We start from the raw sequence: 56,482 nt of genomic DNA on the forward strand, positions 1-56,482 counted from the left end.
CCGACTCCACGGGTCGATCGTATGCACCGCGACCGGCATGACCGGGCGACCCTCGGGGTATTGGCACGGCTGTTCGAGGAGAGGTGACGTGATGACCGACCGCAACAGTCAGCAGCCCGACCCACGTGGGGCGATCAAGGACCCGGAGGAGTGGGTGACCGGCGACGAGCCGCCCACCGCCGCCCAGGAGTCGTACCTGCACACCCTCGCCCGGGAGGCCGGCGAGGAGGTGCCGGACGACCTCACCAAGGCGGAGGCGTCCCGGCGGATCGACGAGTTGCAGGAGGAGACCGGCCGGGGCCGGTGACCTCAGCGGCGTGGCAGGCGGTGCAGCACGACCCGGTCGAGCTGCCCCGCCGCCACCTCCGCGGTCAGGTACGTGGCGTGCGGCTGTGCCCGCCGGTCGGTGGGTGAGCCCGGGTTGAGCAGCCGCAGTCCGCCCGGGGCGACGCTGTCCCACGGGATGTGCGAGTGACCGAAGACGAGCAGGTCCCGGTCGGGGAACCGGGCCGCGCAGCGCTGTTCCCGCCCGGTCTTCGGCCCGGTCTCGTGCACCACGGCCACCCGCAGCCCGGCCAGCTCCACCTCGGCCACCTCGGGCAGCCGGGCCCGCAGGTCGGGGCCGTCGTTGTTCCCGTACACGGCGACCAGTCGACGCGCCCGGTCGGCCAACCGGTCGAGCAGCGCCACCTCCACCCAGTCACCGGCGTGCAGCACCACGTCGGCGGCGTCCACCGCCGCCCAGACCTGGTCCGGCAGGTCCCGGGCGCGACGGGGCAGGTGGGTGTCCGCGATCATGAGCAGCCGCATCGGGCGGGCCTTCCGGTGCCGGGGGCAGGGGCCGGGCGCGGCCGTCCGGCTCAGGCGCCCTGGCCCCGATTCTGCATCAGGCCGCCGTCCATGACGTCGACGCCAACTGTCACGTCGACGCCGGTGGTCACGTCGACGTCGCCACGACGTCCGTGCCGGTCGCCAGGAAGTGCGGGCGGTCCGCCGTGACGTCGCGCCGCCGCTCGGCGATGTCGGTGAGCAGCCCGGCCGCGTTGATCAGGCCGATGTGCGAGAAGGCCTGCGGGAAGTTGCCCACCTGCTCGCCGGTGACCTGGTCGATCTGCTCGGCGTACAGGCCGAGGTCGTTGACCCGGCCGGCGAGCTGCTCGAACAGCCGCACGGCCCGCTCCTGCTCGCCGGCCAGGGCCAGGCAGCTGGTCAGCCAGAACGAGCAGATCAGGAAGCCGGCGGGGTCACCGTCGAAGCGGAGCAGCAGGCCGTCACGCGACAGCCGACGCTCCACCACGTCGATGGTGGAGCGCATCCGCGGGTCGGCCGCCGGCAGGAAACCGACCAGCGGCATGAGCAGCACCGAGGCGTCCAACCGGTCGGAGTCGAAGGCCCCGGTGTACGCGCCGAGCCGGTCGTTCCAGCCCCGCTCCAGCACCGCCGCGCGGATCTCGTCCCTGGCCCGCGCCCACCGCCGTACGTCGGCCGGGTCGCCCAGCCGGGAACCGAAGCGCACCGCCCGGTCCAACGCCGTCCAGCACTGGACCTTCGACGACAGGTAGTGCCGTTGGGCGTCGCGGGCCTCCCACATCCCGGAGTCCGGCAGGCGCCAGCTGCGGGCCGCCTGGTCGGCCAGGTCGCACAGCAGGTGCCGAACGTCGGGTGACATCGGGTCCAGGTAGTGCCGCATCAGCCAGGCGGCGTCGATGATCTCGCCGAGCACGTCGTTCTGCCGCTGCTTCCACGCGTCGTTGCCGACCAGCACCGGGCGGCTGCCGGCGTACCCGCGCAGGTGGTCGAGGGCGTGCTCGGTGAGGTCCCGTTCCCCCTCGACGCCGTACATGATCGGCACCCGGCCGCCGCCGATCCGACCCATCGCCCGCGCCACCCAGGAGAACTGCCGGTCGGCCTCGTCGGGGCAGGCCGACCGCCACAGCGCCCGGAGGGTGAGGCTGAAGTCGCGGACCCAGACGAACCGGTAGTCGTAGTTGCGGTCCCCGCCCGGCCGCTCCGGCAGCGAGGTGGTCGCCGCCGCGACGACGGCGCCGCTGGGCTGGTAGGTCATGCCCTGCACCACCATCGCGCTGTGCCGCACCTGATCGCGGTAGCGGCCCTGGTAGTCGTGCAGGTCGGCCCAGGAACGCCAACCGGACACCGTGTCGGCCACCGCACGGTCGGCGTCGGGCAGGGCCGGATCACCCCCGTCGTAGGTCGGGGCGTACCCGAGGGTGAACCGCAGGGTGTCCCCGGCCCGGACCGGCACCCGACCGGTCGCATTGCCGTCGCGGCAGGCCAGCGGCACGTCGGAGCGCAGGCTGAGTCGGCACGCGCCGGCCACCGCGTCGATCAGCCCGCCCGACTGTTTCAGGTACGCGGTGACCCGGCCGTACTCGAATCGGGGTACGAACTCGACGCGCACCGGCACCACGCCGGACAGCCCCTCGACCACCCGGACGAGCGCCCGGGGCGAACGCAGGCCGATGTCGTGCCCCCGCGCGCCCGGCTCCAACGCCAGGGCGTCGGTGACCGCCACCGAGCCGGTGCCGGTGTGGAAGACGGTCCGCAGCACCAGCGAGTCGTCCAGATAGGAGCGGGACACCGTGACGTCGTCGCCCTCGGGCGCGATCGACCAGTGACCGGCCCGGTCGTCGAGAATCCGCCCGAACACCGACGGGCTGTCGAACCGGGCGGGGCACCACCAGTTGACCGAGCCGTGCCGGTCCACCAGCGCCGCGCTGCGGCCATCGGCCAGGAAGCCGTGCTCGCTGATCCGTCCGCTGTCCACGTGCCGGGTTACCCGGGTACCTCGTGCCGCATGCCTCGGCCCCACAGGTTCTCCCGGGTCGGGCCGTCGGCGCACCGGCCCCGGATCGCCGCGCCACGGGTCGCCGCCGAGGCGGCGGCCCGGATCGCCGCGCCACAGGTCGCCGCCGGGGCGTCGGCCCGGATTGCCGCGCCGCCCGGTGTTAGGCCGCCGGGCGCCCGGGAACGCCGGTCGTTGACGAAGGAGGATGCCATGACCAGAGCAGCGAACCCGAGCGCCACCTGGCGACCCGGGATGCCGGGCGGCGACCACCTCCCGTCCGGTCCGGCCGGACGACCGGCGACGCCCCCGGGGGACGGACACGGCCCGCAGGCCAGCCCGCCCACGGTGACGATCGGCGCGTACCCGGACTATCCGTCCGCCCAACGGGTGGTGGACTACCTGGCGGACAACCGGTTCCCGGTGGAGCACACCGCGATCGTCGGGACCAACCTCACCCTGGTGGAGACGGTGCTCGGCCGGCTCACCACGGGACGGGCCGCCCTGTTGGGCGCGGGCACCGGCGCGTGGTTCGGTCTCTTCATCGGCCTGTTGTTCGGCATCTTCACCGTCGGCAACTGGCTCGCGGTGATCCTGGTCGGGCTGGTGATCGGCGCGATCTGGGGAGCCGTGTTCGGCGCGGTGGCGCACGCCATGTCCGGCGGCCAGCGTGACTTCACCTCGGCCAGCTCATTGCGCGCCGGCCAGTACGCGGTCACCGTGGACGCCGCACTGGCCGACCAGGCGCGGCAGTCGCTCGGCCGGATGCACCTGACCCCGACCGGAGCCACCGCCCGCTGACCGACCGGGCACTCTCCGCCGGGGCCGCGTCGGCGGCGGCCCGGGCGGCGACGGTCCACCGCCGCCCCGACGCGCCCAGCGCCGGGGCGGCGGTCGCGTCGTCAGTGACGGGCACCGGCCGGACCGTCCTGGTGTCCCATCCGCCCACCAGCCATGATCGTGCTCGAACCACGATGTAGTGGCCTCGTAACGCTTGGATGCCACTACATCGTGGATAGAGCACGATCTTGCGGCGAGCAACGCCCGCGGCAGGGCCTCGCCGACCATGCGAGCCCACCGACGTTCCAGGCTGGCGATCTCTGCCGCGTCGTCGGTGATGTGCGCCCTGGCCGGACCGTCCTGGTGCGCCAGCCGCGCACCGTCCGGTAGCTCGGCCAGGAGGCGACGTCGACCCGTGGACGACGCCACGCCACCGGTCGGCGGCAACACCCCGCCGGCCGCGCGGCGCGGAGGGCCACCTCCGGCGCGGAGGGCAGCCCCTTGTGCGGAGGACCACCCCTGGCGCGGGGAGGGCCGTCTTTCGCGGGGAGGCAGGCGGATCCGAGGATGCGGAAGGGTCAGCGGTCGTGGCGAGAGTAGGCCCGTTCACCGGCCCGGATCGGGGTGTCGACCCGGTTCTCCGGCGGGGCGAGCGGGCAGGCCCAGGTGTCGTCGTAGGCGCAGCTCGGGTTGTAGAGATAGTTGGCGTCGAGGCGGACCCGCCGGCCGGGCAGCAGGGTCAGGCCCCGCCCGAAGGTGCCCTTGACCGTGTCGGTGAGATACCGCCCGCCGCCGTACGTCTCCCGGCCGCTGGTGCCGTCGCGGACGGGCACGAACAGCCCCCCGCCGTACGCCTCGATCCACCACAGGGTCAGCGGTCCCCACGGCGTGTCGGCGACCGCCAGGCGGCGGTAGCGCACCACCCCGTCCGGGCCGCCGGTGTCGATGCTCTCGGTGCCGGACGCGGGGAGCAGGGAAGCCTCGACCACCGCCGCCGGATCCGGAGGGAACCAGTCCAGCCCGGGGAAGCCGGCCCGGTCGTCGCCGGGGATCGGGCTGGCCGGATGGGTCCGGAACAGCTCGTCGCGGGCCGCCCGGAACCCGGCCAGGTCGTCGTCGGACAGGTACAGCGCGGCGGTGCGTTCCCGCCAGTCGAGCACGTCCAGATCGTCCACCCGTCGACCCTAACCAGCCGCCCCGGCAACCCTCCCCGATCCCGCCGACCAACAGGTCCAGACCACCCGGTAACCCCTCACCCGTCCTCGGTGATCAAGAGATTCAGGCCACCCGACAGCCCCCGCCCCCCGGTGATCAAGAAGTTCAGGTCACCCCCGGCCCGCCGTCCCGGTCGATCAAGAGGTTTAGGCCATCCGACAGTCCTCACCCCCGGTCGATCAAGAGGTTTAGGCCATCCGACAGTCCTCATCCCCGGTGATCAAGAGGTTTGGGCCGGTGATCAAGAGGTTTAGGTCAACATATGGCGGAATGCTGGCCTAAACCTCTTGATCACCGAAGGAGCGGCAGGGCGCGGCACGGAGCGGAGCGGCGCGGCGCGGCGCGGCGCGGGGGGTAAGGGCGGGCAGGCCGGGGCAGGGCCGTGGGGTTACGGGTCGGTGGCGAGGCGGGCGTGCAGGTGTTCATCGTGGCGGTGGCCGTCGCCGTAGCGGTGGGACTCGCGCAGCGTCCCCTCCAGCGGGTAGCCGGCCCGTTCGGCGACCCGGCAGGAGGCGGTGTTGGCCACCGCGTGGCACAGCTCGATCCGGTGCAGGTCGAGGTGGGTGAAGGCCCAGTCGGTGAGCGCACGGAGTGCCCGGCCGGCGACGCCACGACCCCGGGCCGGGGCGGTGGTCCAGTAGCCGACGGCGGCGTTGTCGTGCCGGATCTGGTGCACCGACACCGACCCGAGCAGTGTCGAGTCGGTGTCGTCGGCCACCGCCAGCGACACGTGACTGCCGTCGCTCCAGTCGGCCCGCCGGGCGATCCACGCGTCGGCCTGGGCCGGGTCGGTCACCCCCTGCCCGTTCCAGCGGACGATCTCGGGGTCGCGCAGGGCGGTCAGCACGGCCGACGCGTCGGTCACCCGCCAGGGGCGCAGCAGCAGGCCGGGGGCGGTGATCTCCACGGGTTCCACCGGGGCAGTCTCGCAGGTCAACCGGCGATCATCGCCAACCACCTTCTTCAAATACTAAATTTCCGCACCTCAAGAAGAGCTGTCGCACTGCTCACAGCAGCACAGCGAGTCTTGTTTAAATTTTAAATAGTGCTACTGTTCGGGGCGTGACGGAGAGCCTGGACAGCGAGCGGATGGCCTGCTGGCGCGCGTACATCGAGGCGAGCCAGCGGCTGTTCACGCAGCTCGAAGAGGATCTGCGCGCCGAGGGGGAGCTGAGCTTCGCCGACTACCACGTGCTGGTCCTGCTCTCCGAGGCGCCGGGCCAGCGGCTGCGGATGGGCGAGCTGGCCAGCCGGCTGGTCTTCTCCCCCAGCCGGCTCACCTACCAGATCTCCACCATGCAACGGCGGGGTCTGGTCGCCAGGCAGTCCTGCCCCGGGGACCGCCGGGGCAGCGAGGCGGTGCTCACCGCCACCGGGTTGCTGACCCTGCGCGAGGCCGCGCCGGGGCACCTCGCCTCGGTCCGCCGGCACCTGATGGACGACCTCGACGACGCCGAGGTCACCACCCTGACCCGGGTCTTCGATCGGCTCGGCCGGCGGTTGCGCGCCGACCGGGACGCGTCGTCCACCCACCGCGACACCTGAGGAGCCCGAGATGCCCGCGATCACCGTCGACGACGTTCTCGTCCTGCCCCGCCTGCCCCGGCTCGACGAGACCACCAGCTACCGGCCGGTCCGCCGGCTGACCACCGCCCCCAGCGGCTACGAGGGGGAGGGCTTCCCGGTCCGCCGGGCCTTCGCCGGGGTGCCGATGTCCGATCTCGACCCGTTCATCCACCTCGACCAGATGGGCGAGGTGGACTACGCGCCGGGTGAGCCCAAGGGCACCCCGTGGCACCCGCACCGGGGCTTCGAGACGGTCACCTACATGATCGACGGGATCATGGACCACCAGGATTCCCAGGGCGGCGGCGGCACCATCACCGACGGCGACACCCAGTGGATGACCGCCGGCAGCGGCCTGCTGCACATCGAGGCCCCGCCGGAGCACCTGGTGGCCAGCGGGGGTCTGTTCCACGGCCTCCAGCTCTGGGTCAACCTGCCCCGGGTGGCCAAGATGATGCCACCGCGCTACCAGGACATCCGGGGCCGGGAGTCGGCGCTGCTGACCACGCCGGACGGCGGCGCGCTGATCCGGGTCATCGCCGGTGAGGTGGCCGGGCACCGGGGGCCGGGGTCGACGCACACCCCGATCACCATCGCCCACGTCACCCTCCAGCCCGGTGCCCAGCTGAGCCTGCCCTGGCGGGCCGACTTCAACGCCCTGGTCTACGCGCTCTCCGGCCGGGGCACCGTCGGCACCGACCGGCGACCGTTGCAGAGCGGCCAACTGGCCGTGCACGGGCCGGGTGACGCGCTGCGGGTGACCGCGGACGGCACGCAGGACGGCAACGCGCCGGCCCTGGACCTGTACATCATGGGCGGAAAGCCGCTCCGGGAGCCGGTGGCGCACTACGGGCCGTTCGTGATGAACACCCGTGCCGAGCTGATGCAGGCCTTCGAGGACTTCCAGGCCGGCAAGCTGGGCGTCGTGCCGGCGGAGCGGCTGCCGCACACCGGCGGCCAGGGCGACCGCCCCTGAGCGCCACCCGCACACCGGGGTCGGGCGACCGCCGCCGAACGGCACGCGCGCACACCGGCAGCCAGGGCCGACCGCCCTGAGCTGCACACCCGGCCGATCCGACGGGCGTCCCGGGACAACCCGGGACGCCCGTCGCGGCGCGGGCGGCGCGACGGCCCGTCCGTCTGGTCCGGCACCTGACCGGGGCCGCGCCGGCCGCCAACGTGGGCGCCTGCCGTCAGGAGACCGCGAAGATCCCGGCCACCCCGAGGATCACCATGAGCAGCACCGCGAGGATCGCGCCGCGTTCGCTCTCGACCGCCTGCGGGCGGTGCTCGGTCGCGGAGTTCGTCGTCTCGGCGGGCATTGCGGTGCCTCCTCGGCGTTCGCGGTCTGCGGGCGCGGTAGGCCATCCACCGGACGGTTCCGGGTGACCCGGAGTGGGTACCGACGGCAGAGGTCCTACCGGTGTGAGGACGTCGTCGACCTCGGGAGGCTGGAACGTGGCGATCGAGGAATGGTTCCTGACCGCTGAGGAACGCGCCAACCCGGCCTCGGGGTTACCCGTCTGGACGACCGGAAACCTCGCCGAGCCGCTGATCCACGGCGCGGCGTACTTCGACCGCCTGGTCAGCGAGGTGGAGGCGCTCGGAGCGGGCGACCATCTCTTCTTCACCGACTGGCGGGGCGACCCGGACGAGCGGATGCGCCCGGACGGCCCGACCGTCGCCCAGATCTTCGCCCGGGCCGCCCAGCGGGGCGTGGTGGTCAAGGGGCTGCTCTGGCGCTCGCACCTCGACGCGTTGTCCTACAGCGAGGCCGAGAACCGCAGCCTCAGTGAGGCGGTCGGGGCCGCCGGCGGCGAGGTGCTGCTCGACCAGCGCGTCCGGCGCGGCGGGTCGCACCACCAGAAGCTGGTGGTGCTGCGCCATCCCGACGCGCCGGAGCGGGACATCGCCTTCGCCGGCGGGATCGACCTGTGCCACAGCCGACGCGACGACGCCGAGCATCTCGGCGACCCGCAGCCCCTGGCCATGTCGCCGAAGTACGGCCCGCGCCCACCCTGGCACGACGTGCAGCTCGCCATCCGGGGGCCGGCGGTCGGCGCGCTGGACACCACGTTCCGCGAGCGGTGGACCGACCCGATGCCGCTGGACTCGGAGAACCCGCTGGCCTACCTGCGGGACCGGTTCCGGGGTTCCGATCTCAGCCCCGATCCGCTGCCCGACCAGCCGGCCGACCCGCCGCCCTGCGGCCCGCACCGCATCCAGGTGTTGCGCACCTACCCCGCGGTCCGCCCCCGGTACTCCTTCGCCCCCGACGGCGAGCGGACGGTGGCCCGGGGCTACACCAAGGCGGTCCGCCGGGCCCGCCGCCTGATCTACCTGGAGGACCAGTACCTCTGGTCGACCGAGGTGGCCGAGTTGTTCGCCGAGGCGCTGCGGGACAACCCGGATCTGCACCTGGTCGCCGTGGTCCCCCGCCACCCGGACGTGGACGGCGCGTTGGCGCTGCCGCCGAACATGGTGGGCCGGGAGCAGGCGCTCTCGCTGTGCGAGCGGGCCGCCCCGGAGCGGGTGCACGTCTTCGACGTGGAGAACCGGACGGGTGGGCCGGTCTACGTGCACGCCAAGATCTGCGTGGTCGACGACGTCTGGGCGAGCGTGGGCAGCGACAACTTCAACCGGCGGTCCTGGACGCACGACAGCGAGCTGTCCTGCGCGGTGCTCGACGAGACCCGCGACGAGCGGTCCCCCGTCGATCCGGCCGGTCAGGGCGACGGTGCCCGGGTGTTCGCCCGGGACCTGCGGCTGCGGCTGTGGCGCGAGCATCTGGACCGGGATCCGGACGGCGCGGACGACGCCGACCTGCTCGACCCGGCCAGCGCGGTCGAGGCGATCATCTCGGCCGCCGACGCCCTCCAGCGGTGGTACGACGACGGCCAGGTCGGCCCCCGGCCGCCGGGCCGGCTGCGCCCGCACCGGCCCGAGCGGCTGCCCTGGTACACCCGGCTCTGGGCGCTGCCGGCGTACCGGCTGGTCTACGACCCCGACGGCCGCCCGCTGCACGCCCGGCGCAAGGGCACCTGGTGAGGGTGCGGCGCGTCCCGGCCCGGGGACGGACGACCCGGGACCGTCCGTACGGCGGTGCGGATGATCACAAATCAAACACGACCTGTCTGATTTATACTTTTAATGAGCGAAAATCACTTAAGTACATCAGCCGTTCGGCTAGATTTCGGTTCACCGATCAGGCTATGGTGGCTTCCGAACGGCCCATCTGAAGCTAAACCACAGCGTCGCGTCTTTTTGTCCGCGGACGAGGTGCAGGGAGGACCACCAATGACCGCGCCCACCATGAGCGAGCAGGCGAGCACAGCGCCGTCCAGCACTGAAAAGCTGGACCCCCGCGCCCTCACCGACAGCGCCGCCGACCTGCTGAACGCGATGGCCGCGCTGCCCGCCAACCACCCGTCCCGGGCCGCGCTGCGGGACCGGGCGATCGAGGCCTGGCTGCCGCTGGCCAACCACCTGGCCCACCGCTACAGCGGCCGGGGCGAGCCCACCGACGACCTCGCCCAGACCGCCGCGGTCGGCCTGATCAAGGCGATCGACAAGTTCGACCCGTCGCGCGGCGTCGACTTCGCCGGTTACGCCATCCCGACCATCATCGGTGAGCTGAAGCGGCACTTCCGGGACCGCACCTGGGACATCCGGGTGCCGCGTCGGCTCCAGGAGCTGCGGCTGGCCATCTCCGACGCCAACAGCTCGCTGTTGCAGACCCTGGGCCGCTCGCCCACGGTCGCCGACATCGCCGCCCACCTCAAGCTCACCGAGGAAGAGGTCCTGGAGGGCCTGGAAGGCGCCCGCGCGTACAACGCGGTGTCGCTGTCCACCCCGACCGGTGACGGCGACCGCGCCACCGAGCTGGGCGACATGCTCGGCGGCGAGGACAACGAGTTCGAGCTGGCCGAGCTGCGGGTCGCCCTCGGCCCGGCGCTGGCCACCCTCGACGAGCGCGAGCAGAAGATCCTCACGCTGCGCTTCTACGGCAACCTGACCCAGTCGCAGATCGCCGACCAGATCGGCGTCTCGCAGATGCACGTGTCCCGGCTGCTCGCCCGCGCGCTGACCAAGCTGCGCGGTCAGCTCGACGGCACCTACTAGGGGTGGTGCGGTCACCGGGCCTACGGGTTCGGTGACGGCGACGACCACAGGGCCCGGTCGGCGGTTCGCCGGCCGGGCCTTCCCTGTCCCCGGAAGCCGGCGGAACCGGCCCGCCCCGACGCAGGGCCGGAGGCGGAACCGGCCACCGGACCGCGAGGAGGCTCCGACCCGAGCGGGTCGGAGCCTCCTCGTCGTCGGTGCGGTCAGCCGCTCACCGGATCACGCCACATGGGGAAGAACGGCGTGCCGTCCGGCAGCCGGAAGACCTCCCGGGGGCGGTAGCCGTGCCGGGCGTAGAGATCACGGCTGGCCTCGCTGCTCGCCTCCAGGTAGCCGGGCACCCCCTGGGCGTCCAGCCAGGCGTGGTGGTGCTCCAGCAGCGCGGTGCCCAACCCCTGCCCCTGCCGCGCCGGCCGGACGGCGAGCAGGGCCAGGTGGTGGTGGTCGGGGTGCGGATGGTTGGCGGCGAACAACTCGTCGAGGTGCCGGAACCGGGGGGTCCACTCCCCGCAGGCGGCGGCCAGCCGGTCGTCGTAGTCCACCGGTGCCGGCGACTCGTCACCGACCTGGGGGAACCAGACCGCCACCGCGTCCCGGTCGACAGTGCCGAAGACCAGCCCGTGCCGCATCGCGTGGTCGACCAGGATCTCGAAGTTGTCGGCGAACACGGCCTCCCGCTTCGCCTTGTCCGGCACCAGCCAGTGGGTCGCCGGCAGCACCAGGAACGCCTCGGCGATCCGCTCGGCGACGAGCCTGGTGTCGGCGGCACCGAGCCGCTCGACGGGCACCGGGCTCACCGCCGGGCCTCCACCGGCACCGGAGCGTCCACCGGCGGTGCGAACAGGGTGGTGGAGACGCTCTCCGCGCCCCGCCCGATGCGGGCGTAGACGTCGGGCCGGCGGGAGCGCAGCACCAGGCCCCAGAGCAGGCCGATCAGCGCGGCGACCGGGTAGACCCCGGGGATGATCCAGCGCAGCGGCGAGTCCGGTGCGACGCCGAGCAGGGTGGCGAAGTTCGCCACCGCGACCGCCACCATGGCGGCCAGCGCGACGGTGGCCAGGGCCGGGGCGATCGCCCGCCGCCACAGCGACTCCGCGGTGTCGGACCGGGCGAAGTAGACGATCACCGCGACGCTCGTGCTGGCGATCAGCAGCAGCACCCCGAAGCCACCGCCGGTGCCGGCGTAGTAGAAGAGCTGCACCACCGGATCCCAGCCGTTGACCGCGTACAGCGTGATCACCAGCAGGCCGAGCAGGCTCTGCGCCAGCGACGCGACCCGGGGCGCCCCGGTGCGGGGCGAGGTCTGCCCGAAGGCGGCCGGCAGCACCCGCTCCCGGCCCAGCGCGAAGGCGTACCGAGCGGTGGTGTTGTGGAACGAGATCATCGCGGCCAGCACCGAGGTCATGAAGAGCGCCTGGCCGATGGTGACGGCGGTGTCACCGAAGTGGGCGGCGGCCAGGTTGAAGATCAACTCGATGCTCTGCTCACCGGCGGTGGCGGAGATGTTCTCCGGGCCGACGGCCACGGTCATCGACCACGAGGAGAGCGCGTAGAGCCCGGCGATGATCGCCACCGAGAGGTAGGTGGCCAGCGGGACCGTCCGCTTCGGGTCCTTGCTCTCCTCGCTGAAGACCACCGAGGACTCGAAGCCGACGAACCCGGTCATGGCGAGGACCAGCAGCGCGCCCGCACCGGGCACCAGCAGGTTCGACGGGGCCAGCGCGGCGAAGCTGGTCGAGCCGCCCACCGGGTGGCTGAGCTGACCCAGGTCGAACACGAGGATCACCACGATCTCGGCGATCAGCAGCACGGCGAGGACCAGGCCGTTGACGTCCACCCGCAGCAGGCCGAGGACGGCGACCAGCGCCCAGGCGGCGAGGGCCACCACGGCCCAGTGCGGTTCGACGCCGAAGACGGTGCCGAGCACCGGGGCGGCGGCGGCGCCGATCGCGCCGTAGAGGCCGACCTGGAGCGCGTTGTACGCGATGAGCGCGACCCAGGCCGCGCCGACGCCGGCCGGCCGGCCGATGCCGCGCGAGACGTAGGCGTAGAACGCGCCGGCGTTTTCCACCCGGCGGGCCATCGCCACGTAGCCGACGGAGAAGAGCGCCAGGACGGCGCCCACCGCGAGGAAGGCCAGCGGCATGCCGGTGATGCCGGTGACCGCGTAGCCGGTGGTGACCACGCCGGCCACCACGGTCAGCGGCGCGGCGGCGGAGAGGACGAAGAAGATGACCGACGGCACGCCGAGGCGGCCACGGGCCAGGGCGTCACTGACGTTACTGGGTCGTGCGACTGTCGGTTGGGGCATGGGGGCTGCTCCGGAAAGAGGGGAGAGGAGGGGGAAGGGGGGGTGGCGCGGCGAGATCAGGGGATTCCGCGCAGCACCGCGGCGCCGACCGCGGCCTCGGTGTGCACGACCAGTTCCTGCAGGGGGGCGGGCAGCGACTGGATGAGGGTGGACAGCCGGTGGTGGGCGCGCGGGCCGGCGCTCCACAGAACCTCGCGGGTCAGCCCGGCCGCGGCCACCAGCCCGAGCAGGGTGGTGTCCGACACCAGGGGCTGCTCCGGCCGCTCGATCAGGGCACGCAGCCGGGTCGCCGGCCAGGCGGCGGCGTTGAGGTCGATCGGCAGGTAGCTGACCGTGGTCCGCAGCAGCCGGCGGTTCTCCTGCCGGCGCAGCACCCCGGCGCGGGCCAACCGCTCCCCCACCGACGTGGTCGACGACTGGGACAGGAAGGCGAGCCAGGTCCGCACCGCCTGGTGCTGCGACTCGCCGATGAGCTGGTCGAGCACGGTGTGCGCCAGCGCGTCGGCCGGGGGACGCCGGTCGAGCACGGTGACGAGTCCACCCGAGACGGTAATCTGTCCGAACAGGATCAGCTCGGCCAGCAGACCGGCGGCGAGGCCGAGGCCGGTCGCGCTCGGGTGCAGCTTGGCCTTGCCCCGGCTGTCGTTGTGCGCGATCAGAAAGAACTCGTCGGCGACCAGCAAACGAGCCTCCCACGCATTGTCCACAGGTGATCCACGCCGGGTGACAGGATGCCTCCACAAAGGCCGCTTTGCAACTCCCGGATTCCATGGTTGCACTCCGTGCTCGGGTGACCTGCGGATCTTGCCGTGACAGACTCGGAGGGTGACCGTCAGCCCCACCGTTCGCCGCCGCCGCATCGCCCGTGAACTCCGCCAACTGCGGGAACGCGCCGGCATGACACTCGACGTGGCCGCCCGCCAGCTCGACATGTCCAAGAGCAACCTGTCCCGGATCGAGAACGCCCAGATCGGCATCAAACCCCGCGACGTGCGGGCCGCGTTGGCGCTCTACCAGGTGACCGGCGACGACGCCGAGGCGCTCATCGAGATAGCCCGGGGCGCCCAGCAGCGCGGCTGGTGGCAGAACTACAGCGACGTGCTGCCCGAGTGGTTCGAGTTCTACGTCGGCCTGGAGGCGGAGGCGGAGAGCCTGCGCACGTACGAGGCCGAGTCCGTTCCCGGCCTGTTGCAGACCGAGGCGTACGCCCGGGAGATGTTCCGCCGTACGGCCGGCGAGGAGGGGCTGGAGCGCAAGGTGGCCGCCCGGTTGCGCCGCCAGGAGGTGCTGCACCGGAAGTCTCCCCCGGTCGACCTGTCGGTGGTGCTCAACGAGGCGGTGCTGCTGCGACCGGTGGGAGGTCCGGCCGTCATGGCCGAGCAGTTGACCCGGATGGTCGAGGTAGCTCAGTTACCGAACGTGACGTGCCACGTACTTCCGTTCGCCTCCGGTGGCCACCCGGCGATGAGCACTCCCTATGTGATCCTCACGTTTGCCGACGCGGCCGACCATTCCGTGGTCTACCTGGACAATCTCACGCTGGGTCTGGCGCTGGAGGACGTGGGACACGTGCGCGGGTATAGGCTTGTACACGAGGAGCTGTGCCGGATGGCACTCGATCCGGCGGAGTCCCTGACCCGCATCGAGGAGGCTGCTCGTCACTTTGCGTGATCGCATCGCGGCACGCCCGGCTGAACGTGAGGTAAGGGATGCAGGCGCTGCCTCTGTCCACGATGGACTGGCGGACCAGCAGTCGCAGCAGCGGCAACGGCAACTGCGTGGAGGTCGCCACCACGGCCGACCGGATCGCGGTACGGGACAGCAAGGACCGGTGCGGTCCCGCGCTGGTCTTCCCCGCCGACGCCTGGACAGCCTTCGTCACCAGCATGGAGGCGGTGCGCCGGGGCTGACGTCCGCGCCGGGCGGCATCCGGCCCGGCGGGTCGGCGACGGTGGGCGCGGGCGGGGCGGGCGGCCCGGCGTGCCACAGTGGCAGTCGTGCTCTCCGACGTACCACTCGACCTGCCGGTCCGGCCGGCGCTGCCACCGCTGCTGCGGGCGCTGACCGGCACCGGCGGCGCGGTCCTGGTGGCCCCGCCCGGCACCGGCAAGACCACCCTCGCGCCGCTCGCGGTGGCCGAGGGGGTGGCCGGCACGGTGCTGGTGGCCCAGCCCCGCCGGGTGGCCGCCCGCGCGGCGGCCCGGCGGATGGCCGACCTGCTCGGCGAGCGGGTCGGCGACCGGGTCGGATACGCCGTCCGTGGCGACCGCCGGGTCGGCCCCGGCACCCGGATCGAGGTGGTCACCACCGGCCTGCTGGTCCGCCGGCTGCTGCGCGACCCGGAGCTGCCCGGGGTGGACGCGGTGCTGCTCGACGAGGTGCACGAGCGGCAGCTCGACGTCGATCTCGCGCTGGCCTTCACCGTGGAGGCCCGCGCGGCGCTGCGTCCCGAGCTGTGGCTGGTGGCGATGTCGGCGACCCCGGAGGCGGACCGGTTCGCCGCACTGCTCGGCGGCGACACCCCCGCCCCGGTGATCCGCGCCGAGGCGGCCCTGTACCCGGTCGAGCGGGTCTGGACGCCGCCACCGCGACCCGTCACCCCGCCGGGCGCGGGCCGGGTCGACCCGGCCCTGCTCGACCACGTGGCCGGCACGGTCCGGCGGGCCCTGCACGAGCAGGAGGGGGACCTGCTGGTCTTCCTGCCCGGAGCCGGGGAGATCGGGGCGGTGGCCCGCCGGCTGGCCGACCTGGCCGCATGGGTGGCCGTCCTGCCGCTGCACGGGCGGCTGCCCGCCGCCGCGCAGGACGCCGCGCTGCGCCCCGCCGGACGACGCCGGGTGGTGCTCGCCACCTCGGTCGCGGAGAGCAGCCTGACCGTGCCCGGGGTCCGGGTGGTCGTCGACGCCGGGCTGTCCCGGGTGGCCCGCACCGACCTGGCCCGCGGGCTCGGCGCGCTGGTGACCGTGCCGGTGTCCCGGGCCGCCGCCACCCAGCGGGCCGGCCGGGCCGGACGACAGGCCCCCGGCGTGGTCTACCGGTGCTGGTCCGAGGCCACCCACGGCCGGCTCGCCGCCCAGCCCGAACCGGAGATCGCCACCGCCGACCTGACCGGTTTCGCGCTGGACCTGGCCGCCTGGGGCAGCCCGGACGGCACCGGCCTGGCGCTGCCCGACCCGCCGCCGGACGCCGCGTTGACCGTGGCCCGGGAGACGCTGACCACCCTCGGCGCGATCGACGCCGACGGCCGGGTGACCACCCGGGGCCGGGCCATCGCCGCCACCGGCACCCCTCCCCGCCTGGGTCGGGCGCTGCTCGACGGCGCGGCCCGGGTCGGCCCGGACCGGGCCGCCGAACTGGTCGCCCTGCTCGCCGAGGACGGCCTGACCGGGCGGCACGACGACCTGACCGCCGGCTGGCGGCGGCTCCGTGACGGGGTGGACCCCGGTGCCAGTGCCCGCTGGCGTACCGAGGTGCGCCGGTTGCGTGCCGCCCTGCCCGCCGACACCGGGCGGGGCGGCGGCAGCGGCGGCGGGTGGCTGCCGGACGACCTGGCGGCTGGGCTGCTGGTGGGGCTGGCCTACCCGGAGCGGTTGGCCCGGCTGCGCCGGGCCGGTGGGACGTCGTACCTGATGGCCGGCGGGACCGGGGCGGAGCTGGCGGCGGGGTCGGCGCTGACCGGCACGGCCTGGCTGGCCGTGGCGGTCGCCGACCGGTCGCCCGGCGCACCGACCGCCCGGGTCCGGCTGGCCGCCCCGGTGGACGAGGCGACCGCCCGCGAGGCCGGTGGCCCCCTGCTGACCGAGGCCCAGGAGGTCGGCTGGAGCGACGGCGACGTGCTGGCCCGCCAGGTGTCCCGGCTCGGCGCGATCGAGCTGGTCAGCCGCCCGCTGGCCCGGCCGGCGCCGGAGCTGGTGGCGGCCGCGCTCGCCGAGGGGCTGCGCCAGGCGGGACTGGACCTGCTGACCTGGACCCCGGCAGCCCGGTCGCTGCGGCAGCGGCTGGCGTTCTGCCGGCAGGCGGGGGGCGACGGCTGGCCGGACGTCTCCGACGCCGCGCTGCTCGCCTCCGCCGACCGGTGGCTCGGACCGGAGCTGGCCGCCGCCCGCCGCCGCGCCGACCTGGCCCGGATCGACGTCGCCGGGGCGCTACGGCGGCTGCTGCCCTGGTCGCAGGCGGGCCGGCTGGACGAGCTGGCCCCGGAGCGGATCGCGGTGCCCAGCGGCTCGCGGGTCCGCGTCGACTACACCGACCCGGCCGCGCCGGTGCTGGCGGTGAAGCTCCAGGAGACGTTCGGCTGGGCCGACGCGCCCCGGCTGGCCGGCGGCCGGGTGCCGGTGCGGCTGCACCTGCTCTCCCCGGCCGGTCGGCCGGTCGCGGTCACCGCCGACCTGGCGTCCTTCTGGCGCACCGGGTATCCGCAGGTGCGCGGGGAGCTACGCGGGCGCTATCCGCGTCACCCCTGGCCCGAGGACCCGACCACGGCCGCCCCGACCCGGCACACCACGCACCGCCGACGCTGACGCCCCACCCGTCGAGCGGGCGCTCACCGGCCCCACCCGTCGAGCCGGCGCTGACCGGCCTCACTCGTCGACGACGTCGGCGATGAGCACGGTGATGTTGTCCGGACCACCGGCCCGCAGGGCCAGGTCGATCAGGCGGCGGGCGCAGTCCTCCCGCTCCGGGGTCTCCCGCAGCACCTCGGTGAGGGTGTCCGGGCGGACCACGTTGGAGAGGCCGTCGCTGCACAGCAGCCAGCGGTCACCGGCCCGGGGGACCATCGTCGCGTACGACGGGGAGACCTCCTCCCCCTGCAGCGCCTGGGTGACCACGGCCCGCCGGGGGTGGCTGGACGCCTCCTCGGGGCTGATCAGGCCCTGGTCGACCAGCATCTGGACGAAGGTGTCGTCGCGGGTCACCTGCTTGAGGGTGCCCTCGCGGAACAGGTAGGCCCGGGAATCGCCGACGTGCGCGAGCGCCAGGCAGCTCCCCGTCCGGGAGAAGAGCAGGGCGGTCAGTGTGGTGCCCATGCCCTGCCGCTCCCGGTCCTCCTGCACCGCCTGGTGGATCCGCGCGGTGGCCAGCTCGATGCCGGTCTGCAACGCCGCCACCAGAGCGTCCTCGGGGGTTTCGACGTCCAGCGGGGCGACCGCGTCGATGGCGATCCGGCTGGCCAGGTCGCCGGCCGCCATCCCACCCATGCCGTCGGCGACGGCGACGAGCCAGGCGCCGGAGTGCAGGGCGTCCTGGTTTCCGCTGCGGATCAGCCCGCGGTCGCTCGTCCCGACGGAACGAAGCTTCAGGGTCATGGGTGGCAGCCTGCCAGGCGGAGGGTGTTGTTGTCTCTAGGAGATCAGGACGACTGCGCGTGGCGCGGCGAATCTCACTGCCCCGGGCGTCGGTCCGGACCGTCCCGACCAGGCCGAAGGTCATCCAGTCGAATCGATTGACAGGGAGGAGACGCGCTGGAAACATCTGGCTGATACTGGGAGCGCTCCCATCGATGGATAGCGTTACCACACCTCCACCGCCCGGAAAGGAATCCCGTGATCCTGACCCGACGACGTCGGCGGCATCTCGCGGTACTGGCAACGACCACCCTGATCCTCACCGGCCTCGGCGCCGGCGTGGCCCACGCCGAGGTGCCCCCGGACGCCCCCGAGCAGATCACCAACGGCGACTTCAGCGAGGGCGTCTCGCCCTGGTTCTCCTACGGCACCGGCCCGCTCGACATCGTCGACGGCCGGCTCTGCGTCACCGTCCCCGCCGGGTTGGCCAACCCGTGGGATGCCGGCATCGGCCACGACGGGGTCCGGCTCAACGCCGGCGCGGAATACAAGCTGGGCTTCGACATCTCGGCCACCCCCGGGCTCTCGGTCAACGCCGTGCTCCAGCTCGGCAGCGCCCCCTACACGTCGTACGCGAGCGTCCCGGCCGTCGCCAACCCGACGACCAAGCGGGTCGAGCAGACCTTCACCGTCCCGGAGGACAACCCCAACGCCCAGCTCATCTTCCAGGTCGGCGGGGCCGCCGCCGAGCAGCGCCTCTGCCTGGACAACGTCTCGCTGCGCGGTGGCGAGGCGGCACCGCCGTACGTGCCGGACACCGGCCCCCGGGTCCGGGTCAACCAGGTCGGCTACCTGCCCGGCGGCCCCAAGAACGCCACCGTGGTGACCGAGTCGACCGGGGCGCTGCCCTGGCAGCTCAAGTCGGCGGCCGGCACGGTCGTCGCCAGCGGCGCGGCCACCCCGCGCGGGGTGGACACCGCCTCCGGGCAGAACGTGCAGACCATCGACTTCTCGTCGTACCGCACGCCCGGCACCGGCTACACCCTCGTCGCCGACGGGGAGACCAGCCACCCGTTCGACATCTCCGGCGACCTCTACGACCGGCTGCGCGCCGACGCGATGCAGTTCTTCTACGCCCAGCGCAGCGGCATCGAGATCGACGGTGACCTGATCGGCGAGGAGTACGCCCGCCCGGCCGGCCACCTCGGGGTCGCCCCCAACCAGGGCGACACCCAGGTCCCGTGCCAGCCCGGCGTCTGCGACTACTCGCTGGACGTGCGCGGCGGCTGGTACGACGCGGGCGACCACGGCAAGTACGTGGTCAACGGCGGTATCGCCGCCTACCAGCTGCTGAGCACCTTCGAGCGGACCAAGACGGCGGAGACCGCCGCCGGTGGCGCCGCGCTGGGCGACTCGACGCTGCGGGTGCCCGAGCGCGGCAACGCCGTGCCGGACGTCCTCGACGAGGCCCGCTGGGAGATCGAGTTCCTGCTCCGGATGCAGGTGCCGACCGGCAAGCCGCTGGCCGGGATGGTCCACCACAAGATCCACGACAAGGCGTGGACCGGCCTGCCGCTCGCCCCGCAGGACGACGCGCAGCCGCGTGAGCTGCACCCGCCGTCGACCGCCGCCACCCTGAACCTGGCCGCCGTCGCCGCCCAGTGCCAGCGCCTCTTCGCCCCGTACGACGCGACGTTCGCCGCCCGCTGCGGCACCGCCGCGTCGAGCGCCTACGCCGCCGCCAAGGCCCACCCGGCCGTCTACGCCGACCCGGCCGACGGCATCGGCGGCGGGGCCTACGAGGACAACAACGTCACCGACGAGTTCTACTGGGCCGCCGCCGAGCTGTACCTGACCACCGGCAAGAAGGCGTACCTGGACGACCTGACCGCCTCGCCGCACCACACCGGCGACGTGTTCGCCACGGGCGGCGCGTTCAGCTGGCAGAGCGTGGCCGCGGTCGGCCGGCTCGACCTGGCCACCGTGCCGAACGGCCTGCCGGCCGCCGACAAGGCCCGGGTCCGCGCCTCGGTCACCGCCGCCGCCGACAAGTACCTGACCACCCTGCACGCCCAGGCGTACGGCCTACCGGTGCCGGGTGAGGCCGCCAGCTACGTCTGGGGCAGCAACAGCAACATCATCAACAACATGGTCGTGCTGGCCACCGCCTTCGACCTCAGCCGGGACGCGAAGTACCGGGACGGCGCGGTGCAGGCGAGCGACTACCTGCTCGGCCGCAACGCGCTGAACATCTCGTACGTGACCGGTTGGGGCGAGCAGAACGCACGCAACCAGCACAGCCGGATCTTCGGCAACCAGCTCAACCCGGCCATGCCGAACCCGCCGGCCGGCTCGCTCGCCGGTGGCCCGAACGCCGCCCTCCAGGACCCGTTCGTCGCCCAGCTGCTCAAGGGCTGTGCGCCGATGTTCTGCTACGTCGACGACATCAACTCGTACTCGACCAACGAGGTGGCGATCAACTGGAACTCGGCGCTGGCCTGGCTGGCGTCGTTCCTCGCCGACCAGGGTGACGCCAAGGCGGTGGCCCCGAGCACCTGCGCGGTCACCTACCAGGTGCACGGCACCTGGCCGGACGGCTCCAACACCCAGGTAGTCGTCCGCAACACCGGCGACACCGCGATCGACGGCTGGACCCTGCGGTACGCCTACAACGGCGACCAGAAGGTCACCCAGGCGTGGACGGCCAAGGTGACCCAGTCCGGGGCCACCGTGACCGTGAAGAACGAGTCGTACAACGCGAAGATCGCGCCGGGCGGCAGCGTCACCTTCGGCCTGCTCGCCAAGACCGGCACGCTGGCCAACCCGTCGCCGGACCTGATCACCGTCAACGGCACGGCCTGCGCCGTGTCCTGACCGGCACACACCTCGGGCCCCGGGTCACCACCCGGGGCCCGAGCGCGCCGGGCGGTCGTCCCCCGACCGCCCGGCGCACCCGCGCCCCCACACCCCGCGCACCCGCCTCCCGGCCCCGCACACCGCTGACCGCCGGCACGCCCGCCCCGCCCCGGCCGCCCGCCCGGCCCAGTAGTGGAGACGAGTCCCATGCCCGAGCTGACCACGATCTCCGACGCCGAACGTCGGCGCATCGTCCACGAGTTCGTCGACGAGACCGTCGGCGACGCCCACCCCGAGGTCGTGGCGATGGTCCGCGACCTCACCCACCGGGTGCACGACACCGTCGAGCTGGCCCGCGCCGCCGGCATTGCGCCGGAGTCGGCCCGCGCCGCCCACGTGGTGGCCGCCGTGGTGGCCGCGTACGGCGAGGTCTTCGACCGGGTCGACGACGCCGGTTACCGCAGCGCGCTGCTGGCCCGCCTGGAGATCGCGAACGACCCCCGCACCGAGCGGTACTTCGAGCTCCTGGCCACGGTCAACGGGTGGACCCCACCGCCCACCCTGACCCCCGTCCTGAACTGGCTCATCACCGCCCTGACCCACCACCCCACCCCCTGACCCCGCTCCCCCACCCCCCACCCCCACATCCGCCCCGGTGATCAAGAGGTTTACGCCAAAGTTGATCACTAACTTGACGTAAACCTCTTGATCACCGGGGCGCAGCGGTGGGGCGACAGCGGAGGCGGGGAGGCAGGGCGGAGACGGGGAGGCGGGGCGGAGACGGGTTCGGGTGGGGACGGGGACGGGGACGGGGGCGGGGTACGGGGTGCGGGGTGGGTCAGGGGGTGGGGGTGAGGGTGGGGGTCCAGGTGTGGGTGGTGGGGGTGGGGGCGGCGAGGGAGCCGGCGAACAGGGCGTTGACCCGGGCGGCCTCGGCGGCGCTGGGGTTGGCGTTGCGGCAGGAGACCGGGGCGCTGCTGCCGGACATCAGGTCGGTGCACAGGCCGGTCCGGTTGTCCGGCAGGCCGAGGATGTGGCCGATCTCGTGGGTGGCGATCCGGGTCCGGTCGTACCCCTGGTCGACGGCCTGGGTGCCCATCCAGACCCGCCCGTTGCCCAGGCTGGTGGTCTGCGCCCGGGGCCAGCCGGTGTCGACGTAGATGGTGATGTTGCCGGGGGTGCGGGCGGCCAGCCGGACGTTGGTCACCGAGCTGTTCCAGATCGTCGCGGCCTGGTCGAAGTTGGTGCGGAACTCCCCGGCCCGGCTGGCGTCGTAGTAGACGGTCCGCACGGCGACGGACGCGTCGGCGCCGGTCGCCGTGGTCGCGGCGGACGCGCCGGTGCCGGTCGCGGTGACCGCGCCGGTCGCCGCGAGCACCAGTGCCAGCAGGGTTCCGGCGGTACGCGAGAACTCTCGTCGTCGGAGCATCCGACCTCCCATCGATAGAAGTTCACCGATGTTAGATCGTCTGTCGACCCGGGGTCGAATAGCGGATGCGTCATACCGCGCCGCTGGCGGCGTCAGCCGATCTCCTCGTCGACGAAGCACCAGCGCCAGGACTCCCCCGGCTCGATCGAACGCATCACCGGGTGCCCGCTCGACTCGAAGTGCTTCGTCGCGTGCTGGTACGGCGACGAGTCGCAGCACCCCGTCCGGCCACACTCCACACAGGAGCGCAGATGCACCCAGTCGGCGTTGCCGACGGCGATGCACTCCGGGCAGCCGTCGGTGACGGTCGGCTCGGCGGTCCCCGCCCCGGTCAGGTGTACACAGCTCATCAGTCGTCCTCCCGTCGCAACAACGACTCCTCCAGGTCCAGGTCACGGTAGGCCCGCACCAGCACCTCCTCGGGAATCCGTCCCTCGTCGCGGGCGGTCCGGAAGACCTCCCGCTCGGCGTCGATCATCTCCTGCCGCAACCGACCGTACGCCTGGGACGGGGTTTCCCGGTCGGTGCCGCCGAGCCGTTCCCAGGCCAGGTTGGTACGACTCTGCACCAGCCCGCGCAGCCGCTCCACCACGGCCTCGGGAGCGCCCCCGGCCAACTCGTCCAGCCGCTCCCGGGCCGCCCGGCCCGCCTGCTGCTGCACCGTCGCGGCGGAGAGCGCGTCGGCCACCGGGTCGTCCGGGGGCAGTCTCAACCGGCGGGCCAGCCACGGCAGGGTCGCCCCCTGCCCGAGCAGGGTCGCCATGATCACTGCGAAGGCCAGCCAGATGAACAGCGCCCGCTGGTACGGCTGCTCCCCGGCCAGGGTCAGCGGCAGGCCCAGCGCGGCGGCCAGGGTCACCACCCCGCGCATCCCGGCCCAGCCGATGACGATGGGGAACTGCACCGGCGGGGCCGGATCCCGCTGCCGCAGCCGGGGTACCAGCCGGGCCAGGTAGGTGGCCGGGAAGACCCAGACGAACCGGGTCAGGAAGACCGCCGCCAGCACCGCCGCGGTGATCCCCACCAGCCGGCCGGTCGGCTCGTCGAGATCCTGCAACACCTCGGGCAGCTGCAGGCCGACCAGCAGGAAGACCAGCCCCTCCAGCAGGAACTGCACCAGTCGCCAGAACGCGCCGGTCTGCAGCCGGGAGGCGGCCGACAGCAGCAGCGGCATCTTGTGGCCGATCCCCAGTCCGGTGACCACCACCGCCACCACCCCGGAGGCGTGGATCTCCTCGGCCGCGAAGACCACCGCGAACGGCACGATCAGCGACAACGCGTTGTCCAGCAGCGGGTCGGTGGTCCGCTTGTGCAGGTATCCGAAGACCACCACGCCCAGCAGCCCGACCAGCACCCCGCCGCCGGTGGCGACCACCACCTCCTGGGCGACGTACCCGAAGCTGACCGAGCCGGCGCTGGCGGTGGCCGCCACGATCGCCACCCGCAGCAGCACCAGCGCGGTGGCGTCGTTGACCAGGCTCTCCCCCTCCAGGATGGTCACCAGCCGCCGGGGCAGGCCCACCCGCCGGGCCACCGCGGTGGCGGCGACCGCGTCCGGCGGCGCCACCACCGCGCCCAGCGCCACACAGATGGCGTACGGCAGGTCGGGCAGGAACAGGTGCACCACCGTGCCCACCACGAACGCGGTGAAGATCACCAGCCCCACCGCGAGCAGCAGGATCGGCCGCAGGTTGAGCCGGAAGGCCGGTACCGAGGTGCCCAGCGCCGCCACGTAGAGCAGCGGCGGCAGGATGCCCACCAGCACCAGGTCGGGATCGAGCCGGACGTGTGGGAATCCCGGCAGGAAGGACAGCCCGAGGCCGAGCACCACCAGCAGGATCGGCGCGAGCAGCCCCAGCTTGCGGGCCAGCGCGGCGCCGAAGGTCGCGATCGCCAGGAAGACCACGACCTCGAACAGAGCTTCCATGAGGTAGCAGCCTAGGGGTACCGGCGCGCGGTGATCAGCCGGCGGCGCGCAGTTTCGGCAGCACCTCCGCGCCGAACGTGTCGATGAAGGCGCGCTGCTCCTGCCCGACGTGGTGCAGGGCGATCTGGTCGAAGCCCAGCGACAGGTACTCCTCCAGCCAGCCGACGTGCCGGCCCAGGTCCGCCGACACGTTCACCACCTCGGCGACCTGCGCCATCGGCACCCGCTCGCTGACCACGTCGAAGTGCTCGGCGGTGTCCAGGTCCCAGCAGACCGGCGGCGGGAAGATGTTGCTGCGCCACTGCTCGTACGCGATCGACTCCGCCTCGGCCTGCTCCGGCGCCCAGCTCACGTGCACCTGCAGGTGCAGCGGGCCGCGCCCGCCCGCGTCCCGGTAGGCGTCGATCATCTCGCGCAGGTGCGCGGTCGGCGCGTTCACCGTGATCAGGCCGTCCGCCCATTCGGCGCACCAGCGGGCGGTGGCCACGCTGACCGCCGCCCCGATCAGCGCCGGCGGTTCCGCCGGCCGGGTCCACAGCTTCGCCCGGTCCACCCGGACCAGACCGTCGTGGCTGACCTCCTCGCCGGCCAGCAGCGCCCGGATCACCTCCACGCACTCCCGCAGCCGGGCGGTCCGCACGTCCTTGCGCGGCCAACCGTCGCCGGTGATGTGCTCGTTGCTCGCCTCGCCGGTGCCCAGCGCCGCCCAGAACCGCCCCGGGTACATCGCGCCGAGGGTGCCGATGGCCTGCGCGATGATCGCCGGGTGGTAGCGCTGGCCGGGCGCGTTGACCACGCCGAACGGCAGCCCGGTGGCCTGGAGCGCGGCCCCCAGCCAGGACCAGGCGAACCCGGACTGGCCCTGCCGGGTGCTCCACGGGGAGAAGTGGTCCGACGACATCGCGGCGTCGAAGCCGGCGCGTTCGGCGTGCACCACCGCCTCCAGCAGGCGGCTCGGATGGATCTGCTCGTGGGAGGCGTGGAAGCCGAACACCGTCATGGCGTCCTTCCGTACCCATGACGGTGTCCGGTTAAAGCTCGGCCGCGCCCGCCACCCGGCGGGGTGGCGGGCGGCGGCGGGCGGTCACTCGGCGTGCGCGCCGGCCCCGACGGTGGCCGCGCCCTCCCCGACCCAGACGGTCTTGGTGTTGCAGAACTCCCGCATCCCCAGCGCCGACAGCTCCCGGCCGTAGCCGGAGTTCTTCACCCCGCCGAAGGGCAGTTCGGGGTACGAGGTGGTCATGCCGTTGACGAAGACGTTGCCGGCCTCCAGGTCGGTGACGAACCGCTCCTGCTCGGCCGGGTCGGTGGTCCAGGCGTTCGCGCCCAGCCCGAAGGGGGTGCCGTTGGCCACCTCGATAGCCTCGTCGTACGACGACACCCGGTAGAGCCCGGCGACCGGCCCGAAGACCTCCTCGGCCCACATCCGCATCTGCGGGTTCAGGTCGGTCACCACGGTCGGCGGGTAGAACCAGCCGTCACCGGTCGGCTTCTCACCGCCGCAGAGCACCGTCGCGCCGTGCGCCACCGCGTCCTGCACCTGGGCGTGGATCTCGTCCCGGCCGCTCTCGCTGGCCAGCGGGCCGACGTCGGTGTCGGCGTCCATCGGGTCACCGACCCGCAGCGCGGCCATGTTCGCGGCGAACTTCCCGGCGAAGGCGTCGAAGACGTCGGTGTGCACGATGAACCGCTTGGCCGCGATGCACGACTGGCCGTTGTTCTGGCAGCGGGCGGTGGTGGCCACCTCGGCGGCCCGGTCCAGGTCGGCCGAGGGCATCACCACGAACGGGTCGCTGCCGCCCAGCTCGAGCACGGTCTTCTTCAGCTCCCGACCGGCGATCTGGGCGATCGAACGGCCCGCGCCCTCGCTGCCGGTCAGCGTGGCGGCCCGGACCCGGGGGTCGCTGAGGACCCGGTCGACCGCGTCCGAGCCGACCAGCAGGGTGGTGAACGCGCCCTCCGGGAAGCCGGCGCGGCGGAACACGTCCTCCAGGTAGAGCGCGGTCTGCGGCACGTTGGAGGCGTGCTTGAGCAGGCCGGTGTTCCCGGCCATCAGGGCCGGCGCGGCGAACCGCATCACCTGCCAGAGCGGAAAGTTCCACGGCATCACCGCGAGCACCGGCCCGATCGGCTGGTAGCGGACGTACGCCCGCTTCGCCTTGACCGCGGCGGCGTCGGCGGGCTCGTCGGCGAGCATCCGCTCCGCGTGGGCGGCGTAGAACCGGCAGGCCGTCGCGCACTTGGTGACCTCGGCCTTCGCCGCGGCGTACGTCTTGCCCATCTCGGTGGTCATCAGCCGGGCCGTCTCGTCGCGTTCGTCGTCGAGCAGTTCGGCCACGGTGGTCATCCACTGCGCCCGCTGGGCGACGGTGGTCCGGTGCAGGTCCCGGAACGCCAGGTCGGCCCGCTCGATGGCGGCGTCGATCTGCTCGGCCGACATCGGGTCGTACGACTTGAGCAGCTGACCGGTAGCGGGGTTGGTGGTGGCTATGGGCATCTCGTACTCCTGTCACTCGAAGAGTGAGTGCCGCGCGCCCGGCTGCTCGCGGCGGCGGGCGGCGCGACGGCGCTGGATGACGATCAGGTCGACCACCGCCACGACGACGAACAGTACGCAGAGCACGCCCAGCCAGGCCAGGCCGGCCCGGAACGCCCCGACGGCGAACACGCTCATGGTGACCAGGCCGAACAGGGCCAGTACCAGCCGGAGGTTCAACGCGCTGTAGGCATGGCCGACCGTGCCACGGGCGCGCCGGGGCTGCGATCTCGTCATTGTCCCGGGCTACCCCCGGACGGACCCCGCTAACCGGCAACGACGCCCGGATTGCCGCGCCCGACCCCATACTGCTATCAGATCCATGTTTCTACATGTTTAATCTGCCCGGAACCCGACACGAGCGGACCGTCCCACCCCACCCGGCCCGTAGAGTGACCGCGCTGTCGCTCTGCGCTGCCGGACCGGGGGAAGACGCATGCCTCGACGCTGGGTCGCCGCCGTGGCCTGCCTGTTGGCACTCGTCGCCCTCGGCTGCGAGGAGGGCGGTGACGCCTCGCCCCGGCCGACCAGAAGCGGGTCGCCCCCGACCGGCCTGCCCACCACGATGGCGGCCCTCGGCGACTCGATCACCACCGGCTTCGGCTCCTGCCTGGTGCTCACCTCGTGCCAACGCAACTCCTGGTCCACCGGGGACGGCATCCGGGTGGAGAGCCACTACCGACGGCTGCTCGACGCCGACGCGCCGATCCGCAACCGGGCCCGCAACCACGCCGTGCCGGGGGCCCGCGCCGAGGCGCTGGCCGGGCAGGCCGCCGCGGCCGTCCGGGACAGGGCCGACTACGTCACGGTGCTGATCGGCGCGAACGACGCCTGCCGGGACGACATCGACCGGATGACCACCCCGGCCACCTTCCGCGACCAGGTCGACCAGGCGCTCCAGGTGCTCCGGGAGGGCCGCCCCAAGGCCCGGGTCCTGGTGGCCAGCGTCCCCGACCTCAACCGGCTCTGGGAGATCGGGCACACCGACTCCCGGGCGGTGCGGATCTGGAAGACCGGCATCTGCCCGGCCCTGCTGGCGAACCCCACCTCGGACGCCGCGGCCGACCGGAGCCGACGGTCCCGCTTCGCCGAGCGGATCGACGACTACAACAGCCAGCTCAAGGCGGCCTGCCGGGCGTACGGGTCGAGGTGCCGCTACGACGGTGGGGCGGTGCACCGGGTGCGGTTCAGCCTGGACGAGGTCAACGGGCTGGACTGGTTCCACCCCAACGTGGCCGGACAGAACCGGCTCGCCGACGCGACCTTCCCGGCCGCCGGCTGGCGACTCTGACGTCACCGGCCGGGCGGCACGGGCGGCGGATCAGGGGCGGCGGGGTTGGGGCAGCCCGCTGCGGTGTTCCCGGTAGAGCGCCTGGGAGCGCTCGGCGAGATCCTTGGTGGCCGACGAGTTGGCCCAGGTGCCCAGGATGATCGCGGCCCCCGGCACGACCTTGGCGAAGACCCGCTTCGCCGCCCGCACCCCGGCCATCCGGGCCAGCCGGACCCCCAGCTGCAACATCACCCGCCCGAGCGGGTTCTGCGCCGCGTGGCCGAACAGCGCGCCGGCCCGCTCCCGACCGGCGGCGACGCCCAGGGCCAGCCGGGCCGTCTCGGCCACCTTGTGCACCTTCTGCAGGACGAGCAGGTCGGTGGCCCGGTCCGGGTGCTGCGGGTCCGCGCCGTACGCGGCAGCGACGTGCAGCACCAGCCGGGCCTGGGTCCAGGCGAGCACACCGACGTCGATGACCGCGCCCGGCAGCCCGGCGGCGCCGGAGACCGCGCCGGAGAGCCGTGCCCGGTTGACGAAGCGCCGGATCGCCTGGTCGGCCAGCTGGTCGGCGGTGGCGTCCGGGCGCTCCGCCCGGGCCCTGGCGACCCACTGGGCCGCCTCCGGGCCGAGCCGGCGGACCGCCTCCAGGGCCAGGTGCTCCGGGGCGTACTGCGGGTCGTCCCGCATCCGGTCCCAGAGCCGGGCCGGCGGCGCTTCGGGGGCGTCGCCCGGATCGCCGGCCGGCGCACCCGGTACCGCCGGGACCGGCGCCGACCCTGACGGGACCGGCACCGCCGGGACCGCGGCCGTGGGAACCGGAGCGGGCGGGACCGCGGCTGTGGCGACCGGCGCCGGCGGGACCGTGGCTGTCGACGCCGGGGCGGCCGGCGTCACTGGGACGGCCGGGCGGTCCGCCGTGGCCGGCGGCAGGGGGGCGGTCGGTTCGTCGTCGACGGGCACGGCATCGGTCACAGAGGCTCCCGGGAGTGTGTGCGGTCAGGGACGGTCAGCGGCGACGGCCCGACAGCTTGCTGGCCGCCTGCTTGAGCCGAGCCTGGTTCTCCGGCTTGGCCAGCTCGCGCCGGCCCCGGTCGACCAGTTGCTGCCCCTTGGGCGAGCGCAGGAAGGCGCTGATCCGCTGCATCAGTGCTGACATGTCGTCCTCCGATCGGGTGTCCTGGGTCATGTGTACCCGATCCGAGCAATCGCCAACCGTCCACTGTGTCCGGTGAGGGTAACCTCCGGGCCGGTCCGGCGCGAACCGGACCGGCCCGCCCGTTCGAGCACGGACGGACCGGTTCCGGCTGGTTCCGGGCGGGCGCATCGGACCAGGGACGTCAGACCAGGACGGCGGCGACCACCTCGGTCGCCCGCCACTCGTGCTGCGCGTAGAGGTCCGGGTAGGCGGAGATCTGCACGGCCTGGGCGGCGACGGTGAGCGGCAGGTCCTCCCAGCCGGGGATCGCCAGCAGCGCGGTGAGGAACGCCCGGGTGGCGAACGCCGGGTCCATCAGCTGGCCCACCTCGCCCCAACCGCTGCTGGGCCGCTGCTGGAACAGCCCGACCGAGTCGTGGTCCCAGCCGATCGCCTCGTGCGGGTAGTTCTGCGACTCGGGCAGCACGCCGCTGGCGTAGTTGTAGAGGTTGCTCTCCTGCATGGCGGTGGCCACCGCGATGACCAGCGCCCGGCGGGGCACGCCCATCGCCCGACCGGCCTTGACGATCTTCTGGGCGTTGTTCATCTGCGCCCGGTCGAGACCGGCCACCGGGACGATCCGCTTCGGGGTCGGCTTCGGCGTCGGCCTGGGCTTCGGTCGGGGCCGGATGGTCCTGGTCGCGGTGGGCGTCGGGGCGGCGGTGGTCGGGACGGCGGTGCTCGGGCTGGCGGCGGGGGTGGCGGGCACGGTGGGGGCGGGGGTCCGCGCCTCGCCACGGGAGGCGGCCTGCCGACCGCGCTCGGCGAGCGCGGCCTCGGTGCCGGCCCGGTCCTCGGCCCGCTCGTCCGGCAGGGTGGCCACGCCGGTCACGGCGACCGCGCCCAGGCAGCACAGCACGCCGGCGGCGATGGCCACCCGGGTGCCGGCCGGTCGCCGGCGCAGGGGGTTAAGGAGCCCGCCGAGGCGGGTACGGGGAGAACGGGGTTCACGGAGAACGCCGACCTGAACGGACGAGGGGGTGTCGTCCGAACGGCCAGTCATGCCCACGGGGGCGCTCTGGTCGTCGATGGTGTCGTCGTCACGCATCCGCCGAGGCTAGGCGGGCACCTCCCCGGTGACCCACCGTCACGGAGTGGGCCTCGCCACAATCACCCGTCACCGGCCGGGACGCGGACCCTGGACGGGTGGCCGGGCCGACAGACCTCCCGCAACGGGCATTGCGGTCAGGCTCTCCGGGCGGCGTCGCCACCGGTCGTCGGTGGGACAGACCACCGCGGTCCCTACCATGATCCACCATGTCCGCCTTTTGGCCGACAGGACGGAACCGTCCGGCCCAGCCACCCCGATCCACTCGACGAATTGGCAGCTTCCTCCGGGTTTGATAGCCGGATCGGTCACGTTGCGCCCAGTGATGGAATGGACAGCAGCGCCGGGTACGTTCCCCGAACCGGGTGCGGTCCGTGCGAGCCACCCGTACGCGCGTTTCCTCAGGAGGTCCGACCGGTGCTCGACCCACACGAGCTGTACCAGCTCACCGACGATCTGCCCGACCTCGGTCAGCCGGTGCTGATCCAGGCGCTCACCGGCTTCGTCGACGCCGGCAACGCCAGTCGACTGGCCCGCGAGCAGCTCCTCACCTCGCTGGACGCCCGCACCATCGCCACCTTCGACGTCGACCAGCTCTTCGACTACCGGTCCCGGCGACCGGTGATGACCTTCGTCGAGGACCACTGGGAGGAGTACGACGCCCCCGAGTTGGCGATGCACCTGCTCCAGGACGATGACGAGACGCCGTTCCTCCTGCTCACCGGCCCGGAACCCGACCTGCAATGGGAGCGTTTCGTGGCGGCGGTCGGCGCGGTGGCCGCCCGGCTCGACGTCCGGCTCACCGTGGGCCTCAACTCGATCCCGATGGCCGTCCCGCACACCCGGCCCACCGGGGTCACCGCCCACGCCACCCGGCGGGAGCTGATCGCCGGTTACGAACCGTGGTTGCAGCGGGTGCAGGTCCCCGGCAGCGTCGGGCACCTGCTCGAGTACCGGCTCGGCCAGCTCGGCCGGGACGCCCTCGGCTTCGCCGCCCACGTGCCGCACTACGTCGCCCAGACCGAGTACCCGGCCGCCGCCGAGGTGCTGCTCTCCTCGGTGTCGCGCAGCACCGGGCTGCTGCTGCCCAACGACAGCCTCCGCTCCGCCGCCGAGGTGGTCCGGATGGAGATCGACCGGCAGGTCGCCCAGACCGACGAGGCCGCCGCGCTGGTCAAGGCCCTGGAGGAGCAGTACGACGCGTTCGCCCGGGGGCGCGGCGAGAAGAATCTGCTCGCCGCCGAGACCGGTCCCCTGCCTACCGCCGACGAACTGGGGGCCGAGTTGGAGCGTTACCTCGCCGAGCAGACCCGGCCCGGGGACAACCCCACCCCCTGACCGGCCCGTGCCCCGACGGCGGCGACCCCGAGCGGGGACGCCGCCGCCCGTCCCGATGGCCGCCCGCCGTGATGGCCACCCGTCCCGGTGGCCGCCCGGCGGGCCGACCCGGCGCGGCCGGCGGTGATGCGGCAGGCTGGGCACATGCGCCTGGCGACCTGGAACGTGAACTCGGTGAAGGCCCGGCTGCCCCGGCTGCTGGACTGGCTCGCCGGCACCGCCCCCGACGTGGTCTGCCTCCAGGAGACCAAGTGCCCCGACGGGGCCTTCCCGGTCACCGAGGTCGGTGCGCTGGGCTACCAGGTGGCCAGCCACGGCGACGGCCGGTGGAACGGGGTGGCGATCCTGTCCCGCGTCGGCCTGACCGACGTCACCGTCGGCTTCCCCGGCGAACCCGGCTTTCCGCAGCCTGAGGCCCGCGCCGTCTCCGCCACCTGCGCCGGGGTCCGGGTCTGGTCGGTGTACGTCCCGAACGGCCGGGCGGTCGACGACCCGCACTACGCGTACAAGCTGGCCTGGTTCGCCGCGCTACGGGACGCCCTGGAACCCGAGGTGGCCGCCGGTGGGCCGGTCGCCGTCTGCGGGGACTTCAACGTCGCCCCGACCGACGCCGACGTCTGGGATCCGGCGCTCTTCGCCACCTCCACCCACGTCACCCCCGCCGAGCGGGCCGCCCTGGCCGCCCTGCGCGACCTCGGTCTCAGCGACGTGGTGCCCACCCCGATGAAGGGGCCGCACCCGTACACCTACTGGGACTACCGGGCCGGCATGTTCCACCAGAACAAGGGCATGCGGATCGACCTGGTGTACGCCTCCGCGCCGCTGGCCGTGAGGGTCCGCTCCGCGTACGTCGACCGGGAGGCCCGCAAGGGCAAGGGGCCCTCCGACCACGCCCCGATCGTGGTCGACACCGACCCACCGGAGGTCGCACCGGCCTGACCCGCCAAGCACCAGCGCCTGCGCCTGCACCGACGATCCCGGGTGCTCCTGCCTAGCGGCGGCGGGCGGCCCTGGCGAGGTCGACGAAGCCGCGCCACGCGCCCGGCGTGAAGGCCAGCGTCCCGCCTTCACGGTCTTTCGTGTCGCGCACCAGGACGACACCGGGCAGATTGTCCGCCACCTCGACGCAGTTGCCGCCGTTGTTGCCGCTCCGGGTGCTCTTGCGCCACCGCGCACCGGTCACGTTCATGACGTCGCCACCTTCCGAATGAGATCCAGGGACTGCGCCCGGGGCAGGGCCTCCCCCACTATGCGCGCCCACCGCTGTTCCAAGGTAGCGATATCCTGACGCTGGTCGATGATCTGCGCGCGCACCTGACCGTCCACATGCGTCACCCGCGTCCCGTCGTCGAGGTCGGCCACGATGAACGGCCCACCGAGACCGGCGTACATCCCGGTGTCCGCCGGGACCACGTGCACCTGCACGGTCGGCAGCTCGGCGCACTCGGCCAGGTGGGCGCACTGCTCGCGCATCAGCTCGGGCCGCCCCCGCACCGGCCGACGGAGCACCGCCTCGTCGATGACGGCGACCAGCAACGGCGGGCGGGCCCGGTGCAGCACCGACTGCCGGCCGAGCCGTGCCTTGGTGAGCTGGTCGACCTCCTCCTCGGTGAGCGCCTCACCCGCCAGGGTCGCCCGTGCGTAGGCTTCGGTCTGGAGCAGGCCGGGAATCCAGGCCAGCTCGAACCATCGCAACGCGATCGCCTCCCGCTCGATGTCGGCCCACCGGCGGAACCACACCGGCTCGCGCCGCCGCAGCGCCTCCGGCCAGAGCTCCAGGGCGAGTTTCGCCTCGCCGCACGGCCACGGGTTCGCGTCGACCCGGCAGAGCCAGATCGGGCGTACCGGGGTGTGCCGGCCCGGCAGCGGGGCGGTCACCCGGTCACCGGCGAGTCGCCCACCGGGTCCGGCCGGCTGGCGCGGGGCGGAGTCGCCACCGTCCTGCGGCGCGGCACCGCCGGCTCCGGCCGGGCGGCGTTCCGCCCCGCCCGCCGCGCCGCCGCCCGGGGCTGCGGAGCCGTCGTCCCGGGCTGAGCAGCTGTCCTCCCGGGCTGCGCGGCTGTCCTCCCGGGCTTGCTCTCCCGGTACGACGGGGACCGGCCCGGCCTGCTAGCCCTGCTCGCCGGGCTGTCGGCAGAGGCGACCGAGCACCTGACCCAACTCGACAACGGCCGCCGGACCGACGTGACCGACCGCTTCCTGGCCTGGGCTCGCCGGCCCACCGACTGACCCGCCGACGCCGGCCGCCGCCGTCCCCGCCGGCCACCGCTGCCCACGCGACCCGCCCGTCGTCACGCGTCCCCCGGTCGACGCGGCGCGGACGGCGGCGGTCGGGGTCGCGGTGGCGTCGGGAGCCCGGAGTCCGGGGGCGGGGGCGCGGCTAGGCTGGTGGGATGGCAGTCGTGAAGATCAACGCGATCGATGTCCCGCCCGGTGCGAGTGCGGAGCTGGAGAAGCGGTTCGCCGCCCGGGCCGGCGCGGTGGAGAACTCCCCGGGCTTCCTCGGCTTCGAGCTGCTGCGCCCGGTCGCCGGGGAGAGCCGCTACTTCGTCTACACCCGGTGGGAGAGCGAGGAGGCCTACCAGGCCTGGGCGGCCGGGCCGTCCCGGGCCGCGCACGCCGGTGGCTCCGGTGGCGAGCAGCAGCGACCGGTCGCCTCCGGCGCGTCGCTGCTGGAGTTCGAGGTCGTCCAGCAGGTGACCGGCAAGGGCTGAGCGACGCCGCCCCGGGCGGGCCGACCGCGCGGTCGGCCCGGGGCCGGCATCGTCGCCCGGTACGGGACAGGGCGGGTGCCGCCGGCCCGGGCCGGCGTCGTCCCCCGGGACGGCGAGGGGCCGCCGTCGTCCCGCCGGGGCGGGGCGGGTCAGGGTGAGCGGATGTCGGCCAGCGAGGCGAAGGCGATCACATTGTCGGCGTAGCCGGTGCGCCCGCCGACCCACTGGCCGCCGCAGGTGATCAACCGGAGGGCGGGTGCCCCGCTGTTGCCGTAGACCCGGTCGGCGGGCAGCGCCGACTTGTCGAAGAACTCCACCGAGTCGACCCGGAAGACCACCACCCGCCGGTCGTCCCGGGTCACCTCGATCGTGTCGCCGGTCTTGAGCCGGCGCAGGTCGTAGAAGACCGACGGGCCGTCCTTCGAGTCGACGTGCCCGACGATGATCGCCCGACCCGGCTCACCCGGGGTCGGACCACGGTCGTACCAGCCGGTCTCGTGGTGCCGGTCCAGCGGGGGGACGTCGATCGATCCGTCCCGGGCCTGACCGACCGGGGCCACCGGGGCGGCCACCCTGATCGCCGGGACGGTGAGCCGGAGGGGTCGGCTGGCCGGCAGGCTGCCCGGCACGGGGCTCTGCCCGGCACCGGCCGCCGCGCGCGGTGACGGCGTGCCAGACCGGTCCAGTGGCCCGACCGTCCGGCCCAACCCGGCACCGGTGGCGAAGACCCCGAGCAGCACCAGCAGCACGGCCAGCGGCACCGACCAGGGGCTCCGGGTCGACGCCGGAGGGCCACCGGACGACGCCGCCGGGCCGGCGACGCGGTGCTGCGGAGTCGGCGTACCGGGCGGCGGGAGCGGGCCACGATCCGGCGGCACCGGACGATCGGGCTGTCGGACCGGGTCGTGGTGCTGCGGGTCCGGGCTGGCCGGCGGCGGGAGCGGGCCGCTGCGGGAACCCGGAGAGGCGGGCGGCGGAAGTGGCCCGCTGCGGGGAGCCGAAGGGACGGGCGACGGGGGCACGGTCAGCTCCCGGCGACGCCACGCGGCCGGCGGGCCGCCACGATCCCGACGACGGCCCCGGCGATGGTCAGCGCCAGCCCGCCGGGCACCAGCAGCCCGCCGGGCAGCCCGCCGCCGGCCGTGCCGCCGAAGCCGGTGTGCGGCCCGGGGCTGGGCTTCACCTTCTTGACCACCTGGAGCGCCGTCGAGGCGGTCGCCCCGTCGGGGCATTCCAGCTTGACCCGGTAGCTGCCCGGGCGGGTCCGGTCCCGGACCATCGGGGCGGCCCTGAGCAGCCCCTGCTGCGGTTGGACCTGGACCCGGCCGAAGGCGTCCGACACGACGGTCGCCGGGATCGAGTTGTCGTGACAGCTCGCCCGGATGCCGACCAGGTAACCCGGCTCGACGGTGCCCGGGGTCACCTCGACGAAGACCACGCCGGGCGGCGGCTGGGGCTCCCCGCCCCCGTCGTCCGGCGCGGGTTGCCCCGGCCCGGGAACCGCAGCGACGACCGGCACGACAGCCACCGGCACAGCGGCGGCCGGCACGACGACGGCCGGCACGGCGGCGGGGAGCGGGGCGGCGGCCGGCACGACAGCCACCGGCGCGGCGGGGAGCGGGCCAGCTCCCAGCGGGGCGGCGGCCGAGGTCGGGGCGGCGTGCCACAGCGCGGGGACGAGGGCACCGAGGGCCACCGCCAGCGCGGCCCGGTGCAGCGTGATCGACACCATTCCCCCTCCGGCGTCCCGGGCAGCGCCCGACCGACCCGGGCGTCGACCTGCCGTATACAGGATGAATCGTCTCACCCTCCGACCGACGGCACATCCGATACGGCGGAACCGTCGCGTACGCTCGGGTCGCTGTGACCTCCCTCGACGCTGACCCCGCCGTTCCGGTGGCCCCGCCGGCCACCCGGATCCGCACCTTCCACCCCCGGCGCGGCCGGATGAGCAGCCGGCAGACCGACGCGCTGGCCCGGCTCCAGCCGGCGTACGGGATCGGGATCGCCGACCTCGACGGGCCGGTCGATCCGACCCGGTTCTTCGACCGGCGGGCACCGGTGGTGCTGGAGATCGGCTCCGGGATGGGTGACGCCACCGCGGCGATGGCCGCCGCCGACCCGGGCCGCGACTACCTGGCGGTCGAGGTGCACACCCCGGGCATCGCCAACCTGCTCGACCTGGTGCAGCGCCACGGCCTGCGTAACGTCCGGGTCGCCGAGGGCGACGCGCTGGACCTGGTCCGGGCCATGCCGGAGGGCTGCCTGGACGCGGTGCACGTCTTCTTTCCCGACCCGTGGCCCAAGCTGCGGCACCACAAGCGGCGGATCATCCAGCCGGAGCACGTGGCGTTGCTGCGTTCCCGGCTGGCCGTCGGCGGCACCCTGCACTGCGCCACCGACTGGGCCGAGTACGCCGCGTCGATGCGGTCGACGCTGACCGCCGATCCCGGGCTGGACGACGTGCACGGCGGTTACGCCCCCCGCCCCGCCCACCGCCCGGTGACCAAGTTCGAGCGCCGCGCCCTGACCGCCGGTCGCCCCGTCTTCGACCTGATCCACCGCCGCCGCTGAACTCCGCCGAAGTCCGGCCGCCCGGCCCCGCTCCGGCCGCCCGGCGGGGTCCGGACGGCCGGTCCGGATGGTCGCCCGCCGGGGCCGGGTGGGCGCGGGCGACGGCACGGCGGCCCGGGACGGTGGCCCGGTTGGCGTGGGGGGCGGTGGTGCGGGCACGATGGGGGCGCTATGACGCTGACTGCCGCGCTGCCTCGAAGCGCCGACCCCGACACCCTCTTCGACGCGTTCGCCGGCTGGGCGTCCGGGCGTGGGCTGGACCTCTACCCGCACCAGGAGGAGGCGGTCATCGAGATCGTCTCCGGCGCCAACGTGATCATGAATACGCCGACCGGTTCGGGCAAGAGCCTGGTCGCCATCGCGGCGCACTTCACCGCCCTGGCCGACGACCGGACGAGCTTCTACACCGCCCCGATCAAGGCCCTGGTGTCGGAGAAGTTCTTCGCGCTGTGCGAGGTGTTCGGCGCGGATAACGTCGGGATGCTCACCGGCGATGCCAGCGTCAACGCCGACGCCCCGATCATCTGCTGCACCGCCGAGATCCTGGCCAACCTGGCGCTGCGCGAGGGCGCCCGGGCCGACGTCGGCCAGGTGGTGATGGACGAGTTCCACTTCTATGCCGAGCCGGACCGGGGCTGGGCCTGGCAGGTGCCGATCATCGAGCTGCCGCAGGCGCAGTTCGTGCTGATGTCGGCCACCCTGGGGGACACCACCCGGTTCGTCGACGACCTGACCCGGCGCACCGGCCGGTCGACCGCCGTCGTCCGGTCGGCCGAGCGGCCGGTCCCGCTGATCTTCTCGTACGCGATGACGCCGCTGCACGAGACGCTGGAGGAGCTGCTGGAGACCAAGCAGGCCCCGGTGTACGTGGTGCACTTCACCCAGGCCGCCGCGCTGGAACGCGCCCAGGCGCTGATGAGCGTCAACGTCTGCACCCGGGCCGAGAAGGACATGATCGCCGCCGCGATCGGCAACTTCCGGTTCACCTCCGGCTTCGGCAAGACGCTGTCGAGGCTGGTGCGCCACGGCATCGGCGTGCACCACGCCGGGATGCTGCCCAAGTACCGCCGGCTGGTGGAGACGCTGGCCCAGGCCGGGCTGCTCAAGGTCATCTGCGGCACCGACACGCTGGGTGTGGGCATCAACGTGCCGATCCGTACGGTGCTGTTCACCGGCCTGAGCAAGTACGACGGGGTGCGTACCCGGCTGCTCAAGGCCCGCGAGTTCCACCAGATCGCCGGGCGGGCCGGGCGGGCCGGCTTCGACACCATCGGGCGGGTCGTGGTGCAGGCCCCCGAACATGTGATCGACAACGAGAAGGCGCTGGCCAAAGCCGGTGACGACCCCAAGAAGCGGCGCAAGGTGGTCAAGAAGAAGCCGCCGGAGGGCTCGGTCGGCTGGGGTGAGCCGACCTTCCAACGCCTGGTCGAGGCTGAGCCGGAGCCGCTGACCTCCAGCTTCCAGGTCAGCCACTCGATGCTGCTCAACGTGATCGGCCGGCCGGGCGACGCGTTCGCCTCGATGCGGCACCTGCTCACCGACAACCACGAGGACGCCGCCGCCCAGCGCCGGCACATCCGCCGGGCCATCGCCATCTACCGGGCGCTGCGCGCCGGTGGGGTGGTCGAGCAGCTCGCCGAGCCCGACGAGACCGGCCGCCGGGTCCGGCTCACCGTCGACCTCCAGCTCGACTTCGCGCTCAACCAGCCGCTGTCGCCGCTGGCCCTGGCCGCCATCGAACTGCTCGACGTCGAGTCCCCGTCGTACGCCCTGGACGTGTTGAGCGTGATCGAGTCGATCCTCGACGACCCGCGCCAGGTGCTCTCCGCCCAGCAGTTCAAGGCGCGCGGCGAGGCGGTCGCCGCGATGAAGGCCGACGGCATCGAGTACGAGGCCCGCATGGAGCTGCTCGACGAGGTGACCTGGCCGAAGCCGCTGGCGGAGCTGCTGCACGCCGCGTACGAGATGTACCGGCAGGGGCACCCGTGGGTCGCCGACCACCAGCTCTCCCCCAAGTCCGTGGTCCGGGACATGTACGAACGCGCGATGACCTTCGGCGAGTACGTGCAGTTCTACGGGCTGACCCGGTCCGAGGGGCTGGTGCTGCGCTACCTCGCCGACGCCTACAAGACGCTGCGGCAGACCGTGCCCGAGGACGCCAAGACCGAGGAGCTGATCGACCTCATCGAGTGGCTGGGGGAGCTGGTCCGCCAGGTCGACTCCAGCCTGATCGACGAGTGGGAGCGGCTGCGCAACCCGTCCGACGTCGCCGACGTGGCGCTGGCCCACGCGTCGCTGGAGGAGCGGGTGCCAGCGGTCACCCGCAACGCCCGCGCCTTCCGGGTGCTGGTCCGCAACGCGCTGTTCCGCCGGGTCGAGCTGGCCGCCCTGCGCCGCTGGTGGGACCTCGGCGAGCTGGACGGCGCGACCGGCTGGGACGCGGACGCCTGGGCCGACGCGCTGGAGCCGTACTTCGAGGCGTACGACGGGATCGGGGTGGGGCCGGACGCGCGCGGCCCGGCGCTGCTCATGATCGAGCAGGGCCGGGAGAAGTGGACCGTCCGGCAGATCCTGGACGACCCGGAGGGTGACCACGACTGGGGGATCAGCGCCGAGGTCGACCTGGCCGCCTCGGACGAGGCGGGGGCCGCCGTGGTCCGGGTGACGGACGTCGGGCAGCTCTGATTTTTTCTCGGAAGGGGTCGTCCGGTGCGTCCGGACGGCCCCTTTTCCGCCCTGGGCGATGTCACCCCCGTCGATTAGAATGTATGTACTAATCGAGTTCCTGACCTGGGAGGACGCTCGTGACCGCGCCCATCAATGCCCCCCTCACGCCGTACGCCACCCTCCTCGGTTTCACCCGGTACGTCGACCGCACCGGGCCCACCAAGGCCACCTTCGTCGGCGGCCTGCGCCGGCAGCGGGCCAGCCGGCACGGCTTCAACCCGCACGGCCAGTTCGTCAAGGCGCTCAAGGCCGACATCGCCTTCCACACCGGCGGCAGCCACCTGGCCGGCGTGGCCGATCTGGTCAAGCCGCGCTGGCGTCCGCTCTACCAGGCTCTGGTGCCCGGCGCGACGGCCTGGCTGGAGTCGCTGGGCGAGCCGGCCGGCATCGAGCTGGCGCAGACCCGCGACGCCCTCGCGATGCTCGGCGACCTCCCCGTCAAGATCAACCCCCACTTCGGCATCCGGTACGCCGACGGTCACGCCGAGGCCGTCCGGCTGCACTTCGACGAGACCCCGCCGAGCGAGGAGGCGGCCCTGGCCACCCTGCACCTGATGGCCCGGCACATGGACGCCGTGCTGCCGCACGCCGAGCCGGTCCTGGTCGACGTGCGGCGGGGTGTCACACACCGCACGCCCGACCACGTCAAGCCGGCACAGGTCGAGCAGTGGCTGGCCGGCGAGGCCGCCGCCTTCCGCGCCATCTGGTCGACCGCCGCCTGACCCCGGGCAACGGCCGGTCCGGGTCGGCTCCGCTCCCCCACCCGAACCGGCCACCGCCCACCCGAACCGGCCAGCGCCCACCCGGCAGCCCACCGACCCACCACGACCGACCAGCACACCGCCCACCCGAACCGGCCAGCGCCCACCCGGCAGCCCACCGACCCACCACGACCGACCAGCACACCGCCCACCCGAACCGGCCAGCGCCCACCCGGCAGCCCACCGACCCACCACGACCGACCAGCACACCGCCCAACAGCGTCCGAGCCTCGTCGAGGCTCGGACGCTGTTGGCGTTCCCGTCCCGCCGCTCGGACGTCCCGCTGGACTCGGTCCCGCCGCTCGGACTCGGTCCCGCCGGCGCAGGTACAGCGGCGGGTCAGCTCGGCGCCCAAGATCGTGCTCGAACCAGGATGTAGTGGCCTCCCCACGGTAGGAGACCACTACATCCTGGTTGCAGCATCCTCGTTGCACCGTGATCTCCAGCCACATCGGCCGTCTGCCTCTCGCAGCAGCGGCGGCCTCATCCGTCGCCCCGGGTTATCCACAGGGAGAGCAGGCGGAGGGGAACTACGGCGGAGGTTGGCGACGAAGTTGTCCACAGGGGACAGCTTGGAAGGGGACGCGACGGGCAGGGTGGAGGTGTGCCGAAGACTCCCCGTCGCCCGCCGCAGTTGCGGGGGCGCATCTTCCGTGGATCGGTGGCCGTGTCGCGCGGCCTGCTCACCCGCAACGACCTGCGCAGCTCCGCCTGGCGACCGCTGTTTCGGGACGTCTACGCCGACGCCCAGCTCAGGGTCACCCACCGCCACCGGTGCACGGCTGCGACCCGCTGGCTGCTGCCGTCCGGTGCCGCCATCGCCGGCCGGTCCGCCGCAGCCCTGTTCGGTGTCACCGGCGTATCCGCTGATGAACCGATCGATGTGCTCGTACACCGTCGGCGGCCGGTCGCGGGCGGGCAGCCGGCGGCCGGGCGGCGACGCGGGCCGGCGGTCGGCCTGCGGGTGCACCACGGTGATCTCGCGCCCGAAGATGTGATCGACCAGGCCGGGGTGCCGGTGACCTCGGCAGAACGTACCTGCTGGGACCTGGCCCGGTGGTGCGACGTGGTGGAGGCGGTCGTCGTCATCGACGCGCTGTTGGCCGGCCGCCTCACCGACGTTCCCACCGTGCGGGACTATGCCCTCTCGCGGGCCGGGCAACGCGGGTGGCGAGCCCTGCTCCGCGCCGCCGACCTGGCCGACCCGGGAGCCGAGTCGCCGCAGGAGTCACGGACGAGGGTCCGCCTGGTGCTGGCCGGTCTGCCCCGACCCGAGACCCAGTGGGTCGTCACGGCCGACGGTCGGTTCGTTGCCCGGCTCGATCTCGCGTGGCCACAGTTCAAGGTCGCCGTCGAGTACGACGGGCTGTGGCACAACGACGCCGACCAGTTCCACCGGGACCGGCGTCGACTGAACCAGCTGCTCGGCGGGGAGTGGATCGTGCTGCACCTGACCGCCCGGCGGCTCCGCGAGGACTTTGCCGGCTTCCTCGCCGAGGTACGCGCCGCACTACGTCGCCGCGGACACCGCTCCCGGGCGTAATCTCCCACCCCCGCTCTCCACCACACGCCCCCCACCCCACCCACCGTCCTGGGCACCACCGCTCTCCGCCGCACACCCACCACACGGCCGTTCGCCGCAGCCTCACTGCACTCCATTCGCGTTTGCTCACCCGCCCCATCGTTAACCAGGCATTGCGCCGCCACAATGCGCCACCACGCCGCGCCCCCGCCACCCACTCGCCTGCGCGCACCCACGCACGCCCCGCACCCCACCCGCCTTCGCACCCCACCCACCCACCCATGCCCTTGCACCCCACCCGCCTTCGCACCCACACATCCCCTCGCACCCCACCCGCCTTCGCACCCCACCCGCCCAGCCATCCCCTCGCACCCCGCTAGTAGCTCGCCCCCCTCGTGCCTCTCACACCCCCCACCCGGCCCGCACCCCATCCGTTGCCATGGTGCCCGTGCCTTCCCGCGACGGTCGGAAGATCATGCACGAACATGGAAATAGTGGTGTTCATTGAAGGGGAGACCACTAATTCATGGATCGAGCGTGATCTTGCTGATTTCCGGAACTCAGCGGAGGACTCCCAGCCGTCGGAAAAGGACGCTCGGGGTGTCGGGAGGGGCCGCCTTCTCAGGAGGCGGGCGAGGTCGATCAGGCCATCAGGTACCGGCCAGGTCGCCAAAGGAGCTCGTTGGCGATGCCGATCGTTCAGACACCATCGGAGATGTCAGGCGCCACGTCCGTCTTGACGGTCGAGGCGCAGACGCCGACACCGAGGACCCACGGTTCGACACCGGGGATCGAGGATCAGAGAGAACGGGGGCTCCACACCGAGAATCCGGGGCAGGAGAAAGCGGGGCAAGAGAAAGCGGGTCTCGACGCCGGGTCAGTCCTCCGAGGCGGGCCGGCTGGTCGGGACCGTCGGCATGGGCCACTGGCCGGTCCGCACGATCGCCGAGGCGTCCAGCCGCTGGTCGGCCCAGGTGTCCCGCTCCGGCAGCAGGTCGGCGACCGGCAGCTTCCGCAACGCGTCCAGCGGGCCGACGATGACCCGGATGCCCGGGTGGTAGTCGAGCAGCACCTGCCGGCACCGCCCGCACGGCGGGACCACCCCGCGCCCCCGGTCGCCCACCGCGACGATCGCCTCCAGCTTGCCCACGCCCTGGGTGGCGGCGGTCCCGAGGACCACGATCTCGGCACAGGGGCCGCCGGTGGGGTGCAGCAGGTCCACCCCGGTGAAGACCCGGCCGTCGGCGGTCCGAGCCGCCGCCGCCACGGTGTGGTTCGCGCTGCGGCAGCGCAGCTTGGCGACCGCCGTGGCGGCCTGGACCAGCGCCCGGTCGGTGTCCAGCAGCATCGTCGTCGTCATCCGGCAGCCCCCCGCGATCGCGTCGTCGGCGGTCAGCGTAGCCCGGCGACGGCCGATTTCCCGGGCAGCGCTCCGGTGGCGGTGACGGCATCTCACCCGGCCGCCGCCAGGCACCCTGACCTGCGCCGGAGCCGACGACAGCGGGCACCCTGACCTACGCCGGAGCCGACGACAGCGGGCACCCTGACCTGCGCCGGAGCCGACGACGCCGGGGGCGGGTGCCGCGCCGCGCCCCGCCCGACGGGGTAACCCGGGGGCGGTCCGGCGGCGGGCTGCCTATCCTTGGCGACGACATGCAGAATCCAACCGCCTCCGGCCCCGCCGCACCCGCCGCCGTGACCGTCCGTGAGCTGCACCGCCGCCTCACCCCGCTGATGTTCCGCGACCAGCGCCGCCTCCAGCGCCGGCTGGACGGGGCACGCAAGCTGCGCGACCCGCAGCGGCGCGACGAGGCGCTGGCCGAGATCGCCGGGGAGGTGTCCCGGGCGGAGGGCCGGCTGGCCACCCGACGGGCCGCCGTGCCGACCGTCACCTACCCGGCGCAGCTGCCGGTCAGCGAGCGGCGCGACGACATCGCCGCCGCCATCCGGGACCACCAGGTGGTGATCGTGGCCGGCGAGACCGGCTCCGGCAAGACCACCCAGCTCCCCAAGATCTGCCTGGAGCTGGGGCGGGGCATCACCGGGCTGATCGGGCACACCCAGCCCCGCCGGCTCGCCGCCCGCACGGTCGCCGACCGGATCGCTGAGGAGCTCGGCACCGAGCTGGGTGACGTGGTCGGCTACAAGGTGCGCTTCACCGACCAGGTGAGCGACCGCAGCCTGGTCAAGCTGATGACCGACGGCATCCTGCTGGCCGAGTTGCAGACCGACCGGATGCTGCGCCAGTACGACACCCTGATCATCGACGAGGCGCACGAGCGCAGCCTCAACATCGACTTCATCCTCGGCTACCTGCGTCAACTGCTCCCCCGGCGACCCGACCTCAAGGTGGTCATCACCTCGGCGACGATCGAGACCGCCCGGTTCGCCGAGCACTTCGCCGACGCCGACGGCAAACCCGCGCCGGTCGTCGAGGTGTCCGGGCGGACGTACCCGGTCGAGGTGCGGTACCGGCCGCTGGTCGAGGTCACCGAGGGTGACGAGGACACCGGCGACGACGAGGAGAACGTCCGCGACCAGATCCAGGCGATCGGCGACGCGGTGCAGGAGCTGGCCGCCGAGGGGCCGGGCGACATCCTGGTCTTCCTCAGCGGCGAACGGGAGATCCGGGACACCGCCGAGGCGCTGGGCAAGCTGACCCAGTCGAGCCGCGCGCTGCTGGGCACCGAGATCCTGCCGCTGTACGCCCGGCTGTCCGCCGCCGAGCAGCACCGGGTCTTCGCCGCCCACTCCGGCCGCCGGGTGGTGCTCGCCACGAACGTCGCGGAGACCTCGCTGACCGTGCCCGGCATCAAGTACGTGGTGGACCCGGGCTCGGCCCGGATCTCCCGCTACTCCAGCCGGTTGAAGGTGCAGCGGCTGCCTATCGAACCGGTCTCGCAGGCGTCGGCCAACCAGCGCAAGGGCCGCTGCGGCCGGACCTCCGACGGCATCTGCATCCGGCTCTACGACGAGCAGGACTTCGCCTCCCGGCCGGAGTTCACCGACCCGGAGATCCTGCGTACCAACCTGGCCTCGGTCATCCTCCAGATGACCGCCATCGGCCTCGGTGACCTGGCCGCGTTCCCGTTCATCGACCCGCCGGACCGGCGCAACGTCACCGACGGGGTCAACCTGCTGCACGAGCTGGGCGCGCTGGACCCGACCGAGGCCGACCCGGCCAAACGGCTCACCCCGCTGGGCCGGCGGCTGGCCCAGCTCCCGGTCGACCCCCGGCTGGCCCGGATGGTCATCGAGGGCGAACGCAACGGCTGCGCCACCGAGGTGCTGGTGATCGCCGCCGCGTTGTCGATCCAGGACCCCCGGGAACGGCCGGCGGAGAAGCAGGCCCAGGCCGACCAGGCGCACGCCCGGTTCACCGACCGGGAGTCCGACTTCGTGTCGCTGCTCAACCTGTGGCGCTACCTGCGCGAGCAGCAGCGGGAGCTGTCGTCCAGCGCGTTCCGCCGGATGTGCCGGGCGGAGTACCTCAACTACCTGCGGGTCCGCGAGTGGCAGGACATCGTGGCCCAGTTGCGCCAGGTGCTGCGTACCCCGGAACAGGGTGACGGGCGGCGGGGCCGGCGCGGCGCGACGCAGGCCCCGGCCGACGGGGGCCGGCGCGGTCCGGCCGCCGACCTGCCCGAGGAGATCGACACCCCGAAGGTGCACCAGTCGCTGCTGCCCGGCCTGCTGTCGCACATCGGGCTCAAGGACGCCCAGAAGCACGAGTACCTGGGCGCCCGGGGGGCGAAGTTCGCGGTCTTCCCCGGCTCGGCGCTGTTCAGGAAGCCGCCGCGCTGGGTGATGGCCGCCGAGCTGGTGGAGACCTCCCGGCTGTGGGGCCGGGTCGCCGGGCGGGTCGAACCGGAGTGGGTCGAGCCGCTGGCCCAGCACCTGGTCAAGCGCAGCTACAGCGAACCGCACTGGGAGAAGAAGCAGGCCGCCGTGATGGCCTACGAGAAGGTCACCCTGTACGGCGTCCCGCTGGTCACCTCCCGCAAGGTCAACTTCGGGCGGATCGACCCGGCGCTGAGCCGGGAGCTGTTCATCCGGCACGCCCTGGTCGAGGGGGACTGGCAGACCCACCACCCGTTCTGGCGGGACAACGAGAAGCTGCGCACCGAGATCGAGGAGCTGGAGAACCGGGCCCGCCGCCGGGACATCCTGGTCGACGACGAGAGCATCTTCGCCTTCTACGACCAGCGCATCCCCGCCGACGTGGTCTCCGGGCGGCACTTCGACGCCTGGTGGAAGAAGGCCCGGCACGAGCGGCCCGACCTGCTCACCCTCACCCGGGACGTGCTGGTCAACGCCGGGCGCGGCGGGGTCGACGAGGCCGACTTCCCGGACGAGTGGCGGGCCGACGGGGTGACCCTGCCGCTGACGTACACCTTCGACCCGACCGCGCCCACCGACGGCGTGACGGTCGACATCCCGCTGCCACTGCTCAACCAGGTGCCGGCGGAGAGCTTCGACTGGCAGGTGCCGGGGCTGCGCGAGGAGCTGGTGATCGCGCTGATCCGGTCGCTGCCCAAGCCGGTCCGGCGCAACTTCGTCCCGGTACCGGATTTCGCCCGCGCCGCGCTGGCCGCGATCACCCCCGGCGAGGAGCCGTTGCTGGACGCGCTGACCCGGCAACTGCGCCGGATGACCGGGGTGACCGTCCCCCGGGAGGCGTGGGAGCCGGCGAAGCTGCCCGCGCACCTGCGGGTGACCTTCCGGGTGATCGGTGACGAGGACAAACCGGTCGCCGAGGGCAAGGACCTGCCGGCCCTGCAACGCCAGCTCCGCCAGGAGGTACGCCAGGTGGTGGCCGCCGCCGCGCCCGAGGTGGCCCGGACCGGGCTGACCGGGTGGACCATCGGCACCCTGCCCCGCACGATCGAGCAGGTGCGGGCCGGCTACGCGGTGACCGCCTACCCGGCGCTGGTGGACGAGGGCGCCACGGTCGGGGTGAAGGTCTTCGACTCCGAGGCCGAGCAGGCCGCCGCGCACTGGGCGGGCACCCGGCGGCTGTTGCGGCTGACCGTGCCGTCACCGGCGCAGTTCCTCCAGGGGCGGCTGAGCAACGAGGCGAAGCTGGCGTTGAGCCGCAATCCGCACGGCGGGGTGCAGCAGCTCATCGCCGACGTCGCCGGGGCCGCCATCGACAAGCTGGTCGCCGACGCGGGTGGGCCGGCCTGGGACGCCGACGGCTTCGCCGCGCTGCGCGACCGGGTCCGCGCCGACCTGGTCGACACGGTGGTCGAGGTGATGGGCCGGGTCCGTCAGGTGCTCGCCGCGGCGTACGCGGTGGAGCAGCGGCTCGGCGCGACCCGCAACCTGGCGGTGGTGGCCGCCCTGGCCGACCTGCGCCAGCAGCTCACCGGCCTGGTGCACGACGGTTTCGTCACCGAGACCGGGTACGCCCGGCTGCCCGACCTGCTGCGCTACCTGACCGCGATGGAGCGCCGCCTCGACCGGTTGACCGCCAACCCGCAGCGGGACAAACAGCAGCAGGACCGGATCGCCACCGTGCAGCAGGAGTACCGGGACATGGTGGCCGCGCTGCCCCCGGCGCGCCGCGCCTCGGAGCCGGTACGGCAGATCCGCTGGATGATCGAGGAGTTGCGGGTGAACGTCTTCGCGCAGGCCCTCGGCACCCCGTATCCGGTGTCCGAGCAGCGCATCTACCGCGCGATGGACGACGCCGAGGGGCGCTGATCAGGGCAGCGGCTCCACCCCCGGCGGCAGCTCGCTGGTGCTGGTGGCGGCGTGCACGTAGTCGAGCAGGATGCGCCGCAGCTCCCGCCCGGCGTGGGTGGGCACCACGTCGCGGCGGCGGGCCACCGCGATGGTCCGGCGCACACCGGGCGGGGCGAGCCGGGTGACCCGGATGCCGGGGCGGCGGCTGACCACGATGCCCGGCACCAGGGCGATGCCCAGTCCGGCCTCGACGAAGCTGAGCACCGCGTCCATCTCGCCGCCGTCGACCGAGAAGGTGGGCTCGAAGCCGGCCTCCCGGCAGGCCTGGATGGTGGCGTCGCGCAGGTCGTAGCCCTCGCGGAACATCACCAGCGGTTGGCCGCGCAGGTCGGTGATCCGCAACTCGCCGCTGACCAGGGCGGCGGGCAGCGGATCCACCGAGGCGACCACCAGGCTCTCCCGCAGGATCGGGTCCACCCGCAGGCCGGGGTCGGCCCCCTGGGCCGGCATGATGATCAGAGCGAGGTCCAGGTCACCGCGGAGCAGGTCGCGGACCAGGTCCTGCGAGCCCCCCTCCTCGACCCGCAGGTCGACGGCGGGGTGGGCGTCGCGGAACCGGCGCAGCACCGGCGGGGCGAGCGAGGTGGCCAGGCTGGGGGTGGCCCCGAGCCGGACCCGGCCCCGGCGCAGGCCGACCAGCTCCTGCACCTCCCGGGTGGCGGTGTCGACGTCGGCGAGGATCCGCTTGGCCAACGGCAACAGCACCTCCCCGGCGGCGGTGAGCGCGATGTTGCCCCGTACCCGCTCGAACAACGGGGCGCCGAGGTCGGTCTCCAGGGCGTGAACTTGCTTACTCAACGACGGCTGGGTTATGCCGACGATGTCGGCGGCTTGGGTGAAATGTCGTACTTCGGCCACCGCAACGAAGTACCTCAGCTGATGGAGCTGCATCTTCATAGCTTACGGCTATCGAGACTGCGAGTTCGATGCATTGGACGACTGATCGCAGGGCTCCTAGCGTCGGTCAGGTGGTAATCACGAAAACTCGGTCGCCCATCCGCTCCAACGTCGGCCTGAAGGCCGTCATGGCGGTGACGGGCATCCTGCTGGTGCTGTTCCTCGTCGCCCACATGCTCGGCAACCTCAAGGTGTTCACCGGCGAGACCTCGTTCGACCACTACGCCCACTGGCTGCGCGACATCGGTAAGCCACTGCTGCCCGGGGTGTGGTTCCTGTGGATCCTGCGGACCGCGCTGGTGGTGGCCGTGATCGGGCACATCTGGGCGGCGACCGTGCTGGCCGTCCGGGCCCGCGCCGCCCGTCCGGTGCGCTACGCCCACCGCAAGAAGGTCCGGGGCAGCTACGCCGCGCGCACCATGCGCTGGGGCGGAGTGATCATCCTGCTCTTCGTGGTCTACCACATCCTGGACCTGACCACCGGCACCCTCAACCCGGTCGGCGACGCCAGCAACCCGTACGGCAACGTGGTCGCCGACTTCGCCCCGGAACGCTGGTACGTGACGCTGTTCTACACCCTGGCGATCGTCACCGTCGGCTTCCACCTGCGGCACGGGGTGTTCTCCGCGTTGCGCAGCCTCGGCCAGCAGACCCCCCGGGGCGAGCGCCGGGCCCGCACCGCCGCACTGGTCTTCGCCGTCGCGCTCTGCGCCGGCTACCTGGTGGTCCCGTTCGCCGTACTCACCGGATTGGTGTCCTGACATGGAACTCTTCACCGAGGGCGACCCGATCGCCGACACGAAGGCTCCCGACGGCCCGGTCGACAAGCGCTGGGAGACCCGGCGCTTCGAGGCCAAGCTGGTCAACCCGGCGAACCGGCGCAAGATGACGGTGATCGTGGTGGGCACCGGCCTGGCCGGCGGCTCCGCCGCCGCCACCCTCGCCGAGCAGGGCTACCGCGTGCGCAGCTACTGCTACCAGGACAGCCCGCGCCGGGCGCACTCGATCGCCGCCCAGGGCGGCATCAACGCCGCCAAGAACTACCGCAACGACGGCGACTCGGTGCACCGGCTCTTCTACGACACCGTCAAGGGCGGCGACTTCCGCTCCCGCGAGTCGAACGTGCACCGGCTCGCCGAGGTGTCGGTCAACATCATCGACCAGTGCGTCGCGCAGGGCGTCCCGTTCGCCCGCGAGTACGGCGGGCTGCTGGACACCCGCTCCTTCGGCGGCGCGCAGGTGCAGCGCACCTTCTACGCCCGGGGCCAGACGGGCCAGCAGCTGCTGCTCGGCGCGTACCAGGCGCTGGAGCGGCAGATCGGCCTGGGCAACGTGGAGATGCACACCCGGCACGAGATGCTGGAGCTGGTCGTCGTGGACGGCCGGGCCCGGGGCATCGTGGTCCGGGACATGGTCACCGGCGAGATCAGCACCGAGATGGCCGACGCGGTGGTGCTCGCCTCCGGCGGCTACGGCAACGTCTTCTACCTCTCCACCAACGCCAAGGGCTGCAACGTCACCGCGAGCTGGCGGGCGCACCGCAAGGGGGCGTACTTCGCCAACCCCTGCTACACCCAGATCCACCCGACCTGCATCCCGGTCTCCGGCGACCACCAGTCCAAGCTGACCCTGATGAGCGAGTCGCTGCGCAACGACGGCCGGGTCTGGGTGCCGAAGAACAAGGACGACGACCGCGCCCCCCGGGACATCCCGGAGGACGAACGCGACTACTACCTGGAGCGGATCTACCCCTCCTTCGGCAACCTGGTCCCCCGGGACATCGCCTCCCGGGCCGCGAAGAACGTCTGCGACGAGGGCCGGGGCGTCGGGCCGACCAAACTCGGGGTCTACCTGGACTTCGCCGACGCGATCGACCGGCTCGGCCGCCAGGCCATCGAGGCCAAGTACGGCAACCTGTTCGAGATGTACGAACGGATCACCGGCGAGGACCCGTACCAGGTGCCGATGCGGATCTACCCCGCCGTGCACTACACGATGGGCGGGCTCTGGGTCGACTACGACCTCCAGTCGACCATCCCCGGCCTGTTCGTGATCGGCGAGGCGAACTTCTCGGACCACGGCGCGAACCGGCTCGGCGCGTCGGCGCTGATGCAGGGCCTGGCCGACGGCTACTTCGTGCTGCCCACCACCATCGCCCACTACCTGGCGTCCGGGCCGCTGGCCAAGGTCGACGCCAGTCACCCGGCGGCGGTGCAGGCCCGGCGGGACGTCGAGGACCGGATCGCCCGGCTGCTGGCCGTCGACGGCGACCGGACGGTGGACTCGTTCCACCGGGAGCTGGGCCACCTCATGTGGGAGCACTGCGGCATGGAGCGCTCCGAGGCCGGGCTGCGCAAGGCGATCGACGCGATCCGGGCGCTGCGCGAGGAGTTCTGGCAGCGGGTCCGGGTGCCGGGTGACGGCGAGGGGCTGAACCAGTCGCTGGAGAAGGCCGGCCGGGTGGCCGACTTCTTCGAGCTGGCCGAGCTGATGTGCATCGACGCCCTGCACCGGGAGGAGTCCTGCGGCGGCCACTTCCGGGCCGAGCACCAGACCCCCGACGGCGAGGCGCAGCGCGACGACGAGCGGTTCGCCTACGTGGCGGCCTGGGAGTTCACCGGCACCGACGAGCCGGCCGTGCTGCACAAGGAAGACCTGAAGTTCGAGTACGTCCACCCTACGCAGCGGAGCTACAAGTGAACCTGACCCTGCGCATCTGGCGTCAGTCCGGCCCCCAGGACAAGGGGCGGATGGTGACCTACCCGGTCGACGACGTCTCCCCGGACATGTCGTTCCTGGAGATGCTGGACGTGCTCAACGAGCGGCTGACCCTCGCCGGGGAGGAGCCGGTAGCGTTCGACCACGACTGCCGCGAGGGCATCTGCGGCATGTGCGGTCTGATGATCAACGGGGACGCGCACGGCCCGCAGCGCGGCACCACCGCCTGCCAGCTGCACATGCGGCAGTTCTCCGACGGCGAGACGATCGACATCGAGCCGTGGCGGGCCCGCGCCTTCCCGGTGGTCAAGGACCTGGTGGTCAACCGGAGCGCCTTCGACAAGATCATCGCAGCGGGTGGCTACATCACCGCGCCCACCGGTAGCGCCCCCGAGGCACACGCCGCCCCGGTGGCCAAGGCCGACGCCGACGCCGCGTTCGAGTCCGCCGCCTGCATCGGCTGCGGCGCGTGCGTGGCAGCCTGCCCCAACGGCTCCGGCATGCTCTTCACCGCCGCCAAGGTCACCCAGCTCTCGCTGCTGCCGCAGGGCCAGCCGGAGCGCTTCACCCGGGTGATCGGCATGGTCGACGCGCACGACGAGGCCGGCTTCGGCGGCTGCACCAACGCCGGCGAGTGCACGGCGGTCTGCCCCAAGGGCATCCCGCTGAACACCATCGGCCGCCTCAACCGGGACTACCTCACCGCCACCGCCAAGCGCGGCGACACTCCCGGCTCCTGAACCCGCCGACGGTCTGACCGGCCGCCTCCGGACCCACCGACCGCCGTACCCCCCGCCCGAGGGGTGCGGCGGTCACCCCCACCCCGTCCCCACCCCGTCCCCACGCCACCCACCCCACGCCCCACCCTCCGCACCCCGCCCTCCGCGCGCCCCGCGCCCCGCGCACCGCGCACCGCGCACCGCGCGCACCGCGCGCTGGATCCTGGATGTAGTGGCCACGTGGCGTGCGGAGGCCACTACATCCAGGATCCAGCACGATCACGGCGGTGACCGGGGACGATCACGGCAAGGGCCGGGCACGATCACGGCAAGGGCCGGGCACGATCACGGCAAGGGCCGGGCACGATCACGGCAAGGGCCGGGCACGATCACGGCAAGGGCCGAGGACGGTCACGGCTCGGGGGGTCGCCGACCTTGGCCGGCCGGTGGCCGGTTCAAGCGTCCCCGCTCGGGTAGCAGTCCCTCGACGGCATCGAGAGGGGACACCAGCGATGAAGGCACTGACCTGGCACGGCACGCGCGACGTCCGGGTGGACGAGGTCCCGGACCCCCGGATCGAAGCGCCGACCGACGCGATCGTCCGGATCACCTCGACCGCGATCTGCGGCTCCGACCTGCACCTGTACGAGGTGCTCGGGCCGTACCTGAAGCCCGGTGACATCCTCGGGCACGAGCCGATGGGCATCGTCGAGGAGGTCGGCTCCGGGGTGACCCGGCTCAAGCCCGGCGACCGGGTGGTCGTCCCGTTCAACATCGCCTGCGGGCACTGCTGGATGTGCGAGCGGCAACTCTTCGCCCAGTGCGAGACGACCCAGGTGACCGCCGAGGGCAAGGGCGCGTCGCTGTTCGGCTACACCTCGCTCTACGGCTCGGTCCCCGGCGGCCAGGCCGAGTACCTGCGCGTACCGCAGGCCCAGTTCGGCCCGATTACCATCCCGCAGACCGGGGCCGACGAGCGTTACCTGTACCTCAGCGACATCCTGCCCACCGCCTGGCAGGCGGTGAAGTACGCCGACGCCCCGCCCGGCGGCACCCTGGCCGTGTTCGGGCTCGGCCCGGTCGGGCAGTTCTGCGCCCGGATCGGCCGGCATCTCGGTGCGGGCCGGGTGATCGGCCTCGACCTGGTGCCCGAGCGGCTGGAGATGGCCCGCCGGCACGGCATCGAGACGCTCGACGTCAGCCAGCTCGACGACGTCCCCGGCACACTGATCGACCTGGTCGACGGGCGCGGCCCGGACGCGGTGATCGACGCGGTCGGGATGGAGGCGCACGGCTCCACCAGCGGCAAGCTGGCCCAGCACGCCGCCGGGCTGCTGCCGGACAAGCTGGCCGACAAGATGATCGACAAGGTCGGTGTGGACCGGTTGACGGTGCTGAAGGCCGCCCTCAAGGCCGTCCGGCGCGGCGGCACCGTCTCGATCTCCGGGGTGTACGGCGGCGAGGTGGACCCGATGCCGCTGATGGAGATGTTCGACCGGGGCATCCAGCTGCGGATGGGCCAGTGCCACGTGCGCCGGTGGACCGACGAGATCCTGCCGCTGCTGTCCGGCGACGACGACCCGCTGGGCGTGGAGGACCTGCGGACCCACCGGATGCCGCTGGTCGACGCGCCGAAGGCGTACGAGATGTTCCAGAAGAAGTCCGACGGCTGCGTCAAGGTCGTGCTCGCCCCGTGACCCGGGTGGTGGTGGTCACCGGGGCCACCAGCGGCATCGGCCGCGCGGCGGCCCGGGAGTTCGCCGGGCGCGGGGACCGGCTGGTCCTCGCCGCCCGCTCCCCCGAAAGCCTGGCCGAGGTACGCGGGGAGTGCCACCACGCCGGGGCGGACCAGGTGCACACCGTGCCCACCGACGTCACCGACCCGGCCGCGCTCGACGCCCTCGTCGACACGGCGGTACGCGAGTGCGGCCGGATCGACGTCTGGGTGCACACCGCGGCGGTGATGGCGTACGGGCGGTTCGAGGAGGTCCCGGCGGACGTCTTCGACCGGGTGGTCCGCACCGACCTGCTCGGTGCGGCCGGCGTCCTCCGGGTGGCGCTGCGGCGCTTCCGGGCCGCCGGTGGGGGCACCCTGATCCTCACCGGCTCGGTCCTCGGGCACGTCACCGCCCCCTACATGAGCGGCTACGTGACCAGCAAGTGGGGCCTGCAGGGGCTGGTCCGCACGGTGCAGCAGGAGGCCCGCGACCTGCCCGGGGTGCGCGTCTGCCTGGTCACCCCGGGCAGTGTCGACACCCCGGTCTACCAACGGGCGGCGAACTACCTCGGGCGGGCCGGCCGGCCACCGCTGCCGGTCACCACCCCGCAACGGGTGGCCCGCGCCATCGCGCACTGCGCCGACCGGCCCCGCCGGGAGGTCTCGGTGGGGCGGGTCAACCTGCTCATGCGGGGCGGCTTCACCGTCCTGCCCGGCGTCTACGACGCGCTCGTCGGGCCGTTGATGCGGCGCGGCGGGCTGACCGGGCGGGCGGTCGCCCCGCACGAGGGCGTCGTCTTCGCCCCGGACCCGGCGGGCGCGGCCGTCCGCGGCGGGTGGCTGCCGGAGCTGCCCGCGCTGCTGCGCCGGGCCGGCAAGCCGACCGGTGCGACGGCGGTCGCGACCGCGGCGGCCGTCGCCACGGCCACGGTGCTCGCCGCGGCACGACGACGACGGTGAGCGCCGGGACGGGCTGATCCGGGGTCGGCGGGTGCCGGCGGAGGAACCCGCGCGCCGTCCCGGGGGCCGGCGTGGGCGCAAGGGTCCGGCGGTGGCTACCGTGTACCGCGGGGACACCGGCGAGGGGGACGACACATGCGGAAACCAGCGGAACGTGCGGTCGAGCGGACGCCCGGCGGGCGACTGTGGCGGGTGGCGGCCCTGGCCGCGGTCGCCGGGCTGGCGTGGACGGCGCGGGACGTGCCGGCGGCGTTGGGCGGCCGGCTGACCGGTGCCCGCGCGGAACGGGCCGCCCGCTCCGCGCAGTTCCGCGACGGCACCTTCCACAACCGGGTCGCCGTGCGGACCATGCCCGGTGGCGACCCCGACCGCAGCCTGCTCCGCGAGCTGCTCTTCGGCCAGCAGCGCCGCCGGCCGACCGCCCCGGTCCCGCTGCTGCGGCCCGCCCCGGCCCCGACCACCGGCGTCGACCGCGAGCTGAGCATCGTCTGGTACGGCCACGCCTCGGCGCTGGTCGAGATCGAGGGGCACCGGGTGCTGATCGACCCGGTGTGGAGCGACAGGTGCTCGCCGTCGGCCGCCGTCGGGCCGAAGCGGCTGCATGCGCCCCCGGTCAGCCTCGACGAGCTGCCCACCGTCGACGCGATCCTGATCTCCCACGACCACTACGACCACCTCGACATGACCACCGTCCGGGAGCTGGTGCGGCGGCAGTCGGCGCCGTTCCTGGTCCCGCTCGGCGTCGGCGCGCACCTCGACCGGTGGGGGGTGCCGGCCGACCGGATCATCGAGCTGGACTGGTCGGAGCGGCACCGGGTCGGCGGCCTGGAGATCACCGCCACCGCCGCGCAGCACTTCTCCGGCCGGGGCCTGCGGCGCGACGGCACGCTGTGGAGTTCGTGGGTGGTCGCCGGGGCGCACCGGAAGGTCTTCTACACCGGCGACTCCGGCTACTTCGACGGGTACGCCGAGATCGGCGCGGAGCACGGGCCGTTCGACGTGACGCTGATGCAGATCGGCGCGTACGACCGGGCCTGGCCGGGCATCCACATGTTCCCGGAGGAGGCGGTCACCGCCCACCTGGAGCTACGCGGCGACCTGCTCGTCCCGGTGCACTGGGCGACGTTCAACCTGGCCCTGCACGACTGGTCCGAGCCGGTGGACCGGCTCTGGGCCGAGGCCAAGACCCGCGACGTCAGGCTGGCGGTGCCCCGCCCCGGCGAGCGCGTGGTGGTGGACGACCCGCAGCCGGTCGACGGCTGGTGGCAGACGGTCGCCTGACCGGGAGCCGGCCCGGTGCCGCCCGGTGCGCCGCCGCTCACAGCACGAAGGCGTCGGTCCACAGCGCGCCGGAACGACCGGACAGCACGTCCAGCATCGCCACCGCCTGGCCGTCGGTGAGCTGGGCGACGAAGTCGACGATGGCCCGGCCCCGGGCCCGGCCGATCCGGTCCGGGGTCCGCGGGTGCAGCTCCGCCTCGGCCAGCTCCACCAGGTCGGGCAGCCGGCGGGGCAGCCGGGACTCCTCCTCGGGGTCGAGCAGCCACTGCCAGAGCGCGTCGACCAGGGTGTCCAGCAGCCGGGCCTGGCCCCGCTGGTGCAGGGCCAGGTCGGGGCGGGCCAGCACGAACCGGTGGTGGACGAACTTGAGCACCTGCACCTCGTGCCACTGCGCCGGGGCCAGCAGCACGTGCCCGGAGCGCACGTCCGGGGCGGCGGTCACCGTGATCGCGTCGACCAGCCG

Annotated in this window: 52 protein-coding genes and 1 pseudogene (1 of these 53 only partly in view); 27 read left to right on the forward strand and 26 right to left on the reverse strand. The window is 73.3% G+C overall.

What is annotated here, in order from left to right; genetic code table 11:
- Window positions 1-91 precede the first annotated feature (91 nt).
- The gene (locus GA0070623_RS08370) at window positions 92-307 is read left to right on the forward strand and encodes a DUF3072 domain-containing protein (RefSeq protein ID WP_067308794.1); all 216 of its coding nucleotides are present in this window, start codon (window positions 92-94) and stop codon (window positions 305-307) included.
- Window positions 308-309: 2 nt separating this feature from the next.
- Here GA0070623_RS08370 and GA0070623_RS08375 read toward each other — a convergent pair whose 3' ends face one another.
- The 3 genes from GA0070623_RS08375 to GA0070623_RS08385 all read right to left on the reverse strand — a co-directional run bounded on the left by GA0070623_RS08375 (window position 310) and on the right by GA0070623_RS08385 (window position 3,018).
- Complete coding sequence (locus tag GA0070623_RS08375; protein WP_067308798.1) at window positions 310-810, reverse strand: metallophosphoesterase family protein; 501 nt, start codon at window positions 808-810, stop codon at window positions 310-312.
- A 127-nt stretch (window positions 811-937) separates the two neighbouring features.
- Window positions 938-2,785: a glycoside hydrolase family 15 protein gene (locus GA0070623_RS08380; RefSeq protein ID WP_084261320.1), complete on the reverse strand. Its 1,848-nt coding sequence runs from the start codon at window positions 2,783-2,785 to the stop codon at window positions 938-940.
- A gap of 8 nt (window positions 2,786-2,793) precedes the next feature.
- Window positions 2,794-3,018, reverse strand: a complete 225-nt coding sequence (locus GA0070623_RS08385) for a hypothetical protein (protein ID WP_067308801.1) — start codon at window positions 3,016-3,018, stop codon at window positions 2,794-2,796.
- Here GA0070623_RS08385 and GA0070623_RS08390 point away from each other — a divergent pair.
- Window positions 3,017-3,604 (forward strand): general stress protein, encoded by a 588-nt coding sequence (locus GA0070623_RS08390; protein ID WP_067308805.1) that lies wholly within the window; start codon window positions 3,017-3,019, stop codon window positions 3,602-3,604. The two genes, GA0070623_RS08385 and GA0070623_RS08390, sit on opposite strands and share 2 nt — an antisense overlap.
- A gap of 557 nt (window positions 3,605-4,161) precedes the next feature.
- Here GA0070623_RS08390 and GA0070623_RS08400 read toward each other — a convergent pair.
- The gene (locus GA0070623_RS08400; RefSeq protein WP_067308808.1) at window positions 4,162-4,758 is read right to left on the reverse strand and encodes a DUF1684 domain-containing protein; all 597 of its coding nucleotides are present in this window, start codon (window positions 4,756-4,758) and stop codon (window positions 4,162-4,164) included.
- A gap of 428 nt (window positions 4,759-5,186) precedes the next feature.
- Complete coding sequence (locus tag GA0070623_RS08405) at window positions 5,187-5,714, reverse strand: GNAT family N-acetyltransferase (protein WP_067308811.1); 528 nt, start codon at window positions 5,712-5,714, stop codon at window positions 5,187-5,189.
- Between the two features lie 146 nt (window positions 5,715-5,860).
- Here GA0070623_RS08405 and GA0070623_RS08410 point away from each other — a divergent pair, with 146 nt between their 5' ends.
- On the forward strand, window positions 5,861-6,343 hold the full coding sequence (locus GA0070623_RS08410; RefSeq protein WP_067308814.1) for a MarR family winged helix-turn-helix transcriptional regulator: 483 nt from the start codon (window positions 5,861-5,863) through the stop codon (window positions 6,341-6,343).
- Between the two features lie 10 nt (window positions 6,344-6,353).
- Window positions 6,354-7,340, forward strand: coding sequence for a pirin family protein (locus GA0070623_RS08415; RefSeq protein ID WP_067308816.1), 987 nt, complete (start codon window positions 6,354-6,356; stop codon window positions 7,338-7,340).
- 217 nt (window positions 7,341-7,557) lie between these two features.
- Here the strand turns inward: GA0070623_RS08415 and GA0070623_RS31370 are convergent, their stop codons facing one another.
- Window positions 7,558-7,686, reverse strand: a complete 129-nt coding sequence (locus tag GA0070623_RS31370; RefSeq protein ID WP_269458976.1) for a hypothetical protein — start codon at window positions 7,684-7,686, stop codon at window positions 7,558-7,560.
- Between the two features lie 103 nt (window positions 7,687-7,789).
- Here GA0070623_RS31370 and GA0070623_RS08420 point away from each other — a divergent pair, with 103 nt between their 5' ends.
- Together GA0070623_RS08420 and GA0070623_RS08425 are read left to right on the forward strand one after the other, a co-directional pair.
- Complete coding sequence (locus GA0070623_RS08420; protein WP_407937970.1) at window positions 7,790-9,412, forward strand: phospholipase D family protein; 1,623 nt, start codon at window positions 7,790-7,792, stop codon at window positions 9,410-9,412.
- Window positions 9,413-9,661: 249 nt separating this feature from the next.
- Window positions 9,662-10,486 (forward strand): SigB/SigF/SigG family RNA polymerase sigma factor, encoded by an 825-nt coding sequence (locus tag GA0070623_RS08425; protein ID WP_067308822.1) that lies wholly within the window; start codon window positions 9,662-9,664, stop codon window positions 10,484-10,486.
- 203 nt (window positions 10,487-10,689) lie between these two features.
- On the opposite strand, the gene GA0070623_RS08430 is transcribed toward GA0070623_RS08425, so the two are convergent.
- The 3 genes from GA0070623_RS08430 to GA0070623_RS08440 are packed head-to-tail and all read right to left on the reverse strand — an operon-like array spanning window position 10,690 to window position 13,480.
- Complete coding sequence (locus tag GA0070623_RS08430; protein ID WP_067308825.1) at window positions 10,690-11,283, reverse strand: GNAT family N-acetyltransferase; 594 nt, start codon at window positions 11,281-11,283, stop codon at window positions 10,690-10,692.
- Complete coding sequence (locus tag GA0070623_RS08435; protein WP_067308828.1) at window positions 11,280-12,797, reverse strand: APC family permease; 1,518 nt, start codon at window positions 12,795-12,797, stop codon at window positions 11,280-11,282. Before GA0070623_RS08435 ends, GA0070623_RS08430 begins: the two co-directional genes overlap by 4 nt.
- Window positions 12,798-12,853: 56 nt before the next feature.
- The gene (locus GA0070623_RS08440) at window positions 12,854-13,480 is read right to left on the reverse strand and encodes a GOLPH3/VPS74 family protein (protein WP_067308832.1); all 627 of its coding nucleotides are present in this window, start codon (window positions 13,478-13,480) and stop codon (window positions 12,854-12,856) included.
- Between the two features lie 142 nt (window positions 13,481-13,622).
- Here GA0070623_RS08440 and GA0070623_RS08445 point away from each other — a divergent pair, with 142 nt between their 5' ends.
- The 3 genes from GA0070623_RS08445 (at window position 13,623) to hrpB (ending at window position 17,317) form a co-directional block, all read left to right on the forward strand.
- Window positions 13,623-14,468 carry a helix-turn-helix domain-containing protein gene (locus GA0070623_RS08445; protein ID WP_067308835.1) on the forward strand — a complete coding sequence of 282 codons (846 nt, stop codon included), beginning with the start codon at window positions 13,623-13,625 and terminating at the stop codon, window positions 14,466-14,468.
- Window positions 14,469-14,506: 38 nt separating this feature from the next.
- Window positions 14,507-14,707 carry a DUF397 domain-containing protein gene (locus GA0070623_RS08450; protein ID WP_067308838.1) on the forward strand — a complete coding sequence of 67 codons (201 nt, stop codon included), beginning with the start codon at window positions 14,507-14,509 and terminating at the stop codon, window positions 14,705-14,707.
- Window positions 14,708-14,794: 87 nt separating this feature from the next.
- Window positions 14,795-17,317, forward strand: a complete 2,523-nt coding sequence (gene hrpB, locus GA0070623_RS08455) for an ATP-dependent helicase HrpB (RefSeq protein ID WP_067308841.1) — start codon at window positions 14,795-14,797, stop codon at window positions 17,315-17,317.
- 60 nt (window positions 17,318-17,377) lie between these two features.
- Here hrpB and GA0070623_RS08460 read toward each other — a convergent pair whose 3' ends face one another.
- A complete protein-coding gene (locus GA0070623_RS08460) occupies window positions 17,378-18,103 on the reverse strand; it encodes a PP2C family protein-serine/threonine phosphatase (RefSeq protein WP_067308844.1) in 726 nt (241 codons plus the stop codon).
- A gap of 243 nt (window positions 18,104-18,346) precedes the next feature.
- On the opposite strand from GA0070623_RS08460, the gene GA0070623_RS08465 reads away from it, so the two are divergent.
- Together GA0070623_RS08465 and GA0070623_RS08470 are read left to right on the forward strand one after the other, a co-directional pair.
- The gene (locus tag GA0070623_RS08465; protein WP_067308851.1) at window positions 18,347-20,956 is read left to right on the forward strand and encodes a glycoside hydrolase family 9 protein; all 2,610 of its coding nucleotides are present in this window, start codon (window positions 18,347-18,349) and stop codon (window positions 20,954-20,956) included.
- Between the two features lie 189 nt (window positions 20,957-21,145).
- Window positions 21,146-21,556: a hypothetical protein gene (locus tag GA0070623_RS08470; protein WP_089003966.1), complete on the forward strand. Its 411-nt coding sequence runs from the start codon at window positions 21,146-21,148 to the stop codon at window positions 21,554-21,556.
- 229 nt (window positions 21,557-21,785) lie between these two features.
- Here the strand turns inward: GA0070623_RS08470 and GA0070623_RS08475 are convergent.
- The 6 genes and pseudogenes from GA0070623_RS08475 to GA0070623_RS08500 all read right to left on the reverse strand — a co-directional run.
- Window positions 21,786-22,367, reverse strand: a pseudogene (locus GA0070623_RS08475) (snapalysin family zinc-dependent metalloprotease); the annotation flags it as partial.
- 92 nt (window positions 22,368-22,459) lie between these two features.
- Entirely contained in the window at window positions 22,460-22,717 is a 258-nt protein-coding gene (locus GA0070623_RS08480) for a UBP-type zinc finger domain-containing protein (RefSeq protein ID WP_067312553.1), read from the reverse strand.
- On the reverse strand, window positions 22,717-24,294 hold the full coding sequence (locus GA0070623_RS08485) for a Na+/H+ antiporter (protein ID WP_067312555.1): 1,578 nt from the start codon (window positions 24,292-24,294) through the stop codon (window positions 22,717-22,719). Before GA0070623_RS08485 ends, GA0070623_RS08480 begins: the two co-directional genes overlap by 1 nt.
- 34 nt (window positions 24,295-24,328) lie before the next feature.
- Window positions 24,329-25,294 carry a TIGR03885 family FMN-dependent LLM class oxidoreductase gene (locus GA0070623_RS08490; protein ID WP_067312557.1) on the reverse strand — a complete coding sequence of 322 codons (966 nt, stop codon included), beginning with the start codon at window positions 25,292-25,294 and terminating at the stop codon, window positions 24,329-24,331.
- 84 nt (window positions 25,295-25,378) lie between these two features.
- Window positions 25,379-26,791, reverse strand: coding sequence for an NADP-dependent succinic semialdehyde dehydrogenase (locus tag GA0070623_RS08495; RefSeq protein ID WP_067312559.1), 1,413 nt, complete (start codon window positions 26,789-26,791; stop codon window positions 25,379-25,381).
- A 12-nt stretch (window positions 26,792-26,803) separates the two neighbouring features.
- On the reverse strand, window positions 26,804-27,067 hold the full coding sequence (locus GA0070623_RS08500) for a DUF6343 family protein (protein WP_067312561.1): 264 nt from the start codon (window positions 27,065-27,067) through the stop codon (window positions 26,804-26,806).
- A gap of 199 nt (window positions 27,068-27,266) precedes the next feature.
- Between GA0070623_RS08500 and GA0070623_RS08505 the strand changes: the two genes are divergently transcribed.
- The gene (locus GA0070623_RS08505) at window positions 27,267-28,121 is read left to right on the forward strand and encodes a GDSL-type esterase/lipase family protein (RefSeq protein WP_067312563.1); all 855 of its coding nucleotides are present in this window, start codon (window positions 27,267-27,269) and stop codon (window positions 28,119-28,121) included.
- 30 nt (window positions 28,122-28,151) lie between these two features.
- Here the strand turns inward: GA0070623_RS08505 and GA0070623_RS08510 are convergent, their stop codons facing one another.
- From GA0070623_RS08510 to GA0070623_RS08520, 3 genes are all read right to left on the reverse strand, one after another.
- Window positions 28,152-28,892, reverse strand: a complete 741-nt coding sequence (locus GA0070623_RS08510; RefSeq protein ID WP_067312585.1) for an EcsC family protein — start codon at window positions 28,890-28,892, stop codon at window positions 28,152-28,154.
- A 214-nt stretch (window positions 28,893-29,106) separates the two neighbouring features.
- Window positions 29,107-29,256: a hypothetical protein gene (locus GA0070623_RS30340; protein ID WP_172898379.1), complete on the reverse strand. Its 150-nt coding sequence runs from the start codon at window positions 29,254-29,256 to the stop codon at window positions 29,107-29,109.
- 181 nt (window positions 29,257-29,437) lie between these two features.
- Complete coding sequence (locus tag GA0070623_RS08520; RefSeq protein ID WP_067312568.1) at window positions 29,438-30,343, reverse strand: peptidase M23; 906 nt, start codon at window positions 30,341-30,343, stop codon at window positions 29,438-29,440.
- Between the two features lie 417 nt (window positions 30,344-30,760).
- On the opposite strand from GA0070623_RS08520, the gene GA0070623_RS08525 reads away from it, so the two are divergent.
- A complete protein-coding gene (locus GA0070623_RS08525; protein WP_067312570.1) occupies window positions 30,761-31,681 on the forward strand; it encodes a proteasome assembly chaperone family protein in 921 nt (306 codons plus the stop codon).
- 144 nt (window positions 31,682-31,825) lie between these two features.
- Window positions 31,826-32,620 (forward strand): exodeoxyribonuclease III, encoded by a 795-nt coding sequence (locus GA0070623_RS08530; RefSeq protein WP_067312587.1) that lies wholly within the window; start codon window positions 31,826-31,828, stop codon window positions 32,618-32,620.
- A gap of 52 nt (window positions 32,621-32,672) precedes the next feature.
- Here the strand turns inward: GA0070623_RS08530 and GA0070623_RS08535 are convergent, their stop codons facing one another.
- Window positions 32,673-32,864 carry a DUF397 domain-containing protein gene (locus GA0070623_RS08535; RefSeq protein ID WP_084261484.1) on the reverse strand — a complete coding sequence of 64 codons (192 nt, stop codon included), beginning with the start codon at window positions 32,862-32,864 and terminating at the stop codon, window positions 32,673-32,675.
- Between the two features lie 2 nt (window positions 32,865-32,866).
- Entirely contained in the window at window positions 32,867-33,517 is a 651-nt protein-coding gene (locus GA0070623_RS08540; RefSeq protein ID WP_231932818.1) for a DUF5753 domain-containing protein, read from the reverse strand.
- A gap of 237 nt (window positions 33,518-33,754) precedes the next feature.
- Here GA0070623_RS08540 and GA0070623_RS29880 point away from each other — a divergent pair, with 237 nt between their 5' ends.
- Both GA0070623_RS29880 and GA0070623_RS08550 read left to right on the forward strand, forming a co-directional pair.
- Window positions 33,755-33,910, forward strand: a complete 156-nt coding sequence (locus tag GA0070623_RS29880) for a hypothetical protein (protein ID WP_157517600.1) — start codon at window positions 33,755-33,757, stop codon at window positions 33,908-33,910.
- A 164-nt stretch (window positions 33,911-34,074) separates the two neighbouring features.
- Entirely contained in the window at window positions 34,075-34,395 is a 321-nt protein-coding gene (locus GA0070623_RS08550; protein WP_067312576.1) for an antibiotic biosynthesis monooxygenase family protein, read from the forward strand.
- 149 nt (window positions 34,396-34,544) lie between these two features.
- Here GA0070623_RS08550 and GA0070623_RS08555 read toward each other — a convergent pair whose 3' ends face one another.
- Window positions 34,545-35,156 carry a class F sortase gene (locus tag GA0070623_RS08555; protein ID WP_067312578.1) on the reverse strand — a complete coding sequence of 204 codons (612 nt, stop codon included), beginning with the start codon at window positions 35,154-35,156 and terminating at the stop codon, window positions 34,545-34,547.
- A 263-nt stretch (window positions 35,157-35,419) separates the two neighbouring features.
- Window positions 35,420-36,127, reverse strand: coding sequence for a hypothetical protein (locus tag GA0070623_RS08560; protein ID WP_231932719.1), 708 nt, complete (start codon window positions 36,125-36,127; stop codon window positions 35,420-35,422).
- 215 nt (window positions 36,128-36,342) lie between these two features.
- On the opposite strand from GA0070623_RS08560, the gene trmB reads away from it, so the two are divergent.
- The 4 genes from trmB (at window position 36,343) to GA0070623_RS08580 (ending at window position 42,000) form a co-directional block, all read left to right on the forward strand.
- A complete protein-coding gene (gene trmB / locus GA0070623_RS08565) occupies window positions 36,343-36,969 on the forward strand; it encodes a tRNA (guanosine(46)-N7)-methyltransferase TrmB (RefSeq protein ID WP_067312594.1) in 627 nt (208 codons plus the stop codon).
- 171 nt (window positions 36,970-37,140) lie between these two features.
- Complete coding sequence (locus GA0070623_RS08570) at window positions 37,141-39,654, forward strand: DEAD/DEAH box helicase (RefSeq protein ID WP_067312580.1); 2,514 nt, start codon at window positions 37,141-37,143, stop codon at window positions 39,652-39,654.
- A 119-nt stretch (window positions 39,655-39,773) separates the two neighbouring features.
- A complete protein-coding gene (locus tag GA0070623_RS08575) occupies window positions 39,774-40,418 on the forward strand; it encodes a hypothetical protein (protein WP_067312583.1) in 645 nt (214 codons plus the stop codon).
- 643 nt (window positions 40,419-41,061) lie between these two features.
- Window positions 41,062-42,000, forward strand: coding sequence for an endonuclease domain-containing protein (locus GA0070623_RS08580; RefSeq protein WP_157517712.1), 939 nt, complete (start codon window positions 41,062-41,064; stop codon window positions 41,998-42,000).
- An 856-nt stretch (window positions 42,001-42,856) separates the two neighbouring features.
- Here the strand turns inward: GA0070623_RS08580 and GA0070623_RS08585 are convergent.
- On the reverse strand, window positions 42,857-43,339 hold the full coding sequence (locus GA0070623_RS08585) for a cytidine deaminase family protein (RefSeq protein WP_067314487.1): 483 nt from the start codon (window positions 43,337-43,339) through the stop codon (window positions 42,857-42,859).
- Between the two features lie 293 nt (window positions 43,340-43,632).
- Between GA0070623_RS08585 and hrpA the strand changes: the two genes are divergently transcribed.
- Window positions 43,633-47,685 carry an ATP-dependent RNA helicase HrpA gene (gene hrpA, locus GA0070623_RS08590; protein ID WP_067314485.1) on the forward strand — a complete coding sequence of 1,351 codons (4,053 nt, stop codon included), beginning with the start codon at window positions 43,633-43,635 and terminating at the stop codon, window positions 47,683-47,685.
- Here hrpA and GA0070623_RS08595 read toward each other — a convergent pair whose 3' ends face one another.
- On the reverse strand, window positions 47,686-48,624 hold the full coding sequence (locus GA0070623_RS08595) for a LysR family transcriptional regulator (protein WP_067314483.1): 939 nt from the start codon (window positions 48,622-48,624) through the stop codon (window positions 47,686-47,688).
- Window positions 48,625-48,752: 128 nt separating this feature from the next.
- Between GA0070623_RS08595 and GA0070623_RS08600 the strand changes: the two genes are divergently transcribed.
- From GA0070623_RS08600 to GA0070623_RS08625, 6 genes are all read left to right on the forward strand, one after another.
- Complete coding sequence (locus GA0070623_RS08600; protein WP_067314480.1) at window positions 48,753-49,385, forward strand: succinate dehydrogenase cytochrome b subunit; 633 nt, start codon at window positions 48,753-48,755, stop codon at window positions 49,383-49,385.
- Window position 49,386: 1 nt separating this feature from the next.
- Window positions 49,387-51,324, forward strand: a complete 1,938-nt coding sequence (locus tag GA0070623_RS08605) for a fumarate reductase/succinate dehydrogenase flavoprotein subunit (protein WP_067314478.1) — start codon at window positions 49,387-49,389, stop codon at window positions 51,322-51,324.
- Entirely contained in the window at window positions 51,321-52,082 is a 762-nt protein-coding gene (locus tag GA0070623_RS08610) for a succinate dehydrogenase/fumarate reductase iron-sulfur subunit (protein WP_067314475.1), read from the forward strand. The genes GA0070623_RS08605 and GA0070623_RS08610 overlap by 4 nt, the downstream gene beginning before the upstream one ends.
- A gap of 491 nt (window positions 52,083-52,573) precedes the next feature.
- On the forward strand, window positions 52,574-53,758 hold the full coding sequence (locus GA0070623_RS08615; RefSeq protein ID WP_067314988.1) for a zinc-dependent alcohol dehydrogenase: 1,185 nt from the start codon (window positions 52,574-52,576) through the stop codon (window positions 53,756-53,758).
- Window positions 53,755-54,738 (forward strand): SDR family NAD(P)-dependent oxidoreductase, encoded by a 984-nt coding sequence (locus tag GA0070623_RS08620; protein WP_084261616.1) that lies wholly within the window; start codon window positions 53,755-53,757, stop codon window positions 54,736-54,738. Before GA0070623_RS08615 ends, GA0070623_RS08620 begins: the two co-directional genes overlap by 4 nt.
- A gap of 135 nt (window positions 54,739-54,873) precedes the next feature.
- Window positions 54,874-56,019 carry an MBL fold metallo-hydrolase gene (locus tag GA0070623_RS08625; RefSeq protein ID WP_067314991.1) on the forward strand — a complete coding sequence of 382 codons (1,146 nt, stop codon included), beginning with the start codon at window positions 54,874-54,876 and terminating at the stop codon, window positions 56,017-56,019.
- Window positions 56,020-56,056: 37 nt separating this feature from the next.
- Here the strand turns inward: GA0070623_RS08625 and GA0070623_RS08630 are convergent, their stop codons facing one another.
- Window positions 56,057-56,482 carry the final stretch of a deoxyguanosinetriphosphate triphosphohydrolase family protein gene (locus tag GA0070623_RS08630; RefSeq protein ID WP_067314995.1) on the reverse strand. It continues 1,086 nt past the right edge of the window, so the window shows 426 of its 1,512 coding nt (coding positions 1,087-1,512); the start codon falls outside the window, past its right edge; the stop codon is at window positions 56,057-56,059.

It is taken from the genome of Micromonospora rifamycinica (assembly GCF_900090265.1).
Lineage (GTDB): Bacteria > Actinomycetota > Actinomycetes > Mycobacteriales > Micromonosporaceae > Micromonospora > Micromonospora rifamycinica.

Excerpts from the sequence above, each read along its gene's own strand:
- GA0070623_RS08370 (WP_067308794.1), top strand. The coding sequence starts at position 92 with ATGACCGACCGCAACAGTCAGCAGCCCGACCCACGTGGGGCGATCAAG.
- GA0070623_RS08375 (WP_067308798.1), bottom strand. The coding sequence starts at position 810 with ATGCGGCTGCTCATGATCGCGGACACCCACCTGCCCCGTCGCGCCCGG.
- GA0070623_RS08390 (WP_067308805.1), top strand. The coding sequence starts at position 3,017 with ATGACCAGAGCAGCGAACCCGAGCGCCACCTGGCGACCCGGGATGCCG.
- GA0070623_RS08385 (WP_067308801.1), bottom strand. The coding sequence starts at position 3,018 with ATGGCATCCTCCTTCGTCAACGACCGGCGTTCCCGGGCGCCCGGCGGC.
- GA0070623_RS08415 (WP_067308816.1), top strand. The coding sequence starts at position 6,354 with ATGCCCGCGATCACCGTCGACGACGTTCTCGTCCTGCCCCGCCTGCCC.
- GA0070623_RS31370 (WP_269458976.1), bottom strand. The coding sequence starts at position 7,686 with ATGCCCGCCGAGACGACGAACTCCGCGACCGAGCACCGCCCGCAGGCG.
- GA0070623_RS08425 (WP_067308822.1), top strand. The coding sequence starts at position 9,662 with ATGACCGCGCCCACCATGAGCGAGCAGGCGAGCACAGCGCCGTCCAGC.
- GA0070623_RS08435 (WP_067308828.1), bottom strand. The coding sequence starts at position 12,797 with ATGCCCCAACCGACAGTCGCACGACCCAGTAACGTCAGTGACGCCCTG.
- GA0070623_RS08450 (WP_067308838.1), top strand. The coding sequence starts at position 14,507 with ATGCAGGCGCTGCCTCTGTCCACGATGGACTGGCGGACCAGCAGTCGC.
- GA0070623_RS08460 (WP_067308844.1), bottom strand. The coding sequence starts at position 18,103 with ATGACCCTGAAGCTTCGTTCCGTCGGGACGAGCGACCGCGGGCTGATC.
- GA0070623_RS08470 (WP_089003966.1), top strand. The coding sequence starts at position 21,146 with ATGCCCGAGCTGACCACGATCTCCGACGCCGAACGTCGGCGCATCGTC.
- GA0070623_RS08480 (WP_067312553.1), bottom strand. The coding sequence starts at position 22,717 with ATGAGCTGTGTACACCTGACCGGGGCGGGGACCGCCGAGCCGACCGTC.
- GA0070623_RS08485 (WP_067312555.1), bottom strand. The coding sequence starts at position 24,294 with ATGGAAGCTCTGTTCGAGGTCGTGGTCTTCCTGGCGATCGCGACCTTC.
- GA0070623_RS08490 (WP_067312557.1), bottom strand. The coding sequence starts at position 25,294 with ATGACGGTGTTCGGCTTCCACGCCTCCCACGAGCAGATCCATCCGAGC.
- GA0070623_RS08495 (WP_067312559.1), bottom strand. The coding sequence starts at position 26,791 with ATGCCCATAGCCACCACCAACCCCGCTACCGGTCAGCTGCTCAAGTCG.
- GA0070623_RS08500 (WP_067312561.1), bottom strand. The coding sequence starts at position 27,067 with ATGACGAGATCGCAGCCCCGGCGCGCCCGTGGCACGGTCGGCCATGCC.
- GA0070623_RS08505 (WP_067312563.1), top strand. The coding sequence starts at position 27,267 with ATGCCTCGACGCTGGGTCGCCGCCGTGGCCTGCCTGTTGGCACTCGTC.
- GA0070623_RS30340 (WP_172898379.1), bottom strand. The coding sequence starts at position 29,256 with ATGTCAGCACTGATGCAGCGGATCAGCGCCTTCCTGCGCTCGCCCAAG.
- GA0070623_RS08520 (WP_067312568.1), bottom strand. The coding sequence starts at position 30,343 with ATGCGTGACGACGACACCATCGACGACCAGAGCGCCCCCGTGGGCATG.
- GA0070623_RS08530 (WP_067312587.1), top strand. The coding sequence starts at position 31,826 with ATGCGCCTGGCGACCTGGAACGTGAACTCGGTGAAGGCCCGGCTGCCC.
- GA0070623_RS08550 (WP_067312576.1), top strand. The coding sequence starts at position 34,075 with ATGGCAGTCGTGAAGATCAACGCGATCGATGTCCCGCCCGGTGCGAGT.
- GA0070623_RS08560 (WP_231932719.1), bottom strand. The coding sequence starts at position 36,127 with ATGGTGTCGATCACGCTGCACCGGGCCGCGCTGGCGGTGGCCCTCGGT.
- trmB (WP_067312594.1), top strand. The coding sequence starts at position 36,343 with ATGAGCAGCCGGCAGACCGACGCGCTGGCCCGGCTCCAGCCGGCGTAC.
- GA0070623_RS08570 (WP_067312580.1), top strand. The coding sequence starts at position 37,141 with ATGACGCTGACTGCCGCGCTGCCTCGAAGCGCCGACCCCGACACCCTC.
- GA0070623_RS08585 (WP_067314487.1), bottom strand. The coding sequence starts at position 43,339 with ATGACGACGACGATGCTGCTGGACACCGACCGGGCGCTGGTCCAGGCC.
- hrpA (WP_067314485.1), top strand. The coding sequence starts at position 43,633 with ATGCAGAATCCAACCGCCTCCGGCCCCGCCGCACCCGCCGCCGTGACC.
- GA0070623_RS08595 (WP_067314483.1), bottom strand. The coding sequence starts at position 48,624 with ATGAAGATGCAGCTCCATCAGCTGAGGTACTTCGTTGCGGTGGCCGAA.
- GA0070623_RS08600 (WP_067314480.1), top strand. The coding sequence starts at position 48,753 with ATGGCGGTGACGGGCATCCTGCTGGTGCTGTTCCTCGTCGCCCACATG.
- GA0070623_RS08605 (WP_067314478.1), top strand. The coding sequence starts at position 49,387 with ATGGAACTCTTCACCGAGGGCGACCCGATCGCCGACACGAAGGCTCCC.
- GA0070623_RS08615 (WP_067314988.1), top strand. The coding sequence starts at position 52,574 with ATGAAGGCACTGACCTGGCACGGCACGCGCGACGTCCGGGTGGACGAG.
- GA0070623_RS08625 (WP_067314991.1), top strand. The coding sequence starts at position 54,874 with ATGCGGAAACCAGCGGAACGTGCGGTCGAGCGGACGCCCGGCGGGCGA.